This window comes from Coprococcus eutactus, from assembly GCF_025149915.1.
Taxonomy (GTDB): Bacteria; Bacillota; Clostridia; order Lachnospirales; family Lachnospiraceae; genus Coprococcus; species Coprococcus eutactus.
On record NZ_CP102278.1, the window covers coordinates 2,335,172 to 2,391,910 of the forward strand.

Genomic DNA, 56,739 nt, shown 5'->3' on the forward strand with positions numbered 1-56,739 from the left:
TGTTGATCACCCTGGACACGGTTCCGATACCATAACCTGATATACGCGCAATATCCTTTATTGTCATAAGCTGTATCCCACTTTTCTCTTTTATTCCCAATAATTATATTATCCCAATATGTGGAGGTCAAGAAAATACTCTACTTATCATTTCCCGATAAATATTTTTAGAGAGTACTTTTTCACATCTTGCTTCTCCCGGTCATCAGTGTAAGTCTGCCTATTTCCTCTGCAAGATCATCATCCGTATCATCAGATATAGTTCGCCACCTCCAGTTATCGCCAACTGTGGATGGCTTATTCATCCTCGATTTATTGTCTAGCCCCAAATAATCCTGCATCGGTATAATACAAAGATCTGCAATACTTCTCATAGCAAGCGTGATAAATGGGACATTGATCAGACGATCCGGTGTATAATGAGCTGCCATATAATCCCTTGCCATGTCTCTGGACCTCTGATCTATACTGCTCCACCAGCCAATAAGTGTCTCATTGTCATGGGTTCCCGTATATACAACACAATTTCGTATGTAATTATGTGGAAGATAATCAGATGCCGCCCCGGTGTCTCTCGCATCAAAGGCAAACTCCACAACCTTCATTCCCGGGAATCCGGAATCATGCACAAGCTTTCTGACCGAATCAGTCACAAAACCAAGGTCCTCGGCAATGACATCTCTCTTACCCAGAGCTTTTTCTATATTCCTGAACAGATCCATCCCAGGGCCCTTTTTCCACTTGCCATTCGCAGCTGTTTCCTCACCATATGGAATGGCATAATATTCATCAAAGCCTCTGAAATGATCAATCCGGACTACATCATAAAGCTTATAGCTATGTCTCATTCTGGCTATCCACCAGCTGTAACCGGTCTGCCTGTTCAGCTCCCAGTCATATATTGGATTTCCCCACAGCTGTCCGGTCTCCGAAAACCCATCAGGCGGACATCCGGCAACCTCGTATGGTCGCCTGTCCTCATCAAGCCTGAAAAGCTCCGGGTGTGCCCATACATCTGCGCTGTCCATAGCTACATAGATTGGGATATCTCCTATGATCCTTATATGGTTCTTGTTGGCATAGCTCTTTAGCGCATTCCACTGAGTATAAAACAAATACTGCATGTACTGCTGAAAATGTATCTCATCCGCAAGCTTAAGCTGCATCTGCTGCACCGCATCAGGCTGTCTGTTTCTTATATCCTGTGGCCACTCTGTCCATGGAATCCCACCATATGAATCCTTAATCGCCATGAACAATGAATAATCATATATCCAATCGCGGTTCTCATCCATGAACATGGAAAACTCCATGCTGTCAATCATTTTCCATCTTTCATAGGCTTTCCTGAGGAGACTGTATCTTCCATTATAAATTTTGCTATAATCAACGTACCTGTCATCATCTCCCCAGTCTATCTCACTGCACTCACTGTCTGTTAGCAGTCCCTGATCCACAAGTGTATCAAGATCTATAAAATATGGATTTCCAGCAAATGTCGAAAATGACTGATACGGCGAATCCCCATACCCGGTGGGACCCATGGGAAGTATCTGCCAGTAACTCTGGTGTGCAGACCTAAGCCAGTCAACGAAACGATATGCCTCTTTTGAGAAGCTGCCAATTCCATACTTTGACGGGAGGCTTGATATAGCAAGCAGTATTCCTGCTGATCTTTCCATCTGAAATCTCTCCTTTTAACCAATTTCAGGCGGCTGCGAATTTCACAACCGCCTGTTTTTTAACACTTAATAATATTATATTACTATCCCTTTACAGCACCGGCTGCAACGCCCTTGATGATGTACTTCTGTGCACAGAGGTAGAATACAACAACCGGAATGATAGCCATAACAAGGCACGCCATGATTGCTCCCATATCTACTCTTCCGTAGCTGCCCTTCATATACTGGACAACTATAGATATCGTCTTGTATTTCTTGATGTCGAGTACCAGATATGGCAGAAGGAAATCATTCCATATCCACATAGCCTCAAGTATTCCTACAGATATGTAAGTAGGTTTCATGATAGGGATAACAACCTTGAAAAATGTCTTGAGCGGCGTACATCCATCTATCATCGCAGCCTCCTCGACCTCCAAAGGAATGGACTTGATAAATCCGCAGAACATGAATACTGCAAGACCTGTTCCAAATCCAAGATACACGATCACGATTCCCCATGGAGTATTAAGGTGAAGTGCATCCGCAGTTCCAGCCAAAGTAAACATAACCATCTGGAAAGGTATTACCATAGAGAACACGCAGAGCAGATATATGATCTTTGTCGCTATATTCTTGACTCTGGTTATATACCAGGCTGTCATAGAGCAGAACAGCAGAATTGCCACTACTGAGAGAACCGTTATCACAACTGTCCAGCCCACTGCCTTAATGAAATCATACTGTGTTATAGCCGTTTTATAATTGTCCAAGCCTATGTAGCTGTGCTCATTTGGCAGTTCAAATGTCTCCAGACTGATAAACGTCTTGGCTTTCAGCGAGTTTATAATTACGATTATTATCGGTGAAACAAATATTATGGAAATAATGGTAAAGAATAAAGTAGCCAGAATTCCCGTCAACGTTGGTTTTTCTTTCACTCTGTATACAGGCTTTTTATCCGCTGTATTTGCTGTTTTCTGTATCTTCGCCATTACTGCTGCACCTCCTTTGATCTTGTAATCTTAAGCTGTATGAGTCCTATCGCTACTACCAGTATAAAGAATACGACTGCCTTGGCCTGACCTACTCCCTCATATCCTACTCTTCCATAAAACGTCTCATATATATTGAGCGCTAGCATCTCTGTCTTATGGAGTGGCTCGCCTCCTGTGAGTGCCAGGTTCTGGTCAAACAGTTTGAATGAGTTGGTTATTGTGAGGAATGTACATATAGTTATGGATGGCATCATGTTCGGGATCGTAACCCTGAAAAGTCTCTGTGTTCTATTTGCACCATCAATCATGGCTGCTTCCTGAATGTCTTCAGGAATTGCCTGAAGTCCTGCAATATAAACGATCATCATATATCCTATCTGCTGCCAGCACACCAGTATAACCAATCCCCAGAAGCCGAGGACTTCATTGAGTTTCAGGGCTGTATCAAACTTTGAGAATACGGCATCGAATATAAGCTGCCATACATATCCAAGTACGATACCACCTATAAGATTCGGCATAAAGAATATCGTTCTGAATATATTAGTTCCTTTGATCTTCTGTGTAAGTGCCAGTGCCACAAGAAATGCAAGAACATTTATAAGCACAAGTGTGACAATCGCAAATAATGTTGTAAACTTAAATGCATCCGGGAATGTTGAGTCCTTGAATGCGTCTATATAATTCTGAAATCCTACAAATTCAGCGTCCCTTATGGTCGTGAACTTACAGAAGGACAGATATATTCCCTCGGCAAATGGCACGATAAATCCTATTAGAAACGCAGCCATTGTCGGTATCAGAAACACCGGCCAATATCTTTTTATCGTTTTCTCCATAATTTTTTTGATAACCTCCACTCTGTTGCATATCAATTTTCTTTCCAATATCTTATGAGTCTAAAAAATGGATATGTAGACATATTTGCATATGAATACATATCCATCTCTAGTCTGACACCTCTGGGTATGAGCTGCCTTTGCAAAGCTGTTCGCCTTCCTGGTGTCCTGCATCTTGCAGGACTTTATTCATATTTTAAGTTGGTTTTATTTTGTGATTTTTTTATTTTTGGGTTGTGTACTATTGTTTATTTGTTAATATGTTTTATTTTGACTTTGCTGCAGCAGCCTCTTTAGCCCATCCATCTACAAATGCGCTCTTTACAAGATCCCAGTTGGCATCTGTCTGATCTGCCGCATATGTTGTAAGTGCTGATCCAAGGTCGTTCTTCCACTGCTCTGATGGCATTGTTGTGAAGTTCCAGCTTACAGGTGTCTTGCCCTCTGCTACATACTCATTTGCAATGTTTACAAGAAGGTTTGTTGATTCAAGGTTCTTCTTGAATGGTGTTACAAATCCCATTCCATCGGCTCCTGATGGCATAGCGCCCTTTGAACCACAGATTGCCTTAAGTGCGGTGTCATTTGTAGCACACCACTCCATGAAGTCAAGAGTTGCCTGGATATCTTCCTCTGAAGCCTTAGCATTTACACACCAGTAATTCTCACTTCCTGTACAGAGTCCCTGATTCTCCTCACCATCTGCTCCTATATAGATAGGGAGCATTCCGAGGTTGTCATCGCCAAGTGATGATACATCTGAGTATGCCCATGTACCATTCTGATAAAATACTGCCTGTCCTGAAACAAACTCTGCAACCGCATCATCACCAGTCTTTGTGCTGAGCTGCTTTGGATCGGTTGTTGAGTTGTTGATGTACAGATCCCATACATTTTTGTAATTATCAAGATATGTACCCTTGATCGCATCTGTAGTATCGATTCCATCAGCCTTGTATTCATAGTAGATTGGAAGATTTGCAAGATGTGTCTTGAATCTCCAGTCTGATGAGCCATCCATTCCAGCTGATGTGAATGCTGAGAATCCTAATTTGTCTGAATTGGCTGTTATATCCTCTGCCACCTTCTTGAGGTCTGCAAATGAATTGATATCATCCTCTGTGTATCCAGCTTTACTTAAAAGCTCTTTGTTGTAAATGATTCCGTATGACTCTATAACATATCCGATTCCTGCGACCTTATCGCCATCCTTAAGTGCAAAGTCCTCAGATGTGAGTTCTTTATACACCTGTGATGATCCAAGATCATAACAATAGTCCTTCCAGGAAGCAAGACCAACCGGTCCATTTACCTGGAACAGGGTAGGTGATTCTGACTTACCCATCTCACTCTTAAGAGTAGTCTCATACTGACCAGCAGCTGCTGTAACTACCGTCACATCAACGCCAGTCTCTTCTGTGTACACCTTAGCAAGCTCCTGCCACTGTGTATCCTGCTCCGGCTTGAAGTTCAGATAATATACAGAGCCCTTTGCATCTGCCTTCTTTCCTGCTCCATCTGAATCTCCTGAGCCACATCCTGTCAACATGGTACCTGCCATCATAAGTGACAATCCAAGTGCCGCAATACCTTTCTTGTTCATATTGGTTCCTCCCATAAAATAATAAAAATTTTTCCTTCAGTCATCTCTTATACGAGCTGCTTAATGGTTACTTTGTTTTCTCGGAAACGTTTTTGGAACCGTTTCCATTTGATATATCTTATATTAGTTGTTTATGTACAAAATGTCAATACTAATTTCAATTTTTTTATCACTTTTTGCATTTTTTCACATAGCTCACAATCCAGGCTACATAAAAATGTATAATTTTTGTCATATTCTATCCTTTCTGAATACTATAAATAGAACTATTGAATCTGAAAGGACTATCCTATGAAATACAACAACCATTGTTCTCCGAACAGACCTGACTGTCGTGACAACATCTGCACTATAGACCTCCGGGAGAAAGCGTTACAGAACCACAATTACCGCGAAACCGTGTGGACCGGCTGTTTCATGCAGATGACAGTCATGTGTATACCTGCCTGCTCAGATGTAGGTTTGGAAATCCATGATAATACCGATCAGATCATCAGAATCGAACAGGGACAGTGTTCAGTCAGAATGGGCTGCTGCCCAAACGAACTGTGTTTCCGTCAGAATCTTTGTGCAGGAGAATGCGTCTGTATACCAGCCGGCACATGGCACAACATCATCAACATTGGCAATAATCCACTGAAGCTCTCATCCATCTATGCCCCACCACATCATCCCAGGGGAGAGACACAGGCCACCAAAGCCAGGGCTATGGGAATGGATTGCTAATATCTTTTCCTGCGACATAAAGTAGATGCCACTATAGAAGCAATTAAAAAAGACACCAAATGCTGTCTGCCCGTCTGACATTGGGCAAGCGACATTTAGTGTCTTTGCTGCTACTACTATACTTTATTGTTTTCTCTGTGTCATCATTGCATTGGAAAAACAGTATCACATTTCAATCATGAGATCACATTTCTCCTACTCATTCTCATCATCTTCCTCTTCATACCAATCGTCCTCATATCCATCTTCCACATAGTCTATGTCATATTCATCGGCTTTGTCTGCTTCTTCATCGCTCAGTTCAGCATATATTCTTCCATCGTCCCAATCATCTGGCATATAGAGATGCGGCTCATTGTCCCCCCACTTATATGAATGTATCACCTTAACGTCAGACAGATCCAGGACGGACTCCATCAATATTGACTTCATATAGTTCTTCACCGTTTCCGGCGCAAGATTGACAAATTCCACTATCGGGTATCTCTGAAAACGGATAGCATTGGTCGATGTCCCATACCCTGAATTCTCAAAGCTGGCATTTACCGGTCTTTCATTTACACTGAGTGATATATTTGTAACAGTGCATATATCTTGTTTATCAAAAACATATATTTTACCCTCGCTGGTCAGTATTTGTACACGGTCATCATTTACTTTGACTTTGTCAAAACCTCCTGTTCTTCTTTTTGTTTTTTCGGTGTCGTTTATCACTCTTCTCAATGGCATAATTTTTCTCCTCCTGTTAAACATTTATTTATATGTTAATCTTTGTATTCCGTACGGTATATCCAATGGTACACACTGACCTTTTTTAACTCAACGTCTGGGGTGATTTTTTTATCCCTCTGTGGAGACCTCTGACATGTCATTTTCTTGATTTTTTTTTGCATTGGGTAGATGGCATCCTATCTGCGTTGCCTTTATTTCTAAATTCATTTGTATATGGGGAAGAATTGCTGCCTTGTTTCTTATTTTTGTTTTGTGAATTTTGTATAGTATAGTTTCAGACGGTTTTTCAGATTTTTAGTGATTATTTTTTATATAAACAGAAAATCCCGGTGCATCATTTTTCGATACACCGGGATCTTATACATCTTTTATGAATATGATGAAAGAAATTGCTTTGTCCTCTCCATCTTCGGATTGTCAAATACCTGATCAGGTCTTCCCTGCTCAAGTATATATCCATCATCCATGAATATGACCTGACTTGCAACATCCTTTGCAAATGCCATCTCATGGGTAACAATTATCATGGTCGTCTTTTTGTCTGCAAGGTTTCTGAGGACCTTAAGTACCTCTCCTGTGAGCTCCGGATCAAGAGCCGATGTAGGCTCATCGAAACACAGGATGTCCGGCTGCAACGCAAGCGCCCTTGCTATAGCAACTCGCTGGCACTGTCCGCCTGAAAGCTGGTGAGGATAGTTGTTCATTCTGTCCTCAAGTCCCATCTGGCGTAGAAGTTCCTCTGCCTGGACTCTTATCTCGTCGAGTATATTCTTCTTATTTACTTTGAAATCCGGTCTCTCCTTTGCAAGAAGCTCTCTTGCAAGCATTACGTTCTGAAGCGCAGTGTACTGTGGAAAGAGATTAAATGACTGGAACACAAGTCCAAAATGCAGTCTCTTCTTGCGCACCTCCGACTCCTTGAGTGTCTCCGGCTTGTCCGTATCAAGCAGGATCTCATCATTTACACGGATAACTCCATTGTCCGGCATCTCCAGAAAGTTCAGACAGCGAAGAAGTGTTGTCTTTCCACTTCCTGATGATCCTATGATAGAAAGGACCTCGCCCTGCTCCAGAGAAAAGCTTATATCCTTGAGCACATCCGTCTTGCCAAACTTCTTTTTTATATGTTCAACCTCTAATATAGCCATAGCGGTTCCTCCTATTTAATATGTATCGCCCCTCTGCTCCGCAGCGGGGCAGGTCGTCGGAGCCGATTCCGAGTATGAACTGCGTTCATAGCGGCTCCTCCTATCTAAAGAAATCAAGTTTCTTCTCTAATTTGCCAAGTAAAACTGTGAGTACGCCATTCCAGATCAAATAGTAGAATGCGCAGAAGAAGAGTGGCCATATTGCACCTGAAATTCCCTGTGAACCTTTCATGAATGCCTGTCCTGCCCAGATTATCTCCTGAAGTGCGATGATACGGGCAAGGGACGTATCCTTGACCAGAGTTATGATCTCGTTGGACATCGCCGGAACTATCTTCTTTATCATCTGCAAAAGCTTGACCTTGAAGAATATCTGCTTTGGAGTCATGCCAAGCACGAGTCCGGCTTCCTCCTGTCCTACAGGAATACCCTGGATACCTCCACGGTAAATCTCTGAGAAATAGCAGGCATAGTTCACTATGAATGACACCGATGCCGCAACAAATCTTCCGCCTTCGCCGCCGCCCCATACCGGATTGTGAAATACAAGTCCCGGGAAATAATATATGATGAGCAGCTGTATCATAAGTGGTGTACCTCTCACTATCCATACGATGAACTTCATAAGATAGCTGAGCGGTTTAAACTTTGACATGGAACCGAGTGCTATAAGAAGTCCAAGTGGAAATGCACCGAGCAATGTCACAAAGAACAATTTTAATGTCTGTATAAATCCTGTATTAAGAGCTCCAAGTACGACCGGGAGCTGTTCAAAAAACAAATCCATAATAATTTTTCTCTCTAAGTGATGGTAAAAATACTAATTATATCTTATCTATTACTTTGCAAGTGCAGCCTGTACCTTATATGTCTCAGCACACTTCTCCATTGAACCGTCAGCCTTACTGTCTGCAAAGAACTTGTTGAGCTCAGCTACAAGATCTGAGTCCTTTCTGAAGCCAACGCCATACTCCTCGCTGTTGAGACCTACGGTATATGTGAGCTTGTCATAACCTGTTCCCTCACCAACCATAGCTGCTGCCATAAGCGAATCAATGATTGCTGCATCTGATGTTCCAGCTGCAACTTCCATGAGTGCATCTGCCTGTGCCTTTACCGCTGTATAGTTGAGACCAAGCGCCTTGGCCTGATCCTCGCCTGCGCTTCCTGCCTCTACAGCAAATGTAAGCTCCTTGATGCTGTCTACTGTCTGATACTTGTCTGCCTTATCTTTTGGCACGATAACTACCTGAGCATTGTTGCAGTATGCATCTGAACATGCCATTGAGCTTGTAACCTCATCTGTAAGTGTCATACCGTTCCATACACAGTCGATGGTCTTGCCGTCAAGCTCCATGATCTTGTTGTCCCAGTCTATCTCTACGAACTCTGCCTTTACGCCAAGGCTCTCTGCAAATGCTGATGCCATATCTGCGTCAAATCCGATCCAGTTGCCTGACTCATCCTTGTAATCCATCGGTGCGAAGTCTGTAATGCCGACAACGAGAGTTCCCTTATCCTTTACATACTCCAGATCACTCTTTGACTCACTCTTAGATCCGTTATCAGATCCGCCGCATCCAACCAGTGAAAGTCCCATTGCTGCCACTAAGAGCAGTGATAATAACTTTTTCATACTTTTTTCCTCCTGAAATATCCTAAATATACTTGGCAGATGCATGAAACACACTACACCGGGCATCTGCATGATATATAAGCCCTATTAGGGCACAACACGGTAACATAGTAACAGTTTATCATAGTAAAGTCAAACCTAAGATTGAGGAAATGCCTGTAAATGTATTATGTAATAATAATAATAATAACCACAGAAGATCTTACTCTTCTGTGGTCAGGATGCTCACCATCTGGAATTATTTTACATACGCTCTGTCAATATGTATCACACAATAGTAATTTTTATTGTACTCACTAACTTTTTCCTTGATATAGGATATTATCTGTTCTTCCGACATTTGATATCCATGTGGCAAAACCACATCAAAAATCAAATTGGAATGTGTTGAACCCTTTACCATTCTAAAGTCGTGAAACTGAACATTTTCATTTTTTCTGCTATCCTTATTAAGTGATTCTATAATTTCAGTGATCCGCGCTTTCACAGCATTTGTCTCCTCATCGTCATCTACTATCGGATCCATGTGAATGACAGGCTCGCAATTTAATTCTTTTCTGAGAGAGAATTCTATCTGATCGATCAGATCATGCAGTTCAAGAATATCTTCCTTATAAGGAACTTCTGCGTGCAGGCTGACCATAAGTCTGCCAGGTCCATAATCATGGACCACAAGATCATGAATACCAAGGATCCTTTTATCACACCTCACGATCTTCTCGATCTCGTCCACAAGCTCTGGTTCCGGTGCCTGACCAAGCAAAGGGCTGACCGTATCCTTCATTGCAGTGATGCCAGCTATGAGTATCATCACGCCCACCAAGAACCCGCAATATCCATCTATAGGTATTTTCCAGAAATGAGCAGCAAGTGCAGATGCAAGAACAACCATTGTGGAAAATGTATCAGATAAACTGTCTTTCGCCGTCGCTATCATGGTCGCACTCTCTATCTTTCTGCCTATACTCCTGTTGTAGAAATACATATATATCTTTACTCCAATTGAAACAACTAGTATAACGGCAACTAGACTGCTGAATTTTGGAAGTTCCGGATGTAGGATCTTTCCGATTGAATCTTTAATAAGCTCGTAGGCCATCAATATGATCATGACTGCTACAAATAAGCCTGATATATACTCTATTCTTCCATGTCCAAACGGATGATCCGGGTCCGGTTTTCTGCCAGATAACTTAAAGCCTATCATAGATATAAACGAGCTTCCTGCATCTGATAAATTGTTGAACGCATCCGCCGTGATCGAGATAGCCCCCGAAAGTAATCCAGCAAAGAATTTTCCCAGAAACAATAATACATTCAAAAATATACCAACAGCTCCGCAAAGAACACCATATTTCTCCCTCACCTTGCTATCCTTATAATTATCTGATTTGATCCATAGCTTCGACAATAATGTCACCATATCTTTTGTTCCTCCTAATCTGAATCTCAAAAGTTCTGAAAAAAAGAACCCACAAAAGTGTTGGACTTCTGCGGGTTCTTGATATATCTGAAATGATATAATTATCTCTTTGAGAACTGTGGAGCACGACGAGCGGCTTTGAGACCGTACTTCTTTCTCTCCTTCATTCTTGGATCTCTTGTAAGGTATCCAGCCTTCTTAAGGATTGGTCTGTACTCAGCATCAACCTCAAGGAGTGCTCTTGAAATACCATGTCTGATAGCTCCAGCCTGACCTGTAAAACCACCACCACATACGTTAACGAGTACATCGTACTTACCTTCTGTGCCTGTAGCAACGAGTGGCTGCTTTACGATAACCTTGAGTGTATCAAGGCCAAAGTACTCATCCATATCCTTCTTGTTTATAACAATCTTACCAGTACCTGGAGTGATGTAAACTCTGGCGATACTGCTTTTTCTTCTTCCTGTTCCATAGAACTTTGTTGTCTTAGCCATCTGTTAATCTCCTCCTTCTTAGTACTTAATCTCTAATACTTCTGGCTTCTGTGCCTGATGCTTGTGATCTGCACCAGCGTATACGTGAAGCTTTGTAATCATCTCTCTGCCAAGTGGTCCCTTTGGAAGCATTCCCTTAACTGCAAGGTAGATAACATCCTCTGGCTTCTTAGCCATCTTCTCACGAAGAGTTGTCTCTTTCATACCACCTACATAATCTGAGTGGTTGTAGTATACCTTCTGATCTAACTTCTTACCAGTTACCTGGATCTTGTCAGCGTTTACTACTATTACATAATCACCTGTATCAATGTGTGGTGTATATGTTGGCTTGTTCTTTCCTCTTAAAATGCTTGCGATCTCTGATGCAAGACGACCTAAAGTATGTCCTGTAGCGTCAACTACATACCACTTTCTCTCTATTGTTGATGGGCTTGCCATAAAGCTCTTCATCGTGGTACCTCCTAAATTATTCTTTTATAATCTTCTTTACTAATGTATATTCAGCACATTCCTTACCGGGGCATTGGTTCGAAACACACTTATAAACTTCGCATACTTTGCAAGTATATTATAATTACATTTTGTTGTCAACTATTTTTTCCAACAAAAATATCCGGCGATACATGTGCACCGCCGGATACCATATTATCATTCATTCTTCTGTCTGTAAATACTATCTTTTATTTAGAAATCCACCTCTGTGTCATAGTAGCAGCACTTCAGCAGCTTCTCCATCTCCTCCTGGCTTGGCTGTCTTGGGTTGGAGCCTGTACATGCATCAAGTATCGCATTTGCAGCGATCTCAGGAAGTCTCTCAAGGAATACGTCCTCCGGAACAAAGCCCTGCTCACATGGATAGCTGTCTGGTCCATAATTCTTGATACAGTGAGGTATGTTCAGCTCATCATTCATCTTGCGCAGATATGCGATGAGAAGAGCTATCTTCTCGTCGAGGGTCTCTCCGCCAAGGCCCATGAAGTCTGCTATCTCGCCGTAACGAATCTTTGCTGTCTCATCCTTTGCATTGAAAGCGATAACCTTTGGGAGATACATCGCATTTGCTGCTCCGTGGATGATATGTGCACCGTAATCGGCAAATGCTGCTCCGGTCTTGTGTGCCATTGAATGTACGATTCCAAGCAGTGCATTTGAAAATGCCATACCTGCCAGGCACTGCGCATTGTGCATTGCGTCTCGCTTCTCCATGTCTCCGTTATATGATCCAACCAGATCATTCTGTATCATCTTGATGGCATGAAGTGCCAGAGGATCAGTAAAATCGCAGTTTGCTGTCGATACATAAGCCTCGATTGCATGTGTCATGGCATCCATACCTGTGTGAGCAACCAGCTTCTGAGGCATGGTCTCTGCCAGCTCAGGATCTACGATCGCAACATCAGGTGTAATCTCAAAATCAGCTATCGGATACTTGATTCCCTTCTCATAATCTGTGATGATCGAGAATGCTGTAACCTCTGTGGCAGTTCCCGAAGTGGAAGAGATAGCACAGAAATGAGCTTTCTTTCTGAGCTCCGGAATTCCAAATACCTTGCACATATCCTCGAATGTCGCATCAGGATACTCATACTTTATCCACATAGCCTTTGCTGCATCTATAGGTGAACCACCACCGATGGCCACTATCCAGTCTGGCTCAAATTCAAGCATGGCTGCTGCACCCTTCATAACCGTCTCTACTGAAGGATCTGGCTCAATTCCTTCAAATAACTTAACTTCCATTCCAGCTTCCTCAAGGTACTGAACTGCCCTGTCAAGGAATCCAAATCTCTTCATGGATCCGCCTCCAACACAGACCATAGCTCTCTTACCCTTGAATGTTTTGAGTGCCTCCAAAGCACCTTTTCCGTGATATAAATCTCTTGGTAATGTAAATCTTGCCATCGTTTGCCCTCCTAAAATCAAAATAAAAAAAGCCAATCATGTTATCTTCACTGAAACACCTTGAAATATTCCGAACACTTCGAAACAATTCCTGACATATCCGTCATGTAGCAGCATTTCAATGTAATTATAACATGATTGGCTCTTATTTTCATTATTTTTTGTGCATTTCACACAATGTTTTTCATCTATTTTTCACTTTTTTGCTAGATGTTTTCCACTTTTCATTCTTATTTCTAGATTATTTCAAGTCCACTTTTCCAAGTTATTATATACAAAATATAACCACGCTATTTTGTGAACTGCCAACATATTATCAGCAATTTTATCTTATCCCGGCAAATATTATACGTCTACAGCCGTTTACGTTTACAGATATTTTATCTCCACAAGAGTAAGCCCCTTTGCTTCGGCTTTCGGTCCTGCTTTCGTCCTATCCTTCGCCGCAAGTATTGACTCCATACAGTCCTCTGGCCAGATTCCAAGGCCTATCTTCATCAAAGTTCCCACTATGATACGGACCATATTGTACAGGAAACCATTTCCGCTTATCCTTATATGTATCATATCACCAACTTTATCTATGGTTATATCTGTTATTGTACGGACTGTATTCTCTACCTGTGATCTTGTTGAACAGAAGCTATTGAAATCGTGCTCTCCTACCAGAACAGCCGCAGCTCGTTTCATCTTATCTATATCAAGCGGATAATAGACGAATGTCGAGTAAAGACGCTCCGTCGGCATATCAAATCTTCTGTTTAATATCTTGTATTCATATGTCTTGATCGTATCACAGTATCTCGGATGAAAATCGTCCGCCACCTGGCAGGACTCTTGTATCCTTATGTCTTCCGGAAGCCGCTGATTAAGCGCAAATGAAAACTTTTCTCCTGGTATCCCTGATTCAGTATCAAATACCGCCACATTTCCCAGGGCATGCACTCCGGAATCCGTCCTACTGGCTCCTATCACCTTTATATTCTCGTGGCAGAGTTCGCTGAGAGTCTTATTCAGGACCTCCTCCACAGTTATTCCATTTATCTGGACCTGCCATCCGCAATAATTTGTTCCATCGTAGGCCACGACCAATTTTACTCTTTTCATATCTATATCCTTTTCTATACTTATCAATGTATCTAAATTGCTCTGCCACTAATACATTCTCAGTCAAGTCTATATGCAGTGCAGATCTTGATTCCAAATCATTCAGGTATCATGGAATAATATCCACAGTATTTTCTACAATACACATCTGTACACTATCATGCACCCCAGATACATCAACACTATAGCATAACCTACATAGTCTGTTCCACTGTATTTTAAAGGATTCATACGACTTCTACCCTCACTGCCGTCAAAACATCTGGCATCCATTGCCTGTGCCAGATCAATAGCTCTCCTTATCGCTGACACAAAAAGCGGCACAAATACAGGCACATAACTCTTTATCCTTCTGAATATATTTCCACTCTCAAAATCCGCGCCTCTGGAAAGCTGTGCTTTCATGATCTTATCCAGCTCCTCCATAAAAATAGGAATAAATCTCAGCGCGATCATGAGCATCATAGCCATCTCTGCCACCGGAACTTTGACCTTCTTCAAAAATCCCAGGCTGCTCTCAAGACCATTTGCCAGGTTCATAGGTCGCGTAGTATACGTCATCACTGATGAACCAATTATGAGATATACAAGCCGCACCACAACCAGCACTGTTGTCATCACGCTTTTGTCTGTTATCCGAAGTCTGTGCCAGCTCCATATCACATTTCCATCACCATTGAACACACTGAATATTGCTGTAAAGAAAATAAACATCCATATAACCTTGAGGCCTTTGCATATATATGTTAAGGGAACCCTGCTAACAGCTACATATGTACAAAGAAATACAGTTGCTGTCAGTATCATGATCCAGTCTTTGCAGAGAAAAAGCGATATTGCATATACAAATGTGATTGCAAGTTTGGTCCTTGGATCCATTCTGTGGATCACCGATTCACCACTATAATATTGTCCTATCGTAATGTCTCGAATCATTCTAAAGTCTCCTATTTAATCATCTATTTTGAACATCCGGTCATATATTATAAACATCGCTTAAAATCTAGCTAATTTAACCACCATTTTAAAGATTTTGCCACATTTTAAAACCATCTGGAGTCTCTATACCATATCGGTCAAGTAGCTCCTTATCATCAAAGAAGCCTACTGTTCCCCCATCATACACGATTCTACCATGATCCATAAGAAGAACCCTCTCTGACATCTCGTACACATCCTCCATATCGTGGGATACCAGTATGATGGTCACATTTTTTTCTCTATTGAGCGTTCGTATAAGATTCCACAACTGTTCCCGGCTCTCACCATCAAGTCCACACGCAGGCTCGTCAAGTATCAATATCTCCGGTTCATACGCAAGTATTCCCGCTATGGCAACTCGCTTTTTTAGTCCTCCTGACAGTTCAAACGGTGAATAATCCGCATATTTTTTCGGAACGCCAACAAGATCCAGCGCATTTTCCGCTGCCCGCTCTGCTTCCTCCTTAGACATGCCAAAGTTGATTGGTCCATACATTACGTCTTTTAGCACCGTGTTCTCAAACAGCTGCGATTCTGGGAACTGAAACACATATCCTATACGCCTTCTTATATCCTTTATATTCCTTACTCTCTGCACATCTGTTTCATACAGATATACGTGTCCACTCTGTGGGGCTATAAGCTTATTTATCATCTGTAATAGCGTGCTCTTTCCCGAACCTGTCTGTCCGATCACCGACACTACCTGCCCCTCATATATCTTCAGGTCTATATCAGAAAGCGCCTTATACTCTTCATTTCCATTCATATATGAGTATGACACATTCTGAAGCTCAACTATACATCTCCTTAAATTACTGAGAGAATTACCACTGTCACCTATATGATCCGCGGAAACTCCCGCATCCTGGCTTATCTGCAAATGTTTTTTCTTGTACTCACTGCAGATGTCTACAGGTATTCCTGCTTCAAGCTTCATTCTAACAGGAATCTCAAGTCCGTATTTTTTAAGTCTCTCAACATCGGTAAATACATCCTCCGGTGTCCCCTCTGCAACTATCTTACTGTTGTCCAATATATATACTCGATCCGCCATAAGTGCCTCAGATATCTTGTGAGTCACCATGATAACGGTTATATTCTTCTCTCTGTGCAATTTCTGCACAAGCTCCAGCATATCTCGTGCCCCCTGCGGGTCAAGCATGGATGTAGCCTCGTCAAGAACTATACACTCCGGCGTCATAGCCATGGCTGACGCTATCGCAAGTCTCTGCTTCTGTCCACCGCTTATCCTTGAAGTATTGCTGTATTTGTATGCCGCAAGGCCCGTCAATTCAAGCATCTCGTCAATCTTATCCCATATATCAGCACTTGATATACCGAGATTTTCAAGCCCAAATCCAACGTCCTCAGCAAGCGTATTCCCAACTATCTGATTGTCCGGGTTCTGAAATACCATTCCCACCTGTCTTCTGATTGATGACAATACACTCACTTTGGACAGATCCTGTCCACCTATTATCACGGTTCCCTCATGCGGTGCAAGAAGCCCATTTAAATGTCTTGCAAATGTTGATTTACCCGAACCATTTCGTCCAAGAATCGCTATCATCTCTCCTTTATCTGCAAGAAAATCAACGTCCTTTACAGCCCAGTTCTCCCCTACCTTATTACCGTCCTTATCTTTTATATTAAATTTATGAGATAATCCTTTGATATTTATAAAACTCATACTATTTCCTTGTAGATAGCTATCATATCTTTCAATATATCACATGACAGGTTTTCTTGTTATAAAAAAGAGCCGCCGTACACAAAACGTATACTAATACGTCTATGTACTGCAGCCCTGTTTATATACTTGTATAAATCTTATTGATTATATGATTATACTAACTCGAGAATAACCTCAAGAGCCTGATCACCCTTACGCTGACCGATCTTGATGATTCTTGTGTAACCACCCTTACGTCCTGCGTACTTTGTACCGTACTCGTCGAATAACTTCTGTGTTAAATCGATCTTCTTTGTACCGGCCTTCTTACCAGCAGCATCTGTAGGAACTTCAACAACTGGATATAAAACCTTGAGCATCTCTCTTCTGGCATGAAGTCTTGAAGGCTGATCCTTCTTTACCTTCTTCTCAATTGTGTCGTATGCAGTAATCTTCTTACCATCTACAACTTCCTTGATTCTCTTGCCATCTTTATCCTTCTTAGCAACCTTAGCCTGAACTGTAACCTCATCGTAGTTGTCCTTCTCAGCAACTGCTAATGTGATGAGCTTCTCTACGATCTTAACAACTTCCTTAGCTCTTGCCTCTGTTGTCTTGATCTTTCCATGATACAGTAACTGAGTTACCTGGTTACGAAGTAATGCGTTTCTCTGTGCGCTTGCTTTTCCAAGCTTTCTATACTTTGCCATTTTAATTATCCTCCTATACCCTTTGCGGGTCTTCACTGTGCTTACTATTATTCAGCTTGAGTGGTATGCGAAAACTAATTTATTAGTCTTCGTTCTGATTAAGCGCTAAGCCCAGCTCCTTAAGCTTAGCTAAAACTTCATCCAGTGACTTACGACCAAGGTTACGAACCTTCATCATATCCTCTGGTGTCTTATTGATAAGTTCCTGAACTGTGTTGATACCAGCTCTCTTGAGACAGTTGTATGAACGAACTGACAACTCAAGCTCATCGATATTCATCTCAAGAACCTTTTCCTTCTCGTCTGTTGTGCTCTCAACCATAACATCTACAAGACGTGCGTTCTCTGATAAATCTACGAACAGCTTTAAGTGCTCTACCAGAAGATTTGCAGCAAGACTTACTGCCTCGTCTGGAGCAAGAGCTCCGTTTGTATATACATCAAGAGTTAACTTATCATAGTCAGTAACCTGACCAACACGTGTATTCTGAACTGTAAGGTTTACTCTTTCAACAGGGGTGAAGATTGAGTCAATAGCGATAACATCAATAGGTGCATCTGCTTCCTTGTTCTTGTCAAGGCTCACATATCCACGACCATTGGCAATTGTAAGCTCCATCTCAAGCTTTGCATCAGGGCCACTAAGGTTTGCTATAACAAGGTCTGGATTGACGATCTCGATATCTCCGTCAACCTTGATATCTCCCGCCTTAACAACTCTCTCACCAACGACATCAATATATGCCTGCTTTGGCTCGAATGTATCTGAGTTGTTCTTAATAACGACATTCTTGATGTTCATTATGATCTCAGTAACATCCTCTTTTACACCTGGTATTGAGCTGAACTCATGTAAAACACCTTTTATCTTAACGTGGCTTACAGCAGTACCTGGCAATGAAGAAAGCATTATTCTTCTAAGTGAGTTACCAAGTGTTATACCGTAACCTCTCTCTAAAGGCTCGATTACAAACTTGCCATACTTGTTGTCATCTGAAGTCTCAACGATCTCGATTTTTGGTTTTTCAAACTCAAACATCTAAGCCCCTCCTTTACGGGTTTTAAAATGCTACACTCCAAGTTACAAAATGTATAAATAAAGAACAAATCTTACTTAGAATATAACTCGACGATAAGAGTCTCATTTACAGGAACATCGATCTGCTCTCTGCTTGGCTTCTCTACAACTTCACCTGTGAGGTTATCTCTGTCTGCTGTCAACCAGCCTGGTACGAGAACGCCCTCTGTTGCTGCCATGATATCCTTGTATCTCTGAAGAGACTTGCTCTTCTCTCTGATCTCAATCTTATCGCCTGGCTTAACTGAATATGAAGGGATGTTTACACACTTGCCGTTTACAAGTACGTGCTTATGATCTACGATCTGTCTTGCCTCTCTTCTTGTTCTGGCAAAGCCTAATCTGAAGATAATGTTGTCAAGTCTGAGCTCAAGCAATGTCATGAGGTTAGGACCTGTTAATCCCTTCTGCTGCTCTGCCTTTGCATAAAGATTACGGAAAGGCTTCTCAAGTACACCATAAATGAACTTTGCCTTCTGCTTCTCGCGGAGCTGAAGTCCATACTCGCTCTGCTTTCTATTTGATCTGTTTGGTTTTCTGTTTGACTTCTTGTCTATTCCGAGATACATTGGCTCCATGCCTAAAGATCTGCATCTCTTAAGAACTGGGGTTCTATCTACTGCCATCTTGTTTGTACCTCCTAAAATTAAACTCTTCTTCTCTTTGGTGGACGACATCCGTTATGTGGAACCGGAGTAACATCCTTGATACTTACTACATCTATACCACATGCTGAGAGTGCACGAATTGCAGCCTCTCTTCCTGAACCTGGTCCCTTAACAAATACATCGATTGTCTTGAGTCCGTAAGGTGCAGCAGCCTTTGCAGCTGTCTCTGCAGCCATCTGAGCAGCATATGGAGTTGACTTCTTAGAACCCTTGAATCCTAATCCACCAGCGCTTGCCCATGAAAGCGCATTGCCTTCAGCGTCTGTTAATGTAACAATTGTATTATTGAAAGATGACTGAATATGAGCCTGTCCGTGCTGTACGCTCTTTCTGACACGCTTCTTAGCCACTTTTTTAGTTGCCTGCTTAGCCATTAGCCTAAACCTCCTATGGTTTTTTACAAATATATTCTATAAAATATTACTTCTTCTTATTAGCAACAGTCTTCTTAGGACCCTTACGAGTTCTAGCGTTAGTCTTAGTCTTCTGTCCACGAACAGGAAGTCCCTGTCTATGACGCTTACCACGATAGCAAGCGATCTCCTGTAAACGCTTAATATTGAAGCCTATCTCTCTACGTAAATCTCCCTCTACTACCTGTGTTGCCTTGATAACTTCGCTGAGTCTTCTAACCTCATCGTCAGTCAGATCTGCGCAACGTGTGTCAGGATTAACGTTTGCTTCCTTAAGAATACGCTGTGATGAAGGAAGTCCTATACCATAGATATAAGTAAGACCAATTTCAACACGTTTCTCTCTTGGTAAATCAACACCTGAAATACGAGCCATTATAATAACCTCCGTAAAATCTTCTTTTAAGCTGAATTCACAAATGTATCCCATAACACATTGCTATGGGGTGAAATGCATACACTGTCGCCTTCAACTAAGTTGTATAATTATATAATTGTATCGGCATAAATTGTTATATGCCACAGCCGCTTTTAAATAATACAGTACATTAGATGTATGTACTGACGCACGAAAATAAGTATATCTTACATATCTTTCATTAATCTTTCATTAATTTTTCAATACGGGATGGGCTATCATCCATATACTTCTTTTCCTTTTTTGATTAACCCTGACGCTGCTTGTGCTTTGGATTCTCGCAGATAACTCTAACGATTCCCTTTCTCTTGATAACTTTGCACTTATCGCAGATAGGTTTTACTGATGCTCTAACCTTCATTAGAAACTCTCCTTTCAAAAAAAGTCCGCTACGAATTAGCATTCTACCATTTGAAACGTTAAAATGCAATAGCAAATTTTACTTTTTTTATTATTTCTCTTGTTTATTCCTCAAATATATAGTGTTTATTTATCTCTCCATACGATTCTGCCCTTTGTGAGATCATATGGTGATAACTCTATGGTAACTTTATCGCCAGGAAGAATCTTTATATAATTCATTCTGAGCTTTCCACTTATATGAGCAAGAACCTTGTGTCCATTCTCAAGTTCTACCTGAAACATTGCATTTGGAAGTTTCTCAACTACTGTTCCTTCTACTTCGATTACATCTGCCTTTGACATTTTCTAAAATCCTCCTATTATACTAAATCAACTTATGAGTTCTATATAACAACTATAACTCTATTCCATCCGCCCTTGATAATATCTCGGGATCCGAATCAGTTATAAGTATTGTATTCTCGTAGTGTGCTGCCAGTGATCTATCGGCAGTCACAACTGTCCAGCCATCATCCAGCCATCTCACATCATAATCCCCCAATGTGATCATCGGCTCTATCGCTATTGTCATGCCAGCTTTAAGCTTTGGTCCGCGTCTTCTGGTCGCAAAGTTTGGAACCTCCGGTTCTTCGTGCAGATTCTTCCCAACTCCATGTCCTACCAAATCTATCACAACTCCAAGCCCGCACTCATCGGCATATGACTCTATCGCAATCCCTATATCGCGCACATGATTTCCAGCTCTTGCAGCCTGCATCCCCTCGAAGAAGCACTGCTTTGTCGCTTCCATAAGATACTTTGCAAGATCCGTTGTCTCACCAATGCCATATGTTCTGGCTGAATCTGAATGATATCCCTTATATATAACTCCAGCATCCAGACTTACGATATCTCCATCCTTCAGTATTCTGTCTTTAGAAGGTATTCCATGAACAACCTCCTCATTTACTGATACACATATCGATGCCGGATACCCCTGATAATTAAGAAACGATGGCTCGCAGCCATAACTCCGTATAACCTCCTCACCTAGCCTGTCAATGTCATATGTCGACATGCCCGGTTTCAGTGCTTTTCGCAGTTCCTCATGAGTTATGGCAAGAATTCTTCCAGCCTCCCTCATAAGTTCAATCTCTTCCTGGGATTTTATGGAAATACCTTTCATATTTACTCACCTAATATATCAGTGATGGCAGCAAATACATCCTTCATATCCACTGTTCCGTCTACTTCCTTAAGAATTCCCTTTGCCTTATAGTAATCAATAAGAGGCTGTGTCTGCTCATGATATACATCAAGTCTCTTTTTTACTGTCTCAGGCTTGTCGTCATCTCTGAGTATGAGGTCTGCACCACATGTATCACACTTACCCTCAACCTTTGTAGGATTGTATACGATATGGTATGTAGCACCACATCCTACACATGCACGTCTGCCTGACATTCTCTCAATGATATTCTCATCTGGAACCTCAACATTTATTGCATAGTCAACTGAATCTCCAATTGCTGAGAGTGCCTTGTCAAGCGCCTCTGCCTGTGGGATCGTTCTTGGGAATCCATCAAGAATATATCCCTTCGCACAATCATCAGCCTTGAATCTATCTATAACTAAATCAACAACGAGCTCATCCGGCACAAGAAGTCCCTTGTCCATGTACTCCTTTGCCTTTGCTCCAAGCTCTGTGCCATTCTTTATGTTTGCTCTGAATATATCTCCTGTTGAGATATGTGGCACACCATACTTCGCAGCGATCATCTTCGCCTGAGTACCTTTTCCTGCGCCTGGTGCTCCTAACATGATTATCTTCATATATTTAACCTCCAAAATCTAATCTGTTTTCTGTATATAATATTTGGTATTTGCTAATACTGTCTGTCCCCATTTCCCGTCTAAGAACGAAAACACAAGATACTTCCCTCTAACTACACGCATAGGGACTGCCACCGGCGGTCCCTCATGCGTTATATGGCACAAATAGGAATGTACTATATGAATAAATATATAAATACTATATTGATCCTATATTGCACATTCCCATTCATGCTTTCAGCCACGTCATATTAGTCTAAAAGGAATCCCTGATAGTTTCTTACCAGCATACGCGACTCAATATTCTTTATTGTCTCTATAACAACACCTACAACGATGATAAGTGATGTTCCTCCAAATGAAACATTTGCTCCAAAGAAACCGCTGAAGAACATTGGTATACATGCTACTATGATAAGACCTACAGCACCTATAAATATGATGTAGTTCAAAATTTTATTTAAATAATCCTGAGTAGGCTGTCCTGGTCTGATACCTGGTATAAAGCCACCACTTTTCTTCATGTTATTTGCAATCTCCATTGGATTGAATGTGATTGCTGTGTAAAAATAAGCAAAGAAGAATACAAGTAATATATATACTATCAAACCAATCGATGCCCAAGGATAAGTTCTGTTAAACCAATAGCTCTGGCTCAGTGCCTGCATAATCTTTGCCCCAACACCTGACGACTTAATGTTGAACAGATTAACAATAATCTGTGGAACAGAAAGGAGAGATGATGCAAAGATAACTGGGATAACACCTGCTGTATTAACCTTGAGAGGAATATGTGAGGACTGTCCACCCATTGTCTTTCTTCCTCTTACTGTCTTGGCATACTGAACAGGTATCTTTCTCTCAGCACCCTGAAGCGCACATACGAATACTACTGTAAGTATTATTACTGCAATGATCAGAAGACATACAAGTGTAAATCTTACAAAATCTTTTCCCTTCATGAACTGTGTGTACATGTTCTTAAGGTCATTTGGCATTGTTGATACGATGTTGATCAACAGGATTACTGATATACCATTACCAACACCCTTTTCAGTTGCACGCTCACCAAGCCACATTACGATAGCACTTCCAGCTGTCAAGATTACTACTATAGTAAGTACTGTCCAGAAATTGTAATTATCAATTACACCCTTGTTTCCAAATCCTACAACAAGACCAGAACTCTCAAGTATTGCAAGCCCTACTGTCATGTATCTTGTGATCGCTGTAATCTTCTTTCGGCCATCCTCTCCATCCTTCTGCATCTCCTCAAGTGCCGGTATGGCGATTGTGAGAAGCTGTATGATAATGGAAGCCGTGATATATGGTGTAACTGACAATGCAAAAATCGACATCTGCTCGAACGATCCTCCAGTGAAAGAACTAAAAATGTTCAGTGAATCACCAAGGGCATTCTGCATGTATTCTCTTATCGCATCCGCACTTATTCCCGGCACAGTAATCAGACTACCAAGTCTGATTACCACGAGAATAAAAAACGTATATAAAAGTCTTCTTCGTATATCCTGTACCTTAAATGCGTTGATTAAGGTTTTGAACATATTACATCACCTCTGCTTTTCCGCCAAGAGCTTCAATTTTCTCAGCTGCTGACTTTGAAAAAGCATTAGCCTTAACGTTGAGCTTTTTAGTTAACTCTCCATTTCCAAGAATCTTAACTCCATCACGAGGATTCTTAATGATACCTGCCTCTACTAATGTCTCAACTGTTACGTCTGAGCCATCCTCGAATCTCTCAAGAGCTGATACATTGATTGCAACAATCTCTTTGTGATTGATGCAATTAAAGCCTCTCTTAGGAAGACGTCTATATAATGGCATCTGTCCACCTTCGAAACCTGGTCTAGGTGATCCAGAACGTGCCTTCTGACCCTTATGTCCCTTACCTGCAGTCTTGCCATTTCCTGAACCATGTCCACGACCTACACGGAAATTAGCACTATGCTTTGAGCCTTCAGCTGGCTTTAATGTAGATAAATCCATGATCTGCGTATCCTCCTTCTCTTATACTTCCTCAACCTTTACCATATAACTAACCTGCTTAACCATTCCAAGTGTTGCAGCGTTATTTGGGAGCTCTACTGACTTGTTAACCTTCTTAAGTCCAAGAGCCTCTACTGTCTTTCTATGCTTTGGTACAGCGCCGATAGGGGACTTTACCAAAGTTACCTTTAACTTATCTGCCATCTTATAATACCTCCTTAGTTAAGTATCTCATCAACAGATTTTCCACGAAGTCTTGCGATATCCTCTGGGTTCTTTATCTCTGTAAGGCCCTTGATTGTTGCAAGAACTACGTTCTGTTTGTTGTTTGATCCTAAGGACTTTGTACGGATGTTCTTATATCCTGCAAGCTCAAGTACGCTACGAGCAGGACCACCAGCGATGATACCAGTACCTTCTGGAGCTGTCTTCAGGAGAACTGAAGCACTGCCGAACTGTCCATTCCAGTCGTAAGGGATACTACCAACTTCATTTACAGGAACTGTAACTAAATGCTTTGCAGCATCCTCCTTACCCTTACGGATAGCTTCTGGAGTCTCAACTGCCTTGCCAACACCAACGCCAACGTGACCGTTTCTATCACCTACAACTACGAGAGCTGCAACTCTAGAATTACGTCCACCCTTAACAACCTTTGTTACACGCTTGATGGCAACAACTTTATCTTCTAACTCTAACTTACTTGCATCAATTATTTCACGCTTCATACGTTGTTCTTCCTCCTTACTAGAATTCCAGACCAGCTTCTCTCGCTGCATCTGCTAATGCCTGAACCTTACCGTGGTATACGAAACCGCCTCTATCGTAGATAACAGTCTTGATACCCTTCTCAAGTGCTCTCTCAGCAATAACCTTACCAACGTAAGCTGCTGCATCAACATCATCTGTTTTCTCAAGCTCATCCTTAATAGCCTTCTCTGTTGTAGATGCTGCTACTAATGTCTTACCAACTGAATCATCAATAATCTGAGCGTACATATGATTATTACTTCTGAATACAGCTAAACGTGGTCTCTCTGTTGTTCCAGCTAAACGATTACGAACACGCATATGCTTCTTTAAACGAATTGCGCTTCTTGATTCTTTATTAATCATCTTATCTCACTCCTTTATTATTTCTTACCAGTCTTACCAACTTTACGTCTGATAGTCTCATCCATATACTTGATACCTTTGCCCTTGTATGGCTCTGGTGCTCTCTTCTCTCTGATCTCAGCAGCGTACTGACCAACCTTCTCCTTGCTGATTCCGCTTACTGTGATCTTGTTACCGTCAACCTTTGTCTCGATACCCTCTGGATCAACCATCTCTACTGGATGTGAATAACCAAGAGCAAGAACAAGCTTATTACCCTGTTTCTGAGCTCTGTAACCTACACCATTGACCTCAAGATCCTTTGAAAATCCATCAGTAACACCAACGATCATGTTGTGAAGGAGTGTTCTTGTAAGCCCGTGTAATGATTTCATCTTCTTCAAATCGTTAGGTCTTGATACTGTGAGTGTATCGCCATCTAACTTTATTTCCATTTCCGCAGGGAGAACTCTCTCGAGAGTTCCCTTTGGTCCTTTAACAGTCACTTTATTATTTTCTGCTATATCTACAGTTACGCCTGCAGGTACAGCGATAGGCATTCTTCCGATACGTGACATTTTGCCGTCCTCCTTTTACCAAATAAACGCAAGTACTTCTCCACCTACGTTCTGTTTTCTCGCTTCCTTATCTGTTAATACGCCCTTGTTTGTGGAGATAATAGCAGTTCCAAGTCCACCTAATACTCTTGGAAGCTCATCCTTGCTTGCGTATACTCGAAGACCTGGCTTAGAAATTCTTCTAAGACCTGTGATGATCTTCTCATTCTTGTCTGCGCCGTACTTCAATGTGATCTTTATTGTCTCGAACTTGCCGTCCTCAACGATATCTACAGCCTTAACATATCCTTCTGATAAAAGTATGTCGGCAATAGCTTTCTTCATCTTTGAAGCAGGGATTTCTACTGTATCATGCTTTGCTGTATTAGCATTACGAATTCTTGTAAGCATATCTGCAATTGGATCGCTCATTGACATAATAAATTTCCTCCTTCTTACTCTTACCAGCTTGATTTCTTAACGCCTGGAATCTGTCCCTTATATGCTAACTCACGGAAGCAGATTCTACAAATTCCGTACTTCTTTAATACTGAATGTGGACGTCCACAAATGCTGCAACGTGTGTACTCTCTTGTTGAGAACTTCTGCTTGCGCTGCTGCTTAACTTTCATTGATGTCTTAGCCATTTCTCGAATCTCCTCCTTTATTATTTGCTATAAGGCATGCCGAACAGTGTAAGTAACTCACGAGCTTCCTCGTCAGTCTGTGCTGTTGTTACGCAAATTATATCCATACCTCTAACCTTATCTACCTTATCATACTCGATCTCAGGGAAGATAAGCTGCTCCTTAATACCAAATGCATAGTTACCTCTTCCATCAAATCCGTTAGGATTGATACCTCTGAAGTCACGTACACGAGGAAGCGCAAGATTCACAAGACGATCAAGGAACTCATACATCTTCTCGCCACGAAGAGTTACCTTACATCCGATAGGCATTCCCTCTCTCAGCTTGAAGTTAGCTACTGACTTCTTTGCACGTGTTACAACTGCCTTCTGACCTGTGATTGTCTCAAGATCCTTGATAGCAGCGTCGAGAACCTTAGCGTTCTCTCTAGCTTCACCAACGCCCATATTGATAACGATCTTATCAAGCTTTGGGATCTGCATTACATTCTTATATCCGAATTTCTCAACCATGGCGCTTTTGATCTCTGCGTCATACTTTTCTTTAAGTCTACTCACCTAAGACGACCTCCTTCCAATTAATCTATCTTCTCTGTCTTGCCATCAACTTTGGCTACACGAACCTTATCCTTACCAGTTCCCTCAAAACCAACTCTAACTGGCTTGCCCTTGTAAAGATACATTACATTAGAGATGTCAAGTGGGGCTTCCATCTCGATGATTCCGCCCTGCTGGTTAGCCATGCTTGGCTTGCTATGCTTAAATACTTTGTTGATTCCTTCAACTACTACGGTACCATTCTTCTTATCTACTGAAACAACCTTTCCGCTCTTGCCCTTGTCCTTACCAGCGATAACCTGTACCATATCATCTTTCTTAATCTTCATCGTTGCCATAGTCACACCTCCTTATAATACTTCAGGTGCAAGTGATACGATCTTCATGAACTTCTTATCACGGAGCTCTCTTGCAACTGGTCCAAAGATACGTGTACCCTTTGGATTCATATCGTCTTTTATAATTACAGCAGCGTTCTCATCGAACTTGATGTATGAACCATCCTTACGACGAGCGCCATGCTTTGTTCTAACTACAACGGCCTTAACAACATCGCCTTTCTTTACAACTCCGCCTGGTGTTGCATCTTTAACAGAGGCAACGATGATATCGCCGATATTTGCATATCTTCTAACTGATCCGCCTAACACTCTGATACAAAGTAACTCTTTTGCACCTGTGTTATCAGCAACTTTAAGTCTTGTTTCCTGCTGAACCATTTAATTTGCCTCCTTACTTTGCCTTCTCGATGATCTCAACAAGTCTCCATCTCTTATCCTTTGATAATGGTCTTGTCTCCATAACCTTTACTCTATCGCCAATCTTGCACTCGTTATTCTCGTCATGTGCCTTCAGCTTTACTGTTCTCTTTACAATCTTACCATAAAGAGGATGCTTAACATTATCTACGATAGAAACAACGATTGTCTTATCCATCTTGTCACTTGTAACTATACCAACACGTGTTTTTCTCAGATTTCTTTCCACAATAATTCCTCCTTCCAAGATAATTAAGCATTAGCCTTCTGGGCTATAACTGTCTGTATTCTTGCTATATTCTTTCTAACGTCCTTGATTCTGCTTGTATTGTCAAGCTGATTTGTAGCATTCTGGAATCTCAGGTTGAATAATTCCTTCTTTGCAGCTACTAAATCTTTCTGGAGATCGTCAACGGACTTGCTATTCAATTCGTTCATAAAATCCTTAGTTTTCACTGCCTGCTACCTCCTCTAACTCTTCCTTTGATGCGATCTTACACTTAAGTGGAAGCTTGTGCATTGCAAGTCTGAGAGCCTCTTTAGCTACATCCTCAGGTACTCCCTGAACCTCAAACATTACTCTGCCTGGCTTAACTACTGCTACCCAGTACTCAAGTGCACCCTTTCCTGAACCCATTCGTGTCTCAGCTGGCTTTGCTGTAACTGGCTTGTCAGGGAAAATCTTGATAAATACCTTACCACTACGCTTCATATATCTTGTCATTGCAATTCTGGCTGCCTCGATCTGATTTGACTTGATCCAAGCTGGCTCCATAGCAACGAGACCATACTCACCGTTTGTAATCTTATTGCCTCTAAGTGCCTTACCAGCCATAGTTCCTCTGAACTGCTTACGACGCTTTACTCTCTTTGGCATTAACATTATTTATTTCCCCCTTCCTTTTTTACTGTCTTTGTTGGAAGTACTTCACCATGGTAGATCCATGTCTTTACGCCAACCTTACCATATGTTGTATCTGCTTCAGCAAATCCGTAGTCTATATCAGCACGGAGTGTCTGAAGAGGAATTGTTCCCTCGCTGTAGAACTCTGTTCTAGCCATATCAGCACCGCCAAGGCGACCTGAACATGCACACTTGATACCCTGTGCGCCTGACTTCATTGTTCTACCCATGCAAGACTTCATAGCCTTTCTAAATGCGATACGGTTCTCAAGCTGAGCTGCAATGTTCTCAGCAACAAGCTGTGCATCTGCATCTGGTCTCTTAATCTCCTTAACGTCGATGAAGAGCTTCTTATCTGTTAACTTCTGAGCATCTGCCTTGATCTTCTCGATTCCGGCTCCGCCCTTTCCGATTACTACACCAGGCTTAGCTGTGTATAATACGATCTTTACATTTTTAGCTGATCTCTCGATCTCGATCTTTGAGATGTTTGACTTGTAAAGAGTTGTCTTTAAATACTTTCTAAGGATCTGATCCTCTGCTAAATTCTTAGCAAACTCGTCATTTCTCTTGTCAGCATACCAGTTTGAATCCCAATCTTTGATAATGCCGACTCTTAAACCATGAGGATTAACTTTCTGTCCCATACTTTACCTCCTATTTCTCGTCAAGCACGATTGTGATGTGGCTTGTTCTCTTCTCAATTCTATATGCTCTACCCTGTGCTCTTGGATGAACTCTCTTCATTGTAGGTCCCTTGTTAGCGTAGCACTCTGCTACATAAAGGTCCTCCTTCTTCATGCCGTTGTTGTTCTCGGCATTTGCGATTGCTGACTTCAAAAGCTTCTCTATAACACTTGAGCCATATCTTGGGTTGTATTCTACGATAGCAAGTGCTGTCTGAACATCCTTACCTCTGATAGCATCAAGTACAAAACATGCCTTAGTTACTGATACTCTTGCGTATGAAACCTTAGCTGATGGTCTAGTATCTTTGTTCTCATTTCTGAGTCTCTTGTCATGGGATCTATGTCCTTTAGCCATTTTGAAAAGTCCTCCTTTCAAATATTCCTAATATTATCTCTTACCCTTCTTTTCGTCCTTACCGTGACCTCTGTATGTTCTGGTAACTACGAACTCGCCGAGCTTATGTCCTACCATATCTTCTGTTACATATACTGGTACGTGCTTTCTTCCATCATGAACGGCAAATGTGTGGCCAACGAATGATGGGAAGATTGTTGAACGTCTTGACCAGGTCTTTATAACTTCTGTCTTGTTAGCAGCGTTTAATGCATCTACCTTCTTAAGCAGATGTGCGTCTGCGAATGGTCCTTTTTTTAATGAACGAGCCATATTTCTTCCTCCTTAACTATTTAACATTCTTACCGTCTCTACGTCTTACGATCATCTTATTAGACTGCTTGTTCTTCTTTCTTGTCTTGAGACCCATTGCTGGCTTACCCCATGGAGTAGAAGGACCTGGACGACCGATTGGTGCTCTACCTTCTCCACCACCATGTGGATGGTCATTAGGGTTCATGACTGAACCACGAACTGTTGGTCTGATGCCCATGTGACGCTTACGTCCGGCTTTACCAATGTTAACAAGGCCATGCTCGATGTTTCCTACCTGTCCAACTGTTGCTCTACAGATAATTGGAACCATTCTCATCTCGCCTGAAGGAAGTCTGAGTGTTGCATACTTGCCTTCCTTAGCCATAAGCTGTGCTGCGTTACCTGCTGAACGAACAAGCTGTCCGCCCTTACCTGGGTAAAGCTCAATGTTGTGTACCTGAGTACCAACTGGAATATTCTGAAGTGGGAGGCAGTTACCAACCTTGATATCAGCTTCAGCACCGTTCATAAGAACGTCGCCAACTGCAAGCTTGAATGGAGCAAGGATGTATCTCTTCTCACCATCTGCATAGAACAGAAGTGCAATGTTTGCTGATCTGTTTGGATCGTACTCGATTGCTGCTACTGTTGCTGGAATACCATCTTTGTCATTTCTCTTGAAATCTATGATTCTGTACTTTCTCTTAGCACCACCGCCGTGATGTCTTACTGTTATCTTTCCCTGATTATTACGACCTGCTGTCTTGCTTGTTGAAACAACAAGTGACTTCTCTGGAGCAGTCTTTGTGATCTCTGAGAAATCAAGGCCAGTCATATTTCTTCTGGAAGGTGTATATGGGTTATATGTCTTAATTCCCATTGTTGTTCTCCTTTCGGTTCAATTTATTCTCACGCTTTGATTGCGTATACATCTTTTTGATGAGCAGCTATAATGTTCAGCCACCCACGGCTATATCTTATATCAGATCTTAAAGTCCCTCGAAGATCTCGATATCCTTGCTGTCAGCTGTAAGCTGAACGATAGCCTTCTTATACTTTGCTGTGTTACCAAGTGTCATTCCACGTCTCTTGACCTTACCGTCATTGTTCATTGTGTTAACCTTAGCAACCTTTGTTCCCTCGAACATCTTCTCTACAGCTTCCTTAACCTGTGACTTGTTTGCTTCTGGATGAACAAGAAATGTGTATTTCTTCTCTGCCATAGCATTCATGCTCTTCTCTGTGATCACTGGCTTAAGTATAACGTCATAATATTTAATATCTGCCATTATGCGTACACCTCCTCAATTGCTGCAACAGCTTCCTTTGTAAGAACAAGCTTCTCATACTTGAGAATGTCATATACGCTAAGTGAATTAGCAACTGTTGTCTTAACTGTTGGAATGTTGTTTGCTGAAAGAACAACGTTATTGTTCTTATCCTTTGTTACTACGAGAGCCTTAGGAGCTGAAAGCTTTGCAAGGATCTTTGCAAATACGCTTGTCTTAGCCTCCTGGAGCTCAAGCTTATCTACTACTACAAGCTTATTCTCAGCTACCTTTGATGAAAGTGCTGACTTCATAGCAAGCTGCTTCTCTTTCTTATTCATCTTAACTGAATAATCTCTTGGCTTTGGTGCGAATACAACTCCGCCGCCTGTCCACTGTGGAGATCTTGTTGAACCCTGTCTAGCATGACCAGTTCCCTTCTGTCTCCAAGGCTTTCTTCCACCACCAGAAACTTCTGAACGTGTCTTAGCGCTCTGTGTTCCCTGACGACTGTTGGCTAACTGACCAACTACAGCCTTATGCATTATATGCTCATTTATCTCTACACCGAACACTGCGTCATTGAGTTCTAATGTCTCAACTTCATTGCCTTCGATGTCATAAACCTTAACTGATGCCATTGTTGTCTCTCCTTTCCAAAGCCCTACTTACCAGACTTTACTGTATCTTTAATCATAACCAATGACTTCTTTGGTCCTGGAACAGCGCCCTTAACCAAAATTACATTGTTCTCAACATCTATTTTAACTACCTCAAGGTTCTGGATTGTAACTCTTACATTTCCCATATGTCCAGGCATCTTCTTGCCCTTGAATACTCTACCTGGAGTAGTTGCAGAACCGTTTGAACCTGCATGTCTGTGATACTTTGAACCATGTCCTGAAGGACCTGACTTAAGGCCGTGTCTCTTAAGACCGCCTGCGTATCCCTTACCCTTTGACTTAGCAGTAACATCAATCTTGTCGCCAGCAGCAAATACATCTGCCTTGATCTCTGCGCCAAGCTCGTACTCAGCAGTGTTCTCAAGTCTGAACTCTCTGTAGAAAGTCTTTGGAGTTGTTCCTGCCTTCTTAGCATGACCAACCTCTGCCTTACCAGCACCATGTGGATTTCTGATAACTTTCTTTCCTGATACGTCCTTTGTTGTTACTCTTTCTTTCTTCTCGCCGAATCCTACCTGAATTGCATCGTAACCGTCATTCTCAACTGTTTTGATCTGGGTTACAACACATGGACCAGCCTGTAATACTGTAACTGGTGTTAATACACCGTTCTCGTCGAAGATCTGTGTCATTCCGACTTTCTTAGCTAATATAGCCTTCTTCATTTCTGTTTCCTCCTAATTTAATTCACAGCGGATTGCTTTTGCAATCATACTAAATTACACCCGAAGATGCATTAGGTACTGTTATTTAATTGTTGTTGCGATTTATTTTTAAATTAGTCCGCATCTAATTGGGTTACTTGTTTAATTGCTGATATCCTGTAATCGTTAAATTACTTCATCTTAACATCGATGAATACACCAGCTGACAGATCGATCTTCTGTAATGCATCAATTGTCTTCTGAGTTGGTGCAACTACATCGATAAGTCTCTTATGAGTTCTCTGCTCAAACTGCTCTCTTGAGTCCTTGTACTTATGAACTGCTCTTAAGATTGTGATCTTTTCAATCTTAGTAGGCATTGGAACTGGTCCGCTCACCTTAGCACCAGTCTTCTTAACTGTATCAACAATCTGTGCTGCTGCCTTGTCGATAAGTTTGTGGTCATAAGCCTTAAGTGTAATTCTCATAATCTGATTTGCCATAAAAAAAGCCGCCTCCTTTTCGCACTTAATCTTAGTACAACAAGTGGTGACTGTACACTCTCCCGTGTGTGTCCTATGTCAAAGACCGGAACTTACACGTCGTTTCTGCCTTTTGGCAGACGGTTAAATTGTACAGTGACTTGTCGCCAGTTTTGTAAATTGACATTCGCTCCACGAAAAACCTGCGATATGTACGCAGCAACCTCCGCTTCATAGCTATCATGTCACAGCAAATCTGATTATATACTAGGGATTTCTTTAAATCAAGAGGTTTTTTTAATTTTTTTATGGTTTTTTTAATTATTATTTTAAAGTTCTGTCTTTAGAGGAGATCATATCGACATCCGGGCTTTGGCATTTAACATTCTGTCTTTTAGGACTCTTCTGTCTCCTCATCAGATCTTGAACTGAGTTTAAAGCTCTTCTTCATCTTTATGCCCTTGTTCTCCCATATCTGGAATCTTGAAAAGCTCAATATAAAACCATAGTCCGTGTGGTAACCATAATTCTCCATGGCAAACCCCGGAAATTTCTCACGCAGCGCATCTATCAGTTCCGCCATATCTTCTATTGTATATCCCCTGCCAGCTACATATTCATAGGCGAAGTCATCTATATTCTTTCTGTCGTCCACGATCTTTATATATGAGCCTCCACAGTCGTCATTTACAACCTGTACACCGGACACATTCTTCTTCACAAATGTGGACAAATGCGTGTAGCCGTAGTTTCTGACATCAAAATCCGGATATCTTCGGATAAGGCTCTTGTACACCTGTTCCAGTTTCACATCCTCACCCATACCATTATAATAAGAAGAAACCGAATAAATCCGTCCCGCGATCTCATCGGCAGATGGGATTTCAGCCGTGCACTCACCGCCATTTATGATCTCCAGATACGTGTATTTCTCCGAATTATCTATCAGTACCCTGTCTGCTCCGCACGGACCTATGACTACCACATTGGTCCTCATAAGCTTCAGCTTATCCAGCAGCGGCAAAACAGCAAGATCCCCCGTGGCTATATATATCTTCTGTACATCTTCACCTACGGCATCAGCCATCACTTCCACCGCAAGGGCGACCAAAGCCGATGTCTGATCATCTCCGCAATGCATGTTGTTCTGTATTCGCAGTCTTTCAGCTATTTCAGCGATATCTTTCATCTCAACACCGAACATCTTACTTATGACCAGGTCATCTGTTTTTCGTATTTCTTCATATATATATGGAATATCTTCCGCTTTGATACTTCCGCAGTCAATATATAGTGCTGCTCTCATATCTTCCTCCTTGAAACTATCATGTGCAGGCGCGTATCTTCTGACGCACACTGATCCTGTGCTTTAATCACACTCTGCCATCCTCTTTGAGCATGTCCATCAATGTCTGTCTTACCCCAAATTCGCGGCAAAGAGCTTCAGCATCCGCCACAGCCCTGTTCCTCTTATCCTGGGACACATTTTTCTTCACCGCCCTTATGAGCAGATTCTTAGGTGAGTGTGCTATATCTATAAACTCCATTATGTCTGTCTTGTATCCGCACGCCTCCAGCATCAGGCCTCGTATTGAGTCTGTTGCCAGCGCAGCAAACCTCTCCTTGATGATCCCATATCTGGTAAGAGCTGCCAGATCATCAGTATGGATCTGCTTGTTCAGCTCATGCTGGCAGCAAGGCACCGACAATATATACTGTGCATCCCAGCATATCGCATTGTATAGTGCATAATCAGTTGCAACATCACATGCATGGAGAGTCATGACCATATCCACATCCATGTCGGATTTGTATCCATGTATATCCCCAAGTTCAAATTTCAATCCCGTATATCCAAATTTCTCAGCAAGATCATTGCAGTCTTTTATCACCTGTTCTTTCAGATCCAAACCAGTTATGCGGACATCCAGACCTTTGATCTCATGCAGATAATAGTACACGATAAATGTAAGATACGATTTGCCGCATCCGAAGTCTACTATATTAATGGAAGGTTTATTGTAAGATTTCATCACATCATCTACGATCTCAGCAAATCTGTTGATCTGTTTGAATTTGTCATACATCGAATGAACCACCTTGCCATCCTTTGTAAATATTCCAAGATGCGTGAATACCGGTATGTCCATCCCCTCTTCAAGTATATATTTCTTCTTACGGTTATTCCCTGATATCGTTATTGTCTTTGTTTCCGTCTTTCTTTTGTTTACCGACAACTTACCTTTTTTCGACACCTTTATGTCCCACTCTTCACCAGCCGCAAATACATTTATCTGTCTGTATAACTCCACTCCAAGATGTATCAGTGAATCAACCAGGTCATTTTCCCCTGAATTCTCATGGAACACCTGCTTGTCTGTATACCTCTCTATCTGATAGCACCGCTGTCCCTTGATAATCTTACGTTCCAAAACAACTTTCCTATACTCACCGCGTCCTCCGCTTAAAACTATCTTATACGGCGCCAGCTCATTTATTTGTTTTATAACTTCTTTTATAACTTCTTTTGTCTCGTCATTCATCTTTTCCACCACTTTATCTGTCTCTTCACTTTCTTCAGTCGTTCTTTTCTTCAGTTGCTCTTTTCTCGATCATAATATCCGCTGCCACTCGAAATCTGTTCACAGCCGAGTATATCATGCCGCATCATACTGTAGAAGGGCAAAAGCACCTTGACGCTATTCTAATATATCAGTATAATCTATAAGATACATTTTTTGAAGTTATTTTGCCAATTATGTAAAATGGCATTTGCGTCAAATACTTTTATCGAATACTTTAATCAATGCTTTTGCAGATACTTTAATTGAAACATAGTATAGAAAGGATTACACATATGTGGATAGCTGATGGATGGAAGGATTATGAAGTTATAGATTGTTCGGATGGAGAAAAGCTGGAGCGCTGGGGCAAATATACCCTGCTCAGGCCGGATCCGCAGGTTCTGTGGAGCACTCCTAAGAAAAATCCGTCATGGAATAAACTCAACGGTCACTATCACAGAAGCAACAAGGGGGGCGGAGAATGGGAATTCTTCAGTCTGCCAAAGCAGTGGACCATAAATTACAAAGAGCTCACATTCAACCTGAAGCCATTCAGTTTCAAGCACACCGGTCTCTTCCCTGAGCAGGCGGCAAACTGGGACTGGTTCAGTGAGCTGATAAAGAACTCTCCAAAGAAAGATATAAAGGTTCTCAACCTTTTCGCATACACAGGCGGTGCAACATGTGCCGCAGCAAAGGCGGGAGCCACTGTCACACATGTCGATGCCTCTAAGGGTATGGTAACCTGGGCAAAAGAGAACGCCGCATCATCAGGTCTCGCCGACGCGCCTATCAGATGGATAGTAGATGACTGTGTAAAGTTTGTCGAGAGAGAGATCCGCCGAGGCAACAAATACGATGCGATTATCATGGATCCTCCTTCATACGGCAGAGGACCAAAGGGTGAGATATGGAAGATCGAGGAGAAGATACACCCATTCATAAAGCTCTGCAGCCAGCTGCTCTGCGACAAACCGCTTTTCTTCCTTGTGAATTCATATACAACAGGTCTTGCACCTGCAGTACTCACATATATGATATCCACAGAGGTTAAGAGCAAATTCGGCGGACATGTGATCTCCGATGAGATCGGACTTCCCGTGACCGAGACTGGTCTTGTTCTTCCTTGCGGCGCTGCGGGAAGATGGCAGAAGTAGCAGGAGTAGCAGGCCATTAATATCCAAAAGGAACTGAGCAGGCTTATTTTTAGATCATATGCTTAACACAATATACAAAATGCAAACGCGGGTATACATGACAACAGTAATATTTCTGTTGTCATGTATACCCGCGTTTATGTAACTTCATTTTTATATTACACTGTCACATCCGAATACTCTAGACGAATTACCTTCTCAAGATCCTTCGGCGCTATCTCTATCTGATACCCAACCTTGCCCGCGCTCACATACATCTTATCAAGCTTCTGTGCACTTGCATCTATCGTGGTTCTGAAGAACTTCTTCATACCAATTGGTGAACAGCCGCCATGTATATAGCCTGTAAGCGGAAGAAGATCCTTCGACTTTAACATATCTATCGACTTCTCCCCAACGGCTTTCGCTGCCTTCTTGAGATCAAGTTCTTCTTTCACCGGAATTACAAATACATAATTTGCCCCTGACTTTGCGACCGTCACAAGCGTCTTGTACACATATGCAGGATCCTGTCCGAGTATGGCAGCAACCTTCTCTCCATTAGTCTCGCCCGTCTCAACGTAACAGTAGTGGTTATACTTTATCTTCTTGCTGTCGAGTATACGCATGACATTTGTCTTTTCCTCTGTCTTTGCACTCCTCTTATCCTTCATTATATATTGTCATCTCCTTAAATACACACAGCGCCCCAACCTGTCAATCGACGATTGAAGCGCTGTACGTCTTTCTGCTTTTTCTATCTTTATCTTTTATTCTTTATTCAGCCCTTATTCCTATCTGTCCTCCATAGGAAGATACTCTCTGTGTGTCCCTACGTACTTGTATGCAGGTCTGATGATCTTACCAGCATTTACAAGCTCCTCGATCCTGTGTGCCGACCATCCCGCTATACGTGCAATTGCAAATATAGGTGTGAACAGCTCGATAGGTATCCCAAGCATACTGTACACAAATCCACTGTAAAAATCTACATTGGCAGATATAGGTTTGCCACTTCGTCTTCTGGCAGCCAGCAGTCTTCCTGATATCTGTTCAACTGATCTGTACAGCTCAAATTCCTTTGTTCTTCCCTTTTCCTTTGCAAGTCTCTCGGCATATCCCTTGAGTATTCTGGCACGCGGATCAGAGTTCGTATACACCGCATGTCCCATTCCATAAATAAGTCCGGAATGATCGAATCCCTTCTTGTCGAGAAGTCCTGTGAGGTACTCTTCAAGCTCAGCTTCATCTTCCCAGTTCTTCACATGCGCCTTGAGGTCATCGAACATCTGCTGGACCTTCAGGTTAGCACCACCGTGCTTTGGTCCCTTTAATGAACCAAGCGAACTGGCTACAGCCGAATATGTGTCTGTACCTGTGGATGATACAACGTGTGTCGTAAATGTCGAATTATTTCCACCGCCGTGCTCCGCGTGTATAACGAGACATATATCAAGAACCTGAGCCTCAAGCTCAGTATACTTCTTGTCTGTTCTTATAAGTCTGAGAAAGTTTTCCGCAGTAGAAAGCCCCGGCTTTGGATTGTGTATTACAAGACTCATGTCATGGAAATAGTGCTTATAGCCCTGATAACCGTATGCAGCTATGATTGGGAACTGCGCTATAAGTTCCATGCACTGGCGAAGTACATTCTCTATCTTTATGTCGTCCGGATTGTCATCGTATGAGTACAACGTGAGTACACATCGCTGAAGAACATTCATCATGTTCTTACTAGGCGCCTTGAGTATCACATCTCTTGTAAACTTTCTAGGAAGCTCTCTATAGCATTCCATCAGCTCTACAAATCTTTTAAACTGCTGTTCATTTGGCAGTTTACCGAATAAGAGCAGGTAAATAGTCTCCTCAAATCCGAACTTGCTTCCATGGAAGCCTCTCTCAAGATCCTCCACATTATATCCCTGGTAATACAAGCGTCCATCGGTCGGTACTCTCTCGCCATCCACAACATCATAACCTATGACATCTGATATCTCTGTCAGACCTGTAAGGACTCCCTTTCCTGTAGAATCTCTGAGTCCTCTCTTTACGTCATAGTTGACATAGAGGTTCTGGTCTATCTTGCCGGATTCATTGCAATAACCCGCAAGCTCACCAAGTATTCTGTTATATTCCTCGCTATTCTTCTCCAAACCTCATGTCTCCCTTCCTGATTATTTATATATGCAAATTTATCAACTTCACACAGTTTAACAAAAAAACTCCATTTTCGCAAGAAAGACAGCAATAAAATTGATTTATTACTGTCTTTTCTGCAAAATTTTTATTTTTATCTAATTTTGTTGTATTTCTATTACTATATATCCTATATCTCTATGATATATCTCTCATAGGCATTGATGATGGTCGTGTCCTGATACTTGGACTCCCGCACAAAATCTCTGCCATAATTGATATGGACATGACCATGTACAAAGTACTGCGGCTTATACTTTTCCATAAGCATCCTAAAGCATTTGAAGCCTGTGTGTGGAATATCATCCGAATCATTTATCCTGTATGCAGGGGAATGAGTTACCAGAATATCAAAACCTTTTTTCCACATTATCTTTGGTTCCAGTTTTCTTATTCTTTTTCTCATAGCGCGTTCTGAGTACTGATGATCAGCACCGCCATATTTATACTCCATGGATCCGCCAAGTCCCAAAATCCGAATGCCCTTGTATTCATATAATTTCCCATCTATGCAGGTGCAACCTCCAGGAGGAGTATCCTTGTAACATACATCGTGATTGCCATGCACATACAATATAGGCACCCTGCTAAACGTTGCAAGGAACGACAGATAATTCGGTGACAGATCGCCACACGAAATTATCAGGTCTATCCCCTCAAGCTTACTCTTATCAAAAAAATCATATAAATACTTCGACTCTTCATCCGCCAACAATAATATCTTCACGTAATTTTACCCCTGCGCTATAAAACCCTACTTTACATCTGGAACCGACTTTAGCTCCAGGCTCTCTGGTGTATCTACACCCTGAAGAGCCACAACATTCTTAGCATCATCAACCAGATCATCATCACCCGGCAGCATTCCGACTACATTCTCTGCCAGCCAATCCATCTTGAGTATATCCTCATGAAGCATCGCTCCATCATCCTCATTCCTGACAATACCATTCTGAGATGTAAGCTTGCCACTAAACGGAGTGACAGCCCCCTCTCTTATAAGCTCACTCATCATGGATATAAGCTTCTTCGTTCCTGACGGAAGATGCTTTGAACATATAACATCAACAATCCCTGCTGACATTCCCCACCAATAGCTGACTGCATTGGCTGTTTCATTCTTCTCTTCCTGTTTCCAATTGCCTTCCAATATCGACCTGAGGATTCTCTCGTAGAACGCTCCCCAGTTATAAAAAGGCATGGCTAAATTCACAACTTCTCCATTCTGATCATAATGATACAATCCAAAATTACGTGATGCATCATCTGGCATGATCATATCTCTATCTGAAATATATGTTATTCCATTTTTCTCGAAAAATTTCTGTGGATCCGCGCCCTTGACTTTTGTCCACTGCAGATATATCTTCGCTCTCGGATTAACCATTCTGGCACCTATGGCAAATGCATTGATATTCGCTGTAGTTCCAAATATCGGATAATCAGCCACATAGCCTATCTGTCCATCTGCGCACAGACTTCCTGCGATCATTCCTGTCAGGAACTTAACCTCGTACATTCTGGCATAATATGTTCTGACATGGCTGTTTGCAAGACTCAGTGAACAATTGAGTATCTTTATTTCAGGATGGAGTACTGCTACTTTAAGTGCTTCAGGCAGCATCTCCGGACCTGTAGTAAATATGACATCATACTTCTCATCGACCAGTCTGTTCAGGCACTCCACAAGCTTTGTCTGTGTATCCACATTGCAGAAAGTTCTGCTGTCCACAGAATCACCAAGCTTATTTTCCATATCCATTCTACCCAGTTCATGGCTGTATGTCCATACCGAGTTAGCCGGAGTTTTGTCATATACAAATGCCACCTTCAGATTGGATGGACCTGATGGTCTGATAACCATATCTAGGATTGATTTCTTAGGTTCAACAGGATCAAGCTTAGGCAGAACAGTCTGGTCTTTTTTAGTGTTTACCAGGATAATCTCGTTCCATATCTTGTCAACACTATCCTTTACCTGAGCTGCTGACATCTGTTTCAAGCTCTCGTAACCATAAACATTGAGAAATACAAGCATGGCATCATCGACAGTGATCGTCAGATCTTCACTGCCCTTCTTTGCCAGATATGCCTTCTCAAATGCAAGATGCGCCGAGTTGAAATCAAGCCTTTCATCCTCTGTAAAATTGGAATCCTTTGTGATGCCTATACATTCCCTCAGCTTATCATACCCGCCAAGCTGTGAGAAATAGACATAATTGATCCCTGTCTGCTTATGAAAATCTATAAATTCAAAATATATCTTATTTTCAAGAGAGTCGGTCTTTCTAGGAATCTTTCTCGTCACCATGGCTGGTACAGAATCCGCTCCAAAGTACTTGAGCACACTCACTCTCTTGTTTCCCTCTACTACATAAAACTTGTTCATGTATTCATACACCTTTATAGGATCATGAATACCTTCCTCTATATGTGACTCACACAGGGCTGCCCATTTCATTCCAAATTCTGTGTGATAATCCAAAATAGGCATAAAATTACTTGCAAACGCCGTCGTTCTTGCCGCAGTCGCAGTACCTACCACTCTGTCAAGTGATATCGTCTGGAGTCCAAGATTGACCTCACCAACTGTATCTGATGGTGATATTATCTCATCCAGAACCGGAAGATATGGATATTCATTTTTTGCTACGGCTGCCTGGTATCTCTTCTCGCCAAGTTTCTGTGCTTTTAAATATTCGTTTGCTGACATACTATCACTCTCCTTATTCAAGACCATATAGTAATACTATAAAATTCAATATTCAAGGATTTGTTAACAGCTTTTCCGTCTGTCCCGCTCACCATACACGGCTTGTCCCCGGATCATTTTGATAATATATATAACTCAAATGACTCTCAGAGCTGTTTTTTGTTGATTGTGTACAATTCATGTTGTAGGCTTTGCATAATTGCCACTTGATTTTTTTCGTAACATACTGTATTATATTATTAAATTCAGAACATTTCACATATTTTCGAATTTAAAATCGGTGTGTGTGAATACCAATATACTAAGGAGTCTGGCTAAAACACTTCCACCAGGCTCCTTTTTATTGTTGCTATCATTGTAGCATTTATTATACTTTTTGACATCAGTGAATAACAACATTCCGTGATTTCGCCTGTATCATTCTCCATCTCCCCTGTACTTATCAAACGTAACCGATATGTCTGTTCCCCTGCCTGGCTCGCTCACCATATCCAGGTGTGCATTGTTGCGCGCAACTATGTGCTTTACTATGGCAAGTCCAAGACCGGTTCCACCGGTTGACTTTGAACGACTCTTATCTACTCTGTAAAATCTCTCGAATATTCTCTCCTGATGTTCAGCAGGAATACCTATTCCTGTATCCTTAACTCTCAGTGTGACTTTGTCCCCATCGGAATTCACGGACACATCCACACTTCCATTCTTATTATTGTACCTGATGGCATTGTCGGTGAGGTTGTACACCAGCTCCTCCATCATCATCTTGTTGGCATATATATATTCATGGCTGCCGCTGTAACTTAAAGTCACATTGTTCTTCTCGGCATTTATCGCCAGCATGTCCGTGGCTGTTCTGGCTATGACTGCCAGATCCACCTTCTCCATGGCCGGCGTATCCTCTGACACGTCCAGCTCGGACAGTCTTATTATGTCATTGATAAGCGTCAGCAGTCGATTAGAATTCTTGTGTATCTCTGTTGCAAAATGATGCACATCTGCCTCGGTTGCCATGCCCGTCTCTATGAGTTCTGAGTAACCTGATATGGACGTGAGCGGTGTCTTCAGCTCATGCGACACATTTGCCGTAAACTCCTGCCTCATCTGAGAGCTCTTTACGATATCAGCATGCTGTTTCTGTATCATGTCGATAAACGGCCGCATCTCCCTATATGCCACTATATGCGTGTCGTCATCCAATCGGTTCGCCATCTGTTCGATTGGTTTTAATATATTTCTTGTAAGGTAGTGTGTGACAATGATAGTAACTACAACCAGAAGCGCCATCACCAGAAGCATGACCGGCATAGCCGCAAGAAACATGCTGATGACATTGTTGGATTCCCTCGCTATCCTGAGTACCCTTCCCGACTTCAACAATATGGCATAATAGTACGTACTCTTGTTGAGTGTCGCTGACTTTCTTATAACCTGTCCGTCACCTTTCTCAAACGCCTCCGCTATCTCCGGCCTGTCAAAGTGATTCTGCATCGAGGTCTCATCTGCCTGATTATCATATATAACGCTTCCATCCGGTGCCACAAGCGTCAGTCTAAGATCATCTGTATCCACGCTGGCGTACACACTGGTATCATCCCCATCGAAATCTCCAGTATTCTTAAGAACTTCCGCATATCCCTTCAAATCTCTTATGATCTCTGCCTTGTATACCTCATAAAATATGAAGGTGGACAAAACCATGGTCACTGCAATCGCCACAAGAGTCAATGTGATAAATTCAAGATTAATAACCTTTTTAAGTCTGGTGTCACTGTTTTTTCCCATATCAGCCTACTCCATCTTATATCCGACATTTCTCACAGTCTTTATCATGTTGCCAGCTTCACCCAGCTTCTGTCTAAGCGTTTTGATATGCATGTCAAGGGTTCTAGACTCACCCTCGTAATCCGTTCCCCACACGTCCGACATGATAGTATCCCTGTGAAGCACAATTCCCGCGTTCACCATCAGAAGCTTCAGAAGCTCAAATTCCTTGAATGTAAGCTCACAGAGTTCTCCTCCAACATGAACCTCCCGCCGCTCTGAATCCAGTGTAATATCCCCGATGACAAGCTGTTTATCATCCTGCAGCGCCCTGCTTCGTCTCAAAAGTGCCTTTACCCTTGAGATAAGCTCCATAACGCCAAAAGGCTTTGTGAGATAATCATCCGCACCTATATCAAGTCCCTTAACCTTGTCAAGTTCAGTGGTCTTAGCCGTCACGAGAATAATCGGGATCCTGACAGTGTCGGGTCTGCTTCTGAGCTTCTTCACTATCTCCAGTCCATCCATATCCGGGAGCATTATGTCAAGAAGCACTAGATCAGGAACCTTCTCGGCAGTTTTGGAAAAGAATGATTTAGCATTTTCAAACTCCTCCACCGCATACCCACTGTTCTTGAGTGCGAACATCTCTATCTCTCTTATATTCTTATCATCTTCTACTATATAAATGTGTACCGCCATTTTCCATTCTCCTTCCCCGCGGCTACGCTACGGAACGATCGTCTATTGCCATCTATTATTTTTATTTCAATTTATACATTTCCCTGTAATATGTGTACATGCTCTGGAAATCTATGTTGGAATCCTTCTTCATATTGTCGAGATACTCGTGCGTATCGAAGTTGTCTGACTTAAGCTGAAGCATAGCGACCGCCACATTTGAACAATGATCCGCAACTCTCTCGTAGTTGTTGATAAGGTTCTCCAGGGATATTCCAAGCTCTATAGTACACTTGCCCTTCTGAAGCCTCTTGATGTGCTGTTTCTTGACTGCACTGTTGAGTTCATTGATTGCCTCCTCGAGCGGTTCCACATGTGAAGCCTCCTGAAGATCTTCCTTTTCATAGGCATCAACCGTCATCTCAACAATGTTTTGTACCGCATCCTTATACACGCTCAGCTCTGCCTTCGCCTTTTCCGAGAACACTGCCCCGGTCTCGTTCATCTTCCTACATATATCAGCTATGGTTATGGCATGATCAGACATTCTCTCAAGATCACCTATAACGTGGAGTCCGATCGATACCTTCTGGCTGTCCTCGTGGGAAAGTTCCTTGCTACTGAGTTTTACCATGTATGATCCAACCTCATCCTCGTAGGTATCTATGATCCCCTCAAGATCTTCAACCTTATCTCTGACCGTCTCATCATAATTATCCACCAGGGACAGTGCCATATCAATACTATTCTTAGAAAGCTGAGCCATATATTTCACTACCTCTATGCAGTGTCCAACCGCAAATGCAGGTTTCTCAAGGAACCTGACATCCAGACGCTTGAGCATCTCCAGCTCGGCCGGTGTATTGTTCTCTGTCTCTTCCTTATCTCTGACTGTGAGTGTGGCAAGCTTCTCAAGTCCTCCCGAAAATGGCAGAAGAAGAAGTGTTGCTGCTATATTGAATACACTGTGTACCACCGCTATGCCAGCAGCATTTGCCGAATCATTCAGGAACTGGAAATGGACAAATGAATTTACGGTATAGAACACGACCATGAACACGAACGTACCAATGATATTAAAATATAGATGTACAAATGCCGCTCTCTTGGCATTTTTCTTGGTCCCTATACATGATATGAGCGCCGTCACACATGTTCCTATATTCTGTCCCATGATTATAGGAATAGCTGTACTAAATGACACCGCTCCGGTCGCACATAATGCCTGAAGTATACCGACAGATGCCGATGAACTCTGGATCACGGCTGTTACGAGCATTCCGACAAGCATTCCCAGAAACGGATTGGAGAACATTGTGAGTATGCTTGTAAACTCCGGCACCTCCTTGAGTGGCTCCACTGCTCCGCTCATCATCTCCATACCAAACATGAGCACCGTAAATCCAAGGAGTATAGCACCGATATCATGCTTCTTCTCCGACTTTGTAAACATGAGGAATATTATACCTATTACTGCGAGTATAGGTGAAAAAGATGAGGGTTTCAACATATTAATAAATATATTGTCGCTCTGTATTCCTGTAAGACTAAGTATCCATGATGTTACTGTGGTTCCTATATTTGCACCCATGATGATGCCCACAGCCTGTCTAAGTTTCATGATACCGGAATTGACAAGTCCGACCACCATGACCGTTGTCGCTGATGACGACTGAATAACGCCTGTCACCGCAGCGCCCAGCAGAACTCCTCTTATAGGTGTCGAGGTGAGCTTCTCCAGTATCTTCTCCAGCTTACCGCCCGCCGTTTTGGCAAGCCCGTCTCCCATTACATTCATTCCATAAAGGAACATGGCGAGTCCGCCCAAAAGGGATAACACATTAAAAATATCCATATTTCTTGTCTCCTTATAACATTTCCGCACTTCTCTCCGGCGGAGTACTCCTGTATAAGGACTTGTATACACAACATCCCTTTTACAGCGTCTGTTTTTACCAGAATCCATTGTAAAAGGGACATGTAAAATGTGAGATATGTGTATGTAAAATCTGTGTAAATTTAAAATCTATGTAAAATCCTGCAAAATATTTGGCACAGTTTTGTGGTATCACATAGACCTTTTTTCTGTTTTCATCTGTTTATTTGCTTCCAAGAGGCTCATTTATGAGCAGATATACAGCACTTCCAATCATTCCAACCAGGAACATACCATAACCGCCGCATATAAATATCAGCTTAGCAACGGAAACCGTTCCCAGCTCAGGAATCATGTGGAGCAACAATGCTGCAACACATCCTGCAAATCCGCATACCACCATACTGATCGCTATGAAAAGCTTTATATTGCCTATACCAGTTCTATGTGACATTTCATTTACTTTTGTACATACCCACTTCATAGAAATCACCTCTTTTCGTCCATGACTCAATCATCAGTCTACATGTTCTCCCGTTATGGAGAAGAGCACCCATTCTGATATATTAGTCGCATGATCTCCTATTCTCTCAAGATATTTTGCAACCATAAGAAGGTCACATGCCTGCTCCCCATCATCAGGATTATCGTGTATCATAGCGATCAATTCATTCTTGATCGTATCGAAAAGATCATCAACTATATCGTCGTGTGCAATTACACTTTTTGCCTTCTTCTCGTCAGCATTCACATACGCCTCTATGCTTGACACCAGCATGACGATCGTCTCCTTTGCCATCTGCTGGACATGCTCAAGCTTCTTGATATACGGAGTCCCTGCCATGCAGAGTGTGAGCTCAGATATGTCCGAAGCGTGGTCTCCTATCCTCTCCATATCCGTGATCATCTTAAGTGCAGCTGATATATTTCTCATATCACCCGCAACTGGCTGCTGGGTAAGGAACAATTTGAGGCACAGATTCTCAATCTCTCTCTCCTGATGGTCTATGGCGTCATCCGCCTCGATTGCTTTCTTTGCAAGCTCTGTGTCCTGAGCTACGAGAGCCTTAATTGCTGTCTCTATCGCCTGCTCGATCATAGTTCCCATCTCTATCATCTCTGCATGGAGCTTTCTAAGCTGCATCTCATATTTGTCTCTCATCTTGTCTCAATCTCCTTTAACCAAATCTACCAGTTATGTAATCCTCTGTACGCTTATCCGACGGCTTGCTGAACATCTTCTCTGTCTCCGCATACTCGACAACCTCTCCTAAGAGGAAGAATGCAGTATTGTCGGCAACTCTGGTAGCCTGCTGCATATTGTGAGTAACCATTATGATGGTGTAATTCTCCTTCAGTTCAAGGACCAGATCCTCTATCTTGGATGTCGATATAGGATCAAGTGCCGATGTCGGCTCATCCATGAGAAGTACGTCAGGCTCCACCGCCAGCGCCCTCGCTATACAAAGTCTCTGTTGCTGGCCACCAGAAAGTCCAAGGGCTGATTTCTTCAGTCTGTCCTTAAGCTCATCCCATATCGCTGCCTGTTTGAGTGACTTTTCAACTATCTCATCAAGCTTTGTATGGTTTCTGATACCATGAGTTCTCGGTCCATATGCTATATTGTCGTATACACTCATCGGAAATGGATTTGGCTGCTGGAACACCATCCCAACTCTCTTTCTGAGAAGGTTGATGTCCATGCCACTGTATATATCCTCGCCATCAAGTCTTACATCACCTGTTATCTTGCATCCCTCTACCAGATCATTCATTCTGTTGAGCGACTTGAGAAATGTTGATTTACCACAACCTGATGGTCCGATAAATGCTGTAACCTCATTTGCCGGAATGTCCATATCTATCCCTTTTAGGGCATGGAACTTTCCGTAATAGAGGTTCAGATCTTTAACGCTGAACTTAACGTTATTATTCATCTATTTTTCTCCATTCTTAACATCAAGCACGAAACAAAGCATTGCGCTATCTTTTTCGTACTCATAATTTTCTTCTTTAGTTGCAGAAGCGTATATGCTTCTGCCGGATATTGGAAACACATACCAAAGCTCTGATTCCAAAGCCCTGACACATGCTAATTGGCTTTATCTGCAGCAACCTTGCCTGCAATCTTGTCTGATGCAAAGTTGATAAGCACCACGAGTACCAGAAGTACAACCGCTGTCGCATAACCTTGATCAGTGTGAAGTCCTTCTTTGGACAGAAGGTACATATGAACTGCCAAAGTTCTTGTTGAATCGGTAAGCTTTGTTGCCATCTTTGCAACCGATCCTGCTGTGTATATGAGTGCTGCAGTTTCTCCCACGATACGTCCTGTCGCAAGTATGATTCCTGACAGGATTCCCGGAACGGCACTAGGAAGCACTACTTTGAATACTGTTCTGAGCTTTCCGGCTCCCAGTCCAAAACTTCCTTCTCTATAAGACTTAGGCACTGCCATAAGTGCCTCCTCTGTGGTCCTCATTATGACTGGAAGAACCATTATCGCCAGGGTGAGCGCACCTGATATGAGTGACAATCTAAGTCCACACGCATTTGTGAAAAACAACATTCCAAAAAGTCCATATACTATGGACGGTATTCCTGTAAGTGTCTCCGCTGTGATCCTCACAACCCCCACCAGCTTATTGCCAGTCTTTGCATATTCGACAAGATATATTGCTGCAAATATTCCTATCGGACCTGCTATCAGGAGGGACAGCAGCGTCATGTAAACCGTATTTATAAGTGCTGGCACCAGCGAACAGTTGTCCGATGTATATTCCCAGCTGAATATGTCTGCATTAAGATTAGGGACTCCCTTTACCAGTACATACACCAGCAGAAATCCTATAGAAAGCACAGTTATGAGTGTTGCCAGATGTACAAGGATAAACATTATGAATGATCCCGGTTTCTTTCTGTACTCAGCCCATTTCTCAGACCATGTTCTCTTGTTTATAGCCTCTATGCTGTCCACATCAACTATGGATGAAGGATCATCCTCAGGTGCCGTCTTTTTCGTGCTGATTATTGTATTTTTTGTTCTGTCATCGCCACATGCGACAACTGTCTTTATTCCTTCTACTCTCTCTGCCATCTATGCCACCGTCTTTCTCTTTATGATGGAGAACAGGAGGTTGATAATGAGTATGAATACGAACAGTACAACGCCCGTTGCTATCAGAGCCTGTCTGTGCAGATCCGTCGCATATCCCATCTCCATTACTATATTTGTGGTGAGTGTTCTGACACCTCTCAGTATTCCGTCAGGCATATGAACCTGGTTTCCAGCCACCATGATAACCGCCATAGTCTCTCCAACTGCACGGCCAACACCAAGGATAATCGCTGCCATAACTCCTGACTTTGCTGCAGGGACAACAGTCTTGAACACGCTTCTCTCATGTGTTGCTCCAAGTGCCAAAGCTCCCTGATAATACTTGTCAGGTACCGCTCTTATTGAAGTCTCTGATACACTGATGATAGTTGGAAGTATCATCATTCCAAGAAGTACTGATGCCGTGAGCATCGTATTTCCATTTACTCCAAATATGCTTCTCACCATCGGTACAAGCACACACATTCCAAAGAATCCATATACCACCGAAGGTATTCCAGCCATCAGATTGATAAATGGCTTTATAACTTTATATAATCTGTCGGGACAAAACTTTGCCAGATATATCGCCGTGAGAAGTCCTATCGGAACTCCTATTATCAGCGATCCGGCTGTCACATATATGCTTCCTAATATAAAAGGAAGAATGCCGTAGTATCCATTTGTCGGTTTCCAAACCTCACCCAGGGTGAAGTCTCCGAAACCAATCTCCTTGATGGCCGGTATTCCATTCACAAACAGGAACACACATATGAGTGCTACTGCTGCGATGGATACCAGTGCCGCTATCAGGAATACTACATGCATAATTGTTTCTTTAAGTTTATGCATAAGCTGATTACTTTACGTCCTCCCACTTTGCTGCTGAACCTGTGAATATGTTCTTGACCTGATCTACTGTGTAGTCATCAGCAGGGTTGTTGTTATTTACTATAACTGCAATTCCGTCCATTGCTATTACTGTTGCCTTAAGTCCAAGTGATGTCTCTGTGTCCTTAAGCTCACGTGATGCCATACCTATGTCGCATGTTCCATCTGATGTTGATGTGATACCTGTTGTTGAATCGCTCTCCTGAAGCTCGATGTCAGCATTTGTGTTGATCGCCTTATATGCCTCGATAAGCTTTTCCATAACAGGTGTTACTGAAGATGAACCTGCAACAACAATCTTACCCTTTGGATTTGTTGAAGTAAATGCTCCGCTGTTCGCAACCTCAATGTACTTATTTGCTGAGATGATCTTCTGTCCATCCTCGCTCATGATGTAGTTGATGAAATCCTGTGCAACATCGCTGATGCCATCCTTTGTAACGATGTTGAAAGGTCTTGAAAGTGTGTATGAACCATTGTTGATGTTCTCCTCGCTCGCCTCAACTCCGCCGATCTTGAGTGCCTTTACTGTATCGTTGAGTGCTCCGAGAGATATGTAACCGATTGCATAATCATCTCCTGCTACTGTTGTGAGTACGACCTCTGTGCTGTTGCATGTGATGGCATTTGTTGTTGTGTTGTCGACCTTATTGCCATCTGCATCCTTCTCCTCAACTCCTGTGAGTTCTACGAATGCTCCTCTTGTTCCTGAGCCTTCCTCTCTTGATACTACTGATATATCCTGTGTTGCATCGAATCCGCCATCTGCGCTCTTTGATGAATTATTTCCACATCCAGCAAGACTTCCTATCATAAGTGCTGCTCCAAGTGTTACTGCCAATACTTTCTTTAATTTAACCATTTTCTTTTTCTCCTTACTTTGTCCATATTCTTTCTTGGAACATCAGCCATGCAAAATCGCTTTATGGTATGGCTGATGCTGCATAACAAGTTTTCTACGAAAACTTATTACATGTGCCGGTTATCTCTTGAACCGGTCTTTGCAAATATTGTATTATTGGGACATATCATTCTTTGCTTATTTCCCGGAAAAGAACTCGCGCGCCTTTCGTTCTTTTCTTTGCACTATGATAAATGGCACAAGTAAAATACATAACCAGCGCAATGTAAATTGAATGTAAAGTCGGCGTTAATCAATGCATGCTGAATGTACAGCAAATAATCTGCCATAACTTATAAATTACAACCAGAAAGTGGGATAAATATACATGACAAATACCAGTTTAGAAGTAATAGGATATGTGAGATGTGACTATAAAGAAAAGTTCGGCATTCCAAGGCAAAGCGGTCTGACAGACTGCGCCACCGCTTTTATAGAGATGCTTCCACCGTACAATCAGGCAGAGGCTTTCAGAGGGCTTGACGGATTCTCCCACATATGGCTGCTGTGGGACTTCTCCAGGGCTCACAAGAACGGTTTTACCGCAACAGTAAAACCCCCAAAGCTGGGCGGTAACCAGCGGATGGGGGTTTTTGCCACCAGATCACCTTTCAGACCGAACAACATCGGACTGTCGTCGGTAAAGCTTCTGGACATTATATATAATGAAGAAACTGGCTGTGTACACGGGCTTGTGGTGTCAGGAGCCGATATACTGGATGGTACACCGGTGTACGACATCAAGCCTTATCTGCCATACACAGACAGCCACCCGGAGGCGACCGGGGGATGGACAGACTCCCTTGATATTCCGGAGCTGTCAGTACGTTTCTCTGACGATATCGCCGTCAAACTTGAAACTATATTTTCAAGTACACAGATCGAGGCCCTGAAAGAGATACTTGCGCAGGATCCAAGGCCGGGCTATCAGGATGAACCGAATAGACGGTACGGGATGCTGTACGGCGGGTATGATATAAGGTTTACCATATCTGGTGACACTCTTACCATATGCGAAGTGGCTGAGCCCGGACCACAATGATACAAAAAGGCATTTTACCGGCATGAAGCTGAAAAATCATGATATTTTCTCATCATCCTGGCAGTGACACTCCTCTCCTCAAAGCTGATATTTCCAAGTAGTTTCACCGGCATGACCCCCATCAAGGAATTGGTCACAAAGCATTCCTGATATGATGACAGTTCATCAGGAAATATCACCGTCTGCGTGACCGCCTCTGATTCACAGATATACCCCCTTACTGTTCCAGGCAGAAGACCTGAGTCTATCGCGGGTGTGTATATCCTGCCATCTCTCACAAAAAATATATTGCTCACCGTACCCTCGCATATCTGTCCCTTTGTATTCAAGAAGATCCGTTCATCCATTCCAGCTTTGCCAGACCGCCTTTTTTCAAGAATGCAGTCTCCGTAATTCATGGTTTTATGATATACGAACGGCGACGTCTCATTTCTTCTAACATTACTTATGTCCATTGCAAACCCCCGTTCGTATATATCCGGGGTGTAAGGATTATCTCTCATTGAAAAAACCACATTTTCCTGAGTCAGCATGATCTTTAACGCACATCGCCTCATATGACCTGATCGATCTCTGTAATCATGTTCACTCATCCACTTTCTCAGATATTCCAGCACAGCTATCCTGTCTATGCCCCGTTCTGCTGGCATGCCAAGATCCAGGAATCTTGCAGCATCTTCCAGGCGTCTCAGATGCCTGTCAAGAAATATCAGCCTGCCGTCAACCACACTTATAGTTTCAAATGCTCCAAGACCAAATTGAAAGCAATCATCCATTTTTACATTCATTTTACATTTCTCCCATTTTCATCATTTTCAAATGCTACTGCAATGCACTGAGTATTGCTTTTGCTTTATCCCGTGTCTCTTCATACTCTGCACCAGGATCTGAATCGGCAGTAATACCGCCTCCAACGCCAAGATAATACCTGCCATTTCTGTACAATACAGTTCTTATCACTATATTAAAATCACATTTTCCATCCAATGTAATATAACCAATAGAGCCGGTGTAAATATTTCTCTTCCCGCATTCAAGTTCATCTGTAATCTCCATAGCCCTGCGTTTCGGCGCCCCCGTAACAGAACCACCCGGAAATGCCGCAGTAAGAAGAGACATCACATCTTCGCCATCCTGCAGCATACCTTCAACATTTGCCACCTGATGAAAAACAGTCGCATATTCTTCTATCGAAAACAGTTCAGTCACTTTTACGCTTCCCGGTCTGCACACACGATTCAGGTCATTTCTCTCAAGATCTACAATCATCAGAAGTTCACTCTTTTCCTTCTGTGATTTCTCAAGCTCCCTCCTGAGCACCTCATCCTCCCTGTCAGTCTCTACTCGTCTCCTCGTTCCCTTTATCGGCCGGGTGTACACACGACGATCCTTTATCTGCATGAACCGTTCAGGAGATGCGCTCACTATCTGATAATCTCCCAGATCAAGATATCCACCAAATGGCGATGGATTGCTAACTCGCAGATCGCGGAACACGTCCAGAGGCTTTTTTTCGCTGTCGACAACTATATGCCTTGTCATATTTGCAACATATACATCCCCCTCTGTTATATAATCCTTCAGCCTTCTTATAGAGTCCTCATACTCTTCTCTGCTGCATTCTTCGTACACATTCAAGTTATACTTCTTCCTCTTTTGTACATCTTCACTTGTCCTGTCAATTATATTCCCACTTTCGCGATCATCCCTGCTGCAATACTTCTCTATATCATTCTCCATTACATCAATATTTGACTGTGCATCACCTGTCATCCCATTTGCCACAAGATATGTCTCTTTTTTTAAGCAATCTTCAACAACAAAACAGTCATAGAATGTCATGACTGCCTCTGGAACAGACACAAGATCTTCATTGATGGAATCAAGCCCCATCCTATCCATTCCATAATCGTAGGATACATACCCTATCGCTCCTGATACGATCGGCAAATCCTCCGAACTCTTATCCATATGCTGTACAAGATACTGTCTCATATATTCTTCAAATGTTATATCCTTTTCAGAATCTCCATTAACCTCAAATGCATCCCCATTCTTAACAAGCCTGAGATACGGGCATCTCCCGATGATCGAATAGTGTCCCAGATTATTCACAAGGGATGAGTCAAGAAATGCTATTCCTGTCTCATCCTCATATATTTCAAAAACATCAGCTGCACACACATATCTGTCAAGTTTTTTTAGCACTCGCCTCATATTTCTCATATATGACTCCTTATCTGCAATTAAACTTCTCCGCCGCTATACAAAAATTATACAATATATCATGACCATACTCCGTAAGTACCGCTTCCGGGTGAAACTGCACCCCGTACAACGGCAGCCTTCTGTGTGATATTCCCATAACTGCACCATCCTCGGATACAGCATCCACCTGGTAATCATCCGGCAGACTACTGCCATTTATTACCAATGAGTGGTACCTTGTGACATTAAAGCTTTCCGGCAGCCGCGCGAACAGACCTGTTCCACAGGTATGTATCTCTGTCACCTTTCCATGCATTGGCATCTTTCCTTTTTCAACAATGGCGCCCGCACAATACCCAAGTATCTGATGTCCAAGGCAGACTCCAAGTATCGGAATCTTTCCCTTATACATGTTCACAACATCCACACACATTTTTGCCTCCCATGGCCGCCCAGGTCCCGGTGAAAGTATTATGCCCTCCGGCTCCAGATCTTCCACATCATGCAGAGATATCCGATCGCACCTTTTTACGGTCACACATCTTCCCATTTCCTCGAAATACGCCTTCAGGTTATACACAAATGAATCAAAATTGTCTATCATCAGATACATGCACTTCTCCTTATCCGCAATCACTATAAAACACAAAAAGGATAACAGCCGGCATGCCAAAGCATGCACAGTCGTTATCCTTTTCGGTCCGTAATCTGCACGTTATTTTTATCTTTGATTTTTACAGATTCTAACATATCTGACCGCATAAAGCAAATGCCTTTGCTACTTTTTCGCAGTCTCACTATGCAATGCGCCTACTGACGTGCCCTCTCATAGGCATCTGCATACTGCTGTTCCTGTGAGTTTATCTCTTCCACATCACGGTTCTGTTTCAAGTAGGTGCCATCAGGCTGCTGTATGCGTGCCTGCATGTTGTCCTTCATCATAAGCCCAAACATGTCTCTGATACGCTGCTTGATCTTATCATCGTATATAGGTGTAGCGACCTCCACACGGCGGAGAGTGTTACGTGTCATAAAATCTGCTGAAGCTATATATATCTTGTCTCTGTCAGGGGTTCCGAACATATATATTCTTGAGTGCTCAAGGAAGCGTCCGACAATACTTCTTATATGTATGTTCTCCGTCTCGCCGGGGATCCCTGCCAGCAGACAGCATATTCCTCTGACTATAAGTTCAACCTTCACTCCCGCCTTTGATGCCTCAACCAGCTTGTCGATGATCTTTTTGTCAGTGAGAGAATTGATCTTAACTCCGATATAAGCAGACTGACCGTCCTTTGCTATGGCAATCTCATCATCTATCATCTTGAGAACCGGAGCCTGCAGGCATTCAGGAGCCACAAGCAAGTGATCAGCATGGCTGACTGTATTGCCAATGAGGATTGACTGAAACACTTTCATAGCATCCTTACCAATAGCCTCATTTGCAGTCATAAGTGACAGATCTGTGTAGAGTCTCGATGTCTTCTCATTGTAGTTACCCGTTCCTATCTGTGTTATGTACTGGATCCTGCCTCCGTCTTTTCTGGTTATGAGACAGAGCTTTGAATGAACCTTGAGTCCGTCAACGCCATACACAACATGGCAGCCCGCGTCCTCAAGGGTACGGCTCCACTCTATATTATTTTCCTCATCAAATCTTGCCTTGAGTTCCACAAGTACCTCAACCTGCTTACCATTCTCTGCAGCCTCCACAAGTGCTTCCACAACCTTGGAGTTCTTCGCAAGACGATATAAAGTCATCCTGATTGCATTTACCTTTGGATCTCTTGCTGCCTCCTGAAGGAGATTCAGGAACGGTCTGATGCTCTCATACGGATATGAGAGAAGCACATCCTTCTCAAGTATCTGAGGTATAAGCGGCTTCATCACATCAAGATCCGGTGACTGCTGTGACACTCTCTTCTCAAAGAACAGCTCCTGTCTGTCCCTAAGCTTATCCTGTATCTGGAATACAAACGACAGATCCAGCGGAGATTTTGAATAAAATACATGTTTCTCGTCAAGCTCGCAGTAATCACACACCTCCCCAACCATCTTCTGAGATATATCTCTTGTAAATTCTATTCTGACCGGAGCAAGTTTCTTTCTGAGCTTAACCACCTGTTCCATCTGATCTCTGTAGTTGAGGTCTTCATCATACACCTTGCTCACATCGATGTCTGCGTTTCTGGTAATCCTCATGAGGGTCTTCTCCTGAACCTTATAGCCCTTGAAAAGCCCTGGAGCATAGTGAAGGATAAGTTCCTCCAAAAGTATATAGGTTCCCGGCACGCCCGGAAGTGCCACAAGCCTTGGAAGCATGCCACTCTCACA

At 42.3% G+C, this 56,739-nt stretch carries 70 protein-coding genes (2 of these 70 only partly in view); 3 read left to right on the plus strand and 67 right to left on the minus strand.

The genetic code is table 11. The annotated features are described in order from the left end of the window. The 5 genes from NQ536_RS10285 to NQ536_RS10305 all read right to left on the minus strand — a co-directional run. Nucleotides 1-67, minus strand: partial view of a LacI family DNA-binding transcriptional regulator gene (locus tag NQ536_RS10285; RefSeq protein WP_022058698.1) — the 5' end (the start) only. 941 nt of this gene lie to the left of the window's left edge; only the first 67 of its 1,008 coding nucleotides appear in the window; the start codon lies at nt 65-67; its stop codon lies off the left edge, out of view. 115 nt (nt 68-182) lie between these two features. Continuing rightward, complete coding sequence (malQ, locus tag NQ536_RS10290; RefSeq protein ID WP_004850200.1) at nt 183-1,682, minus strand: 4-alpha-glucanotransferase; 1,500 nt, start codon at nt 1,680-1,682, stop codon at nt 183-185. A gap of 83 nt (nt 1,683-1,765) precedes the next feature. Continuing rightward, nucleotides 1,766-2,659: a carbohydrate ABC transporter permease gene (locus NQ536_RS10295; protein ID WP_004850198.1), complete on the minus strand. Its 894-nt coding sequence runs from the start codon at nt 2,657-2,659 to the stop codon at nt 1,766-1,768. Then, entirely contained in the window at nt 2,659-3,501 is an 843-nt protein-coding gene (locus NQ536_RS10300) for a carbohydrate ABC transporter permease (RefSeq protein WP_022058699.1), read from the minus strand. Before NQ536_RS10300 ends, NQ536_RS10295 begins: the two co-directional genes overlap by 1 nt. 265 nt (nt 3,502-3,766) lie before the next feature. Further along, on the minus strand, nt 3,767-5,104 hold the full coding sequence (locus NQ536_RS10305; RefSeq protein ID WP_022058700.1) for an ABC transporter substrate-binding protein: 1,338 nt from the start codon (nt 5,102-5,104) through the stop codon (nt 3,767-3,769). 291 nt (nt 5,105-5,395) lie between these two features. On the opposite strand from NQ536_RS10305, the gene NQ536_RS10310 reads away from it, so the two are divergent. Then, a complete protein-coding gene (locus tag NQ536_RS10310) occupies nt 5,396-5,830 on the plus strand; it encodes a cupin domain-containing protein (RefSeq protein ID WP_022058701.1) in 435 nt (144 codons plus the stop codon). Between the two features lie 195 nt (nt 5,831-6,025). Here the strand turns inward: NQ536_RS10310 and NQ536_RS10315 are convergent, their stop codons facing one another. From NQ536_RS10315 to NQ536_RS10530, 44 genes are all read right to left on the minus strand, one after another. Next, nucleotides 6,026-6,559: a hypothetical protein gene (locus NQ536_RS10315; RefSeq protein ID WP_155803791.1), complete on the minus strand. Its 534-nt coding sequence runs from the start codon at nt 6,557-6,559 to the stop codon at nt 6,026-6,028. Nucleotides 6,560-6,930: 371 nt separating this feature from the next. Next, nucleotides 6,931-7,710: an amino acid ABC transporter ATP-binding protein gene (locus NQ536_RS10320; protein ID WP_004850188.1), complete on the minus strand. Its 780-nt coding sequence runs from the start codon at nt 7,708-7,710 to the stop codon at nt 6,931-6,933. Between the two features lie 100 nt (nt 7,711-7,810). Then, a complete protein-coding gene (locus tag NQ536_RS10325; RefSeq protein ID WP_004850185.1) occupies nt 7,811-8,497 on the minus strand; it encodes an amino acid ABC transporter permease in 687 nt (228 codons plus the stop codon). 51 nt (nt 8,498-8,548) lie between these two features. Continuing rightward, the gene (locus NQ536_RS10330) at nt 8,549-9,346 is read right to left on the minus strand and encodes a transporter substrate-binding domain-containing protein (protein WP_044997839.1); all 798 of its coding nucleotides are present in this window, start codon (nt 9,344-9,346) and stop codon (nt 8,549-8,551) included. Nucleotides 9,347-9,584: 238 nt separating this feature from the next. Further along, on the minus strand, nt 9,585-10,769 hold the full coding sequence (locus NQ536_RS10335; RefSeq protein WP_004850182.1) for a cation diffusion facilitator family transporter: 1,185 nt from the start codon (nt 10,767-10,769) through the stop codon (nt 9,585-9,587). A 101-nt stretch (nt 10,770-10,870) separates the two neighbouring features. After that, complete coding sequence (rpsI, locus tag NQ536_RS10340) at nt 10,871-11,266, minus strand: 30S ribosomal protein S9 (protein ID WP_004850181.1); 396 nt, start codon at nt 11,264-11,266, stop codon at nt 10,871-10,873. 18 nt (nt 11,267-11,284) lie between these two features. Further along, complete coding sequence (gene rplM, locus NQ536_RS10345) at nt 11,285-11,719, minus strand: 50S ribosomal protein L13 (protein ID WP_004850178.1); 435 nt, start codon at nt 11,717-11,719, stop codon at nt 11,285-11,287. A 234-nt stretch (nt 11,720-11,953) separates the two neighbouring features. Then, nucleotides 11,954-13,171, minus strand: a complete 1,218-nt coding sequence (locus NQ536_RS10350) for an iron-containing alcohol dehydrogenase (protein WP_004850177.1) — start codon at nt 13,169-13,171, stop codon at nt 11,954-11,956. 369 nt (nt 13,172-13,540) lie between these two features. Next, on the minus strand, nt 13,541-14,278 hold the full coding sequence (gene truA / locus NQ536_RS10355) for a tRNA pseudouridine(38-40) synthase TruA (RefSeq protein WP_044997838.1): 738 nt from the start codon (nt 14,276-14,278) through the stop codon (nt 13,541-13,543). Nucleotides 14,279-14,413: 135 nt separating this feature from the next. Beyond that, the gene (locus tag NQ536_RS10360; RefSeq protein WP_004850173.1) at nt 14,414-15,214 is read right to left on the minus strand and encodes an energy-coupling factor transporter transmembrane component T family protein; all 801 of its coding nucleotides are present in this window, start codon (nt 15,212-15,214) and stop codon (nt 14,414-14,416) included. A gap of 88 nt (nt 15,215-15,302) precedes the next feature. Next, entirely contained in the window at nt 15,303-16,952 is a 1,650-nt protein-coding gene (locus NQ536_RS10365; protein ID WP_004850172.1) for an ABC transporter ATP-binding protein, read from the minus strand. Between the two features lie 155 nt (nt 16,953-17,107). Next, on the minus strand, nt 17,108-17,644 hold the full coding sequence (locus NQ536_RS10370) for a bL17 family ribosomal protein (protein WP_004850170.1): 537 nt from the start codon (nt 17,642-17,644) through the stop codon (nt 17,108-17,110). Nucleotides 17,645-17,726: 82 nt separating this feature from the next. After that, on the minus strand, nt 17,727-18,683 hold the full coding sequence (locus tag NQ536_RS10375) for a DNA-directed RNA polymerase subunit alpha (RefSeq protein WP_004850168.1): 957 nt from the start codon (nt 18,681-18,683) through the stop codon (nt 17,727-17,729). 71 nt (nt 18,684-18,754) lie between these two features. Continuing rightward, nucleotides 18,755-19,348 carry a 30S ribosomal protein S4 gene (gene rpsD, locus NQ536_RS10380; protein WP_022058709.1) on the minus strand — a complete coding sequence of 198 codons (594 nt, stop codon included), beginning with the start codon at nt 19,346-19,348 and terminating at the stop codon, nt 18,755-18,757. Between the two features lie 20 nt (nt 19,349-19,368). Continuing rightward, nucleotides 19,369-19,764, minus strand: coding sequence for a 30S ribosomal protein S11 (rpsK, locus tag NQ536_RS10385; protein ID WP_004850165.1), 396 nt, complete (start codon nt 19,762-19,764; stop codon nt 19,369-19,371). Nucleotides 19,765-19,810: 46 nt separating this feature from the next. Beyond that, nucleotides 19,811-20,179: a 30S ribosomal protein S13 gene (gene rpsM / locus NQ536_RS10390; protein ID WP_015533798.1), complete on the minus strand. Its 369-nt coding sequence runs from the start codon at nt 20,177-20,179 to the stop codon at nt 19,811-19,813. Between the two features lie 289 nt (nt 20,180-20,468). Further along, the gene (gene rpmJ, locus NQ536_RS10395; RefSeq protein WP_015533797.1) at nt 20,469-20,582 is read right to left on the minus strand and encodes a 50S ribosomal protein L36; all 114 of its coding nucleotides are present in this window, start codon (nt 20,580-20,582) and stop codon (nt 20,469-20,471) included. 125 nt (nt 20,583-20,707) lie between these two features. Next, entirely contained in the window at nt 20,708-20,926 is a 219-nt protein-coding gene (gene infA / locus NQ536_RS10400) for a translation initiation factor IF-1 (RefSeq protein ID WP_004850160.1), read from the minus strand. Between the two features lie 52 nt (nt 20,927-20,978). Beyond that, nucleotides 20,979-21,749 (minus strand): type I methionyl aminopeptidase, encoded by a 771-nt coding sequence (gene map / locus NQ536_RS10405; RefSeq protein WP_004850157.1) that lies wholly within the window; start codon nt 21,747-21,749, stop codon nt 20,979-20,981. A gap of 2 nt (nt 21,750-21,751) precedes the next feature. Next, the gene (locus tag NQ536_RS10410; protein WP_004850156.1) at nt 21,752-22,396 is read right to left on the minus strand and encodes an adenylate kinase; all 645 of its coding nucleotides are present in this window, start codon (nt 22,394-22,396) and stop codon (nt 21,752-21,754) included. A gap of 251 nt (nt 22,397-22,647) precedes the next feature. After that, nucleotides 22,648-23,961: a preprotein translocase subunit SecY gene (gene secY, locus NQ536_RS10415; RefSeq protein ID WP_004850152.1), complete on the minus strand. Its 1,314-nt coding sequence runs from the start codon at nt 23,959-23,961 to the stop codon at nt 22,648-22,650. 1 nt (nt 23,962) lies between these two features. After that, a complete protein-coding gene (gene rplO / locus NQ536_RS10420) occupies nt 23,963-24,403 on the minus strand; it encodes a 50S ribosomal protein L15 (RefSeq protein WP_004850150.1) in 441 nt (146 codons plus the stop codon). Nucleotides 24,404-24,424: 21 nt separating this feature from the next. Then, entirely contained in the window at nt 24,425-24,607 is a 183-nt protein-coding gene (gene rpmD / locus NQ536_RS10425; RefSeq protein ID WP_004850147.1) for a 50S ribosomal protein L30, read from the minus strand. A gap of 14 nt (nt 24,608-24,621) precedes the next feature. Next, a complete protein-coding gene (gene rpsE, locus NQ536_RS10430) occupies nt 24,622-25,131 on the minus strand; it encodes a 30S ribosomal protein S5 (protein WP_015533792.1) in 510 nt (169 codons plus the stop codon). Nucleotides 25,132-25,150: 19 nt separating this feature from the next. Further along, on the minus strand, nt 25,151-25,519 hold the full coding sequence (gene rplR / locus NQ536_RS10435; protein WP_004850143.1) for a 50S ribosomal protein L18: 369 nt from the start codon (nt 25,517-25,519) through the stop codon (nt 25,151-25,153). A 17-nt stretch (nt 25,520-25,536) separates the two neighbouring features. After that, nucleotides 25,537-26,076, minus strand: coding sequence for a 50S ribosomal protein L6 (gene rplF, locus NQ536_RS10440; protein ID WP_022058711.1), 540 nt, complete (start codon nt 26,074-26,076; stop codon nt 25,537-25,539). 15 nt (nt 26,077-26,091) lie between these two features. Beyond that, complete coding sequence (gene rpsH, locus NQ536_RS10445) at nt 26,092-26,493, minus strand: 30S ribosomal protein S8 (protein WP_022058712.1); 402 nt, start codon at nt 26,491-26,493, stop codon at nt 26,092-26,094. A 23-nt stretch (nt 26,494-26,516) separates the two neighbouring features. Next, nucleotides 26,517-26,702 (minus strand): type Z 30S ribosomal protein S14, encoded by a 186-nt coding sequence (locus tag NQ536_RS10450; protein ID WP_004850137.1) that lies wholly within the window; start codon nt 26,700-26,702, stop codon nt 26,517-26,519. A gap of 20 nt (nt 26,703-26,722) precedes the next feature. After that, nucleotides 26,723-27,262, minus strand: coding sequence for a 50S ribosomal protein L5 (gene rplE, locus NQ536_RS10455; protein ID WP_004850134.1), 540 nt, complete (start codon nt 27,260-27,262; stop codon nt 26,723-26,725). A 20-nt stretch (nt 27,263-27,282) separates the two neighbouring features. Beyond that, nucleotides 27,283-27,600, minus strand: coding sequence for a 50S ribosomal protein L24 (gene rplX / locus NQ536_RS10460; protein ID WP_004850132.1), 318 nt, complete (start codon nt 27,598-27,600; stop codon nt 27,283-27,285). Nucleotides 27,601-27,612: 12 nt separating this feature from the next. Beyond that, entirely contained in the window at nt 27,613-27,981 is a 369-nt protein-coding gene (rplN, locus tag NQ536_RS10465) for a 50S ribosomal protein L14 (protein WP_004850130.1), read from the minus strand. A gap of 13 nt (nt 27,982-27,994) precedes the next feature. Continuing rightward, entirely contained in the window at nt 27,995-28,249 is a 255-nt protein-coding gene (gene rpsQ / locus NQ536_RS10470) for a 30S ribosomal protein S17 (RefSeq protein ID WP_022058713.1), read from the minus strand. A gap of 23 nt (nt 28,250-28,272) precedes the next feature. Next, nucleotides 28,273-28,476 carry a 50S ribosomal protein L29 gene (rpmC, locus tag NQ536_RS10475; protein ID WP_004850126.1) on the minus strand — a complete coding sequence of 68 codons (204 nt, stop codon included), beginning with the start codon at nt 28,474-28,476 and terminating at the stop codon, nt 28,273-28,275. Then, nucleotides 28,466-28,903, minus strand: coding sequence for a 50S ribosomal protein L16 (rplP, locus tag NQ536_RS10480; protein WP_004850124.1), 438 nt, complete (start codon nt 28,901-28,903; stop codon nt 28,466-28,468). Before rplP ends, rpmC begins: the two co-directional genes overlap by 11 nt. Beyond that, nucleotides 28,903-29,571, minus strand: a complete 669-nt coding sequence (gene rpsC, locus NQ536_RS10485) for a 30S ribosomal protein S3 (protein WP_004850122.1) — start codon at nt 29,569-29,571, stop codon at nt 28,903-28,905. The genes rplP and rpsC overlap by 1 nt, the downstream gene beginning before the upstream one ends. A 10-nt stretch (nt 29,572-29,581) precedes the next feature. Then, a complete protein-coding gene (rplV, locus tag NQ536_RS10490; RefSeq protein ID WP_004850120.1) occupies nt 29,582-29,968 on the minus strand; it encodes a 50S ribosomal protein L22 in 387 nt (128 codons plus the stop codon). Between the two features lie 33 nt (nt 29,969-30,001). Then, nucleotides 30,002-30,280 (minus strand): 30S ribosomal protein S19, encoded by a 279-nt coding sequence (rpsS, locus tag NQ536_RS10495; protein ID WP_004850118.1) that lies wholly within the window; start codon nt 30,278-30,280, stop codon nt 30,002-30,004. A 16-nt stretch (nt 30,281-30,296) separates the two neighbouring features. Then, nucleotides 30,297-31,142, minus strand: a complete 846-nt coding sequence (gene rplB / locus NQ536_RS10500) for a 50S ribosomal protein L2 (protein WP_044997837.1) — start codon at nt 31,140-31,142, stop codon at nt 30,297-30,299. A gap of 109 nt (nt 31,143-31,251) precedes the next feature. Beyond that, nucleotides 31,252-31,551 carry a 50S ribosomal protein L23 gene (rplW, locus tag NQ536_RS10505; protein WP_004850114.1) on the minus strand — a complete coding sequence of 100 codons (300 nt, stop codon included), beginning with the start codon at nt 31,549-31,551 and terminating at the stop codon, nt 31,252-31,254. Continuing rightward, nucleotides 31,551-32,171 (minus strand): 50S ribosomal protein L4, encoded by a 621-nt coding sequence (gene rplD / locus NQ536_RS10510; RefSeq protein ID WP_004850112.1) that lies wholly within the window; start codon nt 32,169-32,171, stop codon nt 31,551-31,553. The genes rplW and rplD overlap by 1 nt, the downstream gene beginning before the upstream one ends. Nucleotides 32,172-32,194: 23 nt before the next feature. After that, nucleotides 32,195-32,878: a 50S ribosomal protein L3 gene (gene rplC / locus NQ536_RS10515; protein ID WP_004850110.1), complete on the minus strand. Its 684-nt coding sequence runs from the start codon at nt 32,876-32,878 to the stop codon at nt 32,195-32,197. A gap of 170 nt (nt 32,879-33,048) precedes the next feature. Then, nucleotides 33,049-33,360, minus strand: coding sequence for a 30S ribosomal protein S10 (gene rpsJ, locus NQ536_RS10520; RefSeq protein WP_004850108.1), 312 nt, complete (start codon nt 33,358-33,360; stop codon nt 33,049-33,051). Nucleotides 33,361-33,733: 373 nt separating this feature from the next. Beyond that, a complete protein-coding gene (locus NQ536_RS10525) occupies nt 33,734-34,645 on the minus strand; it encodes an OST-HTH/LOTUS domain-containing protein (protein ID WP_044997836.1) in 912 nt (303 codons plus the stop codon). 67 nt (nt 34,646-34,712) lie between these two features. Next, nucleotides 34,713-35,882, minus strand: coding sequence for a class I SAM-dependent methyltransferase (locus NQ536_RS10530; RefSeq protein WP_004850104.1), 1,170 nt, complete (start codon nt 35,880-35,882; stop codon nt 34,713-34,715). Nucleotides 35,883-36,196: 314 nt separating this feature from the next. On the opposite strand from NQ536_RS10530, the gene NQ536_RS10535 reads away from it, so the two are divergent. Continuing rightward, nucleotides 36,197-37,060, plus strand: a complete 864-nt coding sequence (locus NQ536_RS10535; RefSeq protein ID WP_004850101.1) for a class I SAM-dependent methyltransferase — start codon at nt 36,197-36,199, stop codon at nt 37,058-37,060. A 158-nt stretch (nt 37,061-37,218) separates the two neighbouring features. Here the strand turns inward: NQ536_RS10535 and ybaK are convergent, their stop codons facing one another. The 14 genes from ybaK to NQ536_RS10605 form a co-directional block, all read right to left on the minus strand. After that, complete coding sequence (gene ybaK, locus NQ536_RS10540; RefSeq protein WP_004850100.1) at nt 37,219-37,713, minus strand: Cys-tRNA(Pro) deacylase; 495 nt, start codon at nt 37,711-37,713, stop codon at nt 37,219-37,221. Nucleotides 37,714-37,833: 120 nt separating this feature from the next. Next, on the minus strand, nt 37,834-39,192 hold the full coding sequence (locus tag NQ536_RS10545) for a citrate/2-methylcitrate synthase (protein WP_004850097.1): 1,359 nt from the start codon (nt 39,190-39,192) through the stop codon (nt 37,834-37,836). A 173-nt stretch (nt 39,193-39,365) separates the two neighbouring features. Continuing rightward, a complete protein-coding gene (locus NQ536_RS10550) occupies nt 39,366-39,962 on the minus strand; it encodes a metallophosphoesterase family protein (RefSeq protein ID WP_004850095.1) in 597 nt (198 codons plus the stop codon). Nucleotides 39,963-39,989: 27 nt separating this feature from the next. Beyond that, nucleotides 39,990-41,948: a BMP family ABC transporter substrate-binding protein gene (locus tag NQ536_RS10555; RefSeq protein ID WP_022058722.1), complete on the minus strand. Its 1,959-nt coding sequence runs from the start codon at nt 41,946-41,948 to the stop codon at nt 39,990-39,992. A 417-nt stretch (nt 41,949-42,365) separates the two neighbouring features. Beyond that, nucleotides 42,366-43,730, minus strand: coding sequence for a sensor histidine kinase (locus tag NQ536_RS10560; RefSeq protein WP_004850088.1), 1,365 nt, complete (start codon nt 43,728-43,730; stop codon nt 42,366-42,368). Nucleotides 43,731-43,736: 6 nt separating this feature from the next. Next, nucleotides 43,737-44,411: a response regulator transcription factor gene (locus NQ536_RS10565; protein ID WP_004850087.1), complete on the minus strand. Its 675-nt coding sequence runs from the start codon at nt 44,409-44,411 to the stop codon at nt 43,737-43,739. Between the two features lie 61 nt (nt 44,412-44,472). After that, nucleotides 44,473-46,245, minus strand: coding sequence for a Na/Pi cotransporter family protein (locus NQ536_RS10570; RefSeq protein WP_004850086.1), 1,773 nt, complete (start codon nt 46,243-46,245; stop codon nt 44,473-44,475). Between the two features lie 244 nt (nt 46,246-46,489). Then, nucleotides 46,490-46,750 carry a hypothetical protein gene (locus NQ536_RS10575; RefSeq protein WP_004850081.1) on the minus strand — a complete coding sequence of 87 codons (261 nt, stop codon included), beginning with the start codon at nt 46,748-46,750 and terminating at the stop codon, nt 46,490-46,492. Between the two features lie 33 nt (nt 46,751-46,783). Then, complete coding sequence (phoU, locus tag NQ536_RS10580; RefSeq protein ID WP_004850078.1) at nt 46,784-47,428, minus strand: phosphate signaling complex protein PhoU; 645 nt, start codon at nt 47,426-47,428, stop codon at nt 46,784-46,786. A gap of 16 nt (nt 47,429-47,444) precedes the next feature. Beyond that, the gene (gene pstB / locus NQ536_RS10585) at nt 47,445-48,203 is read right to left on the minus strand and encodes a phosphate ABC transporter ATP-binding protein PstB (protein ID WP_004850076.1); all 759 of its coding nucleotides are present in this window, start codon (nt 48,201-48,203) and stop codon (nt 47,445-47,447) included. Beyond that, nucleotides 48,204-48,344, minus strand: a complete 141-nt coding sequence (locus NQ536_RS10590) for a hypothetical protein (protein WP_004850074.1) — start codon at nt 48,342-48,344, stop codon at nt 48,204-48,206. Nucleotides 48,345-48,358: 14 nt separating this feature from the next. Next, nucleotides 48,359-49,363: a phosphate ABC transporter permease PstA gene (gene pstA, locus NQ536_RS10595; RefSeq protein ID WP_004850073.1), complete on the minus strand. Its 1,005-nt coding sequence runs from the start codon at nt 49,361-49,363 to the stop codon at nt 48,359-48,361. Next, the gene (pstC, locus tag NQ536_RS10600; RefSeq protein WP_004850071.1) at nt 49,364-50,215 is read right to left on the minus strand and encodes a phosphate ABC transporter permease subunit PstC; all 852 of its coding nucleotides are present in this window, start codon (nt 50,213-50,215) and stop codon (nt 49,364-49,366) included. Between the two features lie 7 nt (nt 50,216-50,222). Beyond that, a complete protein-coding gene (locus NQ536_RS10605; protein WP_004850069.1) occupies nt 50,223-51,116 on the minus strand; it encodes a substrate-binding domain-containing protein in 894 nt (297 codons plus the stop codon). Nucleotides 51,117-51,483: 367 nt separating this feature from the next. Between NQ536_RS10605 and tsaA the strand changes: the two genes are divergently transcribed. Further along, a complete protein-coding gene (gene tsaA / locus NQ536_RS10610; protein ID WP_004850067.1) occupies nt 51,484-52,197 on the plus strand; it encodes a tRNA (N6-threonylcarbamoyladenosine(37)-N6)-methyltransferase TrmO in 714 nt (237 codons plus the stop codon). Nucleotides 52,198-52,211: 14 nt separating this feature from the next. Here tsaA and NQ536_RS10615 read toward each other — a convergent pair whose 3' ends face one another. From NQ536_RS10615 to ppk1, 4 genes are all read right to left on the minus strand, one after another. Beyond that, nucleotides 52,212-52,985, minus strand: coding sequence for an aminotransferase class IV (locus NQ536_RS10615; protein ID WP_004850065.1), 774 nt, complete (start codon nt 52,983-52,985; stop codon nt 52,212-52,214). A 34-nt stretch (nt 52,986-53,019) separates the two neighbouring features. Beyond that, the gene (gene pabB, locus NQ536_RS10620; protein ID WP_004850062.1) at nt 53,020-54,423 is read right to left on the minus strand and encodes an aminodeoxychorismate synthase component I; all 1,404 of its coding nucleotides are present in this window, start codon (nt 54,421-54,423) and stop codon (nt 53,020-53,022) included. 10 nt (nt 54,424-54,433) lie between these two features. After that, nucleotides 54,434-55,018 carry an anthranilate synthase component II gene (locus NQ536_RS10625; protein WP_022058057.1) on the minus strand — a complete coding sequence of 195 codons (585 nt, stop codon included), beginning with the start codon at nt 55,016-55,018 and terminating at the stop codon, nt 54,434-54,436. Between the two features lie 197 nt (nt 55,019-55,215). Continuing rightward, on the minus strand, nt 55,216-56,739 hold the 3' portion of the coding sequence (ppk1, locus tag NQ536_RS10630; protein ID WP_004850059.1) for a polyphosphate kinase 1. It continues 546 nt past the right edge of the window; the window shows 1,524 of its 2,070 coding nt (coding positions 547-2,070); its start codon lies off the right edge, out of view — the gene reads right to left on this strand; the stop codon is at nt 55,216-55,218.

Excerpts from the sequence above, each read along its gene's own strand:
- malQ (WP_004850200.1), bottom strand. The coding sequence starts at position 1,682 with ATGGAAAGATCAGCAGGAATACTGCTTGCTATATCAAGCCTCCCGTCA.
- NQ536_RS10295 (WP_004850198.1), bottom strand. The coding sequence starts at position 2,659 with ATGGCGAAGATACAGAAAACAGCAAATACAGCGGATAAAAAGCCTGTA.
- NQ536_RS10300 (WP_022058699.1), bottom strand. The coding sequence starts at position 3,501 with ATGGAGAAAACGATAAAAAGATATTGGCCGGTGTTTCTGATACCGACA.
- NQ536_RS10305 (WP_022058700.1), bottom strand. The coding sequence starts at position 5,104 with ATGAACAAGAAAGGTATTGCGGCACTTGGATTGTCACTTATGATGGCA.
- NQ536_RS10310 (WP_022058701.1), top strand. The coding sequence starts at position 5,396 with ATGAAATACAACAACCATTGTTCTCCGAACAGACCTGACTGTCGTGAC.
- NQ536_RS10315 (WP_155803791.1), bottom strand. The coding sequence starts at position 6,559 with ATGCCATTGAGAAGAGTGATAAACGACACCGAAAAAACAAAAAGAAGA.
- NQ536_RS10320 (WP_004850188.1), bottom strand. The coding sequence starts at position 7,710 with ATGGCTATATTAGAGGTTGAACATATAAAAAAGAAGTTTGGCAAGACG.
- NQ536_RS10325 (WP_004850185.1), bottom strand. The coding sequence starts at position 8,497 with ATGGATTTGTTTTTTGAACAGCTCCCGGTCGTACTTGGAGCTCTTAAT.
- NQ536_RS10330 (WP_044997839.1), bottom strand. The coding sequence starts at position 9,346 with ATGAAAAAGTTATTATCACTGCTCTTAGTGGCAGCAATGGGACTTTCA.
- NQ536_RS10335 (WP_004850182.1), bottom strand. The coding sequence starts at position 10,769 with ATGGTGACATTATTGTCGAAGCTATGGATCAAATCAGATAATTATAAG.
- rpsI (WP_004850181.1), bottom strand. The coding sequence starts at position 11,266 with ATGGCTAAGACAACAAAGTTCTATGGAACAGGAAGAAGAAAAAGCAGT.
- rplM (WP_004850178.1), bottom strand. The coding sequence starts at position 11,719 with ATGAAGAGCTTTATGGCAAGCCCATCAACAATAGAGAGAAAGTGGTAT.
- NQ536_RS10350 (WP_004850177.1), bottom strand. The coding sequence starts at position 13,171 with ATGGCAAGATTTACATTACCAAGAGATTTATATCACGGAAAAGGTGCT.
- truA (WP_044997838.1), bottom strand. The coding sequence starts at position 14,278 with ATGAAAAGAGTAAAATTGGTCGTGGCCTACGATGGAACAAATTATTGC.
- NQ536_RS10360 (WP_004850173.1), bottom strand. The coding sequence starts at position 15,214 with ATGATTCGAGACATTACGATAGGACAATATTATAGTGGTGAATCGGTG.
- NQ536_RS10365 (WP_004850172.1), bottom strand. The coding sequence starts at position 16,952 with ATGAGTTTTATAAATATCAAAGGATTATCTCATAAATTTAATATAAAA.
- NQ536_RS10370 (WP_004850170.1), bottom strand. The coding sequence starts at position 17,644 with ATGGCAAAGTATAGAAAGCTTGGAAAAGCAAGCGCACAGAGAAACGCA.
- NQ536_RS10375 (WP_004850168.1), bottom strand. The coding sequence starts at position 18,683 with ATGTTTGAGTTTGAAAAACCAAAAATCGAGATCGTTGAGACTTCAGAT.
- rpsD (WP_022058709.1), bottom strand. The coding sequence starts at position 19,348 with ATGGCAGTAGATAGAACCCCAGTTCTTAAGAGATGCAGATCTTTAGGC.
- rpsK (WP_004850165.1), bottom strand. The coding sequence starts at position 19,764 with ATGGCTAAGCAGGCAACTAAAAAAGTGGCTAAGAAGCGTGTCAGAAAG.
- rpsM (WP_015533798.1), bottom strand. The coding sequence starts at position 20,179 with ATGGCTCGTATTTCAGGTGTTGATTTACCAAGAGAGAAACGTGTTGAA.
- rpmJ (WP_015533797.1), bottom strand. The coding sequence starts at position 20,582 with ATGAAGGTTAGAGCATCAGTAAAACCTATCTGCGATAAGTGCAAAGTT.
- infA (WP_004850160.1), bottom strand. The coding sequence starts at position 20,926 with ATGTCAAAGGCAGATGTAATCGAAGTAGAAGGAACAGTAGTTGAGAAA.
- map (WP_004850157.1), bottom strand. The coding sequence starts at position 21,749 with ATGAAAGGTATTTCCATAAAATCCCAGGAAGAGATTGAACTTATGAGG.
- NQ536_RS10410 (WP_004850156.1), bottom strand. The coding sequence starts at position 22,396 with ATGAAGATAATCATGTTAGGAGCACCAGGCGCAGGAAAAGGTACTCAG.
- secY (WP_004850152.1), bottom strand. The coding sequence starts at position 23,961 with ATGTTCAAAACCTTAATCAACGCATTTAAGGTACAGGATATACGAAGA.
- rplO (WP_004850150.1), bottom strand. The coding sequence starts at position 24,403 with ATGGATTTATCTACATTAAAGCCAGCTGAAGGCTCAAAGCATAGTGCT.
- rpmD (WP_004850147.1), bottom strand. The coding sequence starts at position 24,607 with ATGGCAGATAAGTTAAAGGTAACTTTGGTAAAGTCCCCTATCGGCGCT.
- rpsE (WP_015533792.1), bottom strand. The coding sequence starts at position 25,131 with ATGAAGCGTGAAATAATTGATGCAAGTAAGTTAGAGTTAGAAGATAAA.
- rplR (WP_004850143.1), bottom strand. The coding sequence starts at position 25,519 with ATGATTAATAAAGAATCAAGAAGCGCAATTCGTTTAAAGAAGCATATG.
- rplF (WP_022058711.1), bottom strand. The coding sequence starts at position 26,076 with ATGTCACGTATCGGAAGAATGCCTATCGCTGTACCTGCAGGCGTAACT.
- rpsH (WP_022058712.1), bottom strand. The coding sequence starts at position 26,493 with ATGTCAATGAGCGATCCAATTGCAGATATGCTTACAAGAATTCGTAAT.
- NQ536_RS10450 (WP_004850137.1), bottom strand. The coding sequence starts at position 26,702 with ATGGCTAAGACATCAATGAAAGTTAAGCAGCAGCGCAAGCAGAAGTTC.
- rplX (WP_004850132.1), bottom strand. The coding sequence starts at position 27,600 with ATGGCAACGATGAAGATTAAGAAAGATGATATGGTACAGGTTATCGCT.
- rplN (WP_004850130.1), bottom strand. The coding sequence starts at position 27,981 with ATGGTTCAGCAGGAAACAAGACTTAAAGTTGCTGATAACACAGGTGCA.
- rplP (WP_004850124.1), bottom strand. The coding sequence starts at position 28,903 with ATGTTAATGCCAAAGAGAGTAAAGCGTCGTAAGCAGTTCAGAGGAACT.
- rpsC (WP_004850122.1), bottom strand. The coding sequence starts at position 29,571 with ATGGGACAGAAAGTTAATCCTCATGGTTTAAGAGTCGGCATTATCAAA.
- rplV (WP_004850120.1), bottom strand. The coding sequence starts at position 29,968 with ATGGCTAAAGGACATAGATCCCATGACAAGAGACTCAGAAATGAGAAC.
- rpsS (WP_004850118.1), bottom strand. The coding sequence starts at position 30,280 with ATGGCTCGTTCATTAAAAAAAGGACCATTCGCAGACGCACATCTGCTT.
- rplB (WP_044997837.1), bottom strand. The coding sequence starts at position 31,142 with ATGGGAATTAAGACATATAACCCATATACACCTTCCAGAAGAAATATG.
- rplW (WP_004850114.1), bottom strand. The coding sequence starts at position 31,551 with ATGGCAGATATTAAATATTATGACGTTATACTTAAGCCAGTGATCACA.
- rplD (WP_004850112.1), bottom strand. The coding sequence starts at position 32,171 with ATGGCATCAGTTAAGGTTTATGACATCGAAGGCAATGAAGTTGAGACA.
- rplC (WP_004850110.1), bottom strand. The coding sequence starts at position 32,878 with ATGAAGAAGGCTATATTAGCTAAGAAAGTCGGAATGACACAGATCTTC.
- rpsJ (WP_004850108.1), bottom strand. The coding sequence starts at position 33,360 with ATGGCAAATCAGATTATGAGAATTACACTTAAGGCTTATGACCACAAA.
- NQ536_RS10525 (WP_044997836.1), bottom strand. The coding sequence starts at position 34,645 with ATGAGAGCAGCACTATATATTGACTGCGGAAGTATCAAAGCGGAAGAT.
- NQ536_RS10530 (WP_004850104.1), bottom strand. The coding sequence starts at position 35,882 with ATGAATGACGAGACAAAAGAAGTTATAAAAGAAGTTATAAAACAAATA.
- NQ536_RS10535 (WP_004850101.1), top strand. The coding sequence starts at position 36,197 with ATGTGGATAGCTGATGGATGGAAGGATTATGAAGTTATAGATTGTTCG.
- ybaK (WP_004850100.1), bottom strand. The coding sequence starts at position 37,713 with ATGAAGGATAAGAGGAGTGCAAAGACAGAGGAAAAGACAAATGTCATG.
- NQ536_RS10555 (WP_022058722.1), bottom strand. The coding sequence starts at position 41,948 with ATGTCAGCAAACGAATATTTAAAAGCACAGAAACTTGGCGAGAAGAGA.
- NQ536_RS10560 (WP_004850088.1), bottom strand. The coding sequence starts at position 43,730 with ATGGGAAAAAACAGTGACACCAGACTTAAAAAGGTTATTAATCTTGAA.
- NQ536_RS10565 (WP_004850087.1), bottom strand. The coding sequence starts at position 44,411 with ATGGCGGTACACATTTATATAGTAGAAGATGATAAGAATATAAGAGAG.
- NQ536_RS10570 (WP_004850086.1), bottom strand. The coding sequence starts at position 46,245 with ATGGATATTTTTAATGTGTTATCCCTTTTGGGCGGACTCGCCATGTTC.
- NQ536_RS10575 (WP_004850081.1), bottom strand. The coding sequence starts at position 46,750 with ATGAAGTGGGTATGTACAAAAGTAAATGAAATGTCACATAGAACTGGT.
- phoU (WP_004850078.1), bottom strand. The coding sequence starts at position 47,428 with ATGAGAGACAAATATGAGATGCAGCTTAGAAAGCTCCATGCAGAGATG.
- pstB (WP_004850076.1), bottom strand. The coding sequence starts at position 48,203 with ATGAATAATAACGTTAAGTTCAGCGTTAAAGATCTGAACCTCTATTAC.
- pstA (WP_004850073.1), bottom strand. The coding sequence starts at position 49,363 with ATGGCAGAGAGAGTAGAAGGAATAAAGACAGTTGTCGCATGTGGCGAT.
- pstC (WP_004850071.1), bottom strand. The coding sequence starts at position 50,215 with ATGCATAAACTTAAAGAAACAATTATGCATGTAGTATTCCTGATAGCG.
- NQ536_RS10605 (WP_004850069.1), bottom strand. The coding sequence starts at position 51,116 with ATGGTTAAATTAAAGAAAGTATTGGCAGTAACACTTGGAGCAGCACTT.
- tsaA (WP_004850067.1), top strand. The coding sequence starts at position 51,484 with ATGACAAATACCAGTTTAGAAGTAATAGGATATGTGAGATGTGACTAT.
- NQ536_RS10615 (WP_004850065.1), bottom strand. The coding sequence starts at position 52,985 with ATGAATGTAAAAATGGATGATTGCTTTCAATTTGGTCTTGGAGCATTT.
- pabB (WP_004850062.1), bottom strand. The coding sequence starts at position 54,423 with ATGAGAAATATGAGGCGAGTGCTAAAAAAACTTGACAGATATGTGTGT.
- NQ536_RS10625 (WP_022058057.1), bottom strand. The coding sequence starts at position 55,018 with ATGTATCTGATGATAGACAATTTTGATTCATTTGTGTATAACCTGAAG.